Here is a 57,671-nt window from a genome sequence, read left to right on the forward strand (position 1 = left end):
GGATACGCGGCGAACACCGCGTCGGTGGCCGCCTGTTCCCGGGCGAGGTCGGCGAACGCGCCGTCCACCAGCGCCTGTTCCGCGACGGCCCCCTCGAAGTCGGCGTCCCGCTTGCCGTACAGCTTCGGTTCCGGCTCGCCCGGCACGATCCAGTTGCGCCAGTCCCGCTCCACCTCGGCGAGATGGCGGAGCAGACCGAGCAGGGACATGGTGGACGGCGGCACCGAGCGGCGCGCCAGCTGCTCCGGGTCCAGGCCCTGGCACTTCATCTCCAGCGTCAGCCGGAAGTCGCGCAGCACGCTCCGGTACGTCGCGAGCTCTCCTTCCGGGCCGGGTCCGTCGTTGTCGCGGGGATCCTCGCCGGGGTCCGCCCACATGTCCGGGTAGACGCTTGCCTGAGTCCAGCGCTCGGGTACGTCGCTCATTGCGCTCACGATGCTGTCGAGGGGGGCGGGCGCGCAAGCGATTTACGCGCCCTCCAGGGCCCAGCGGTTGAGCGTCCGGGTGCCGTCGTCGTACGTGAGCCAGGTCCCGTCGCCGAGGGGACACACGTAGCTGTCCACCGGCCCGGCGGGATAGGTGATCGTCCCGCGTGTCTCCAGGGTCCCGGCGTCCAGGAGCCAGTGCCGGGCTCGCTCCGGGTCCTCGTCGTACTCGAGCGTCGACGCGATGACGGTGCCGCCGTCGAGGAAGCCGCAGCCGTAGTCCCAGCCGTCTGCGTCCTCGGGCTCCGCCTCCGCGAGCACGGTGCCGTCCAGGGCGTGCAGCCGCAGGTCCGCTCCGTAGTGCTCGACGGTCAGGAAGCCGGGACGGTCCGCGTGCACGTCCGTCAGGATGCGGTCCGTGCTCCCGTCGTTGTCCCAGCTGGTCAGCCGTTCGCCGTCCCAGCGCGCCCAGTGGACCAGGACGCCGTCCTGCCCCATGCCGATGCACAGGCCCATGTGGGCACCGTCGGGGTGGGAGACCTGGTGCGAACCGGCCGCCGCGCTGTCCAGGGGCAACCGGGCCAACTCCCGTCCGTCCGCGGCGTCGAGGACGACCCAGCACTCCTCCCAGGAGCCTTCCTCCGGTTCGAGCACGACATGGGCCCAGACCAGCCGGCCGTCGTCGGACACCCGGCACGACCCGTGCTCCGGGCCGCGGCAGACCTCCTGCTCGTCGCCCGAGTGCGGGTGCCCGATCTCGGGGCCCCAGCAGCCGTGCCGGTACTCCCACAGCGTGCGGCCCCCCGCCCCCACGGCCCGGACCGCCCGCTGCCCCGAGAACACCGCGAACTCCCCGTCGGGGCTGACCGAATGGACCCCCCGGTCCCACCCCGGCCAGGGCAGCTGGAACACGGCGGTGGGCGCCGACTCCCCCTCGAAGACCTCGTACAGGTCGTACACCTCTAGCTCATGGCCCTGCCGCAACAGCGCACGCCGCGAACCGTCCCCACGGCTCTCCAGGGCGAACCCGTTGACCAGGGCCCGCCCACCCGGCAGCTTCACCGAGTCGCGCAGTTGTGCGGTGATCGACATGCCTCAGAAGGTAGCGGAGGCCACTGACAACACCCTCCGGCCGGGCATGTAGGACAGAAAGCGGCCTAGTGCGTCGATAGCGTCATCGATGACCGTCGTCCTCAGCGAAGGAGCCATCATGTCCGAGCGGAGCCGTACCGCGCCCGAGGGTTACACCACCGTCGCGCCCTGGGTCGTCACCGATGACACGGGGGCCTTCCTCGACTTCGTCGCCGAGGCGTTCGAGGGCGAGGAGCTGGCTCGGGTGGTGACCGAGGACGGGCTCGTCGGGCACGGGGAGATCCGGGTCGGGGACACCGTCGTCCTGGCCTTCGACCGCCGGCCCGAGTGGCCCGTCATGCCGAGCCTGCTGCAGGTGTTCGTCGCCGACGCGGACGCCGCGTTCGCGCGGGCCGTCGCGGCCGGCGCGCAAGTCGTCACCGAACTGTCGGACAGCGCCTTCGGACAGCGCGGAGGGCGGGTCAAGGACCCCTTCGGGAACATCTGGTGGGTGATCAGCCACGTCGAGGACGTGCCCGAGGAAGAGATGTGGAAGCGGCTTCAGGAGCCCGTCTACGCCGAGGGCATGCGCGTCGCCCAGGAGACCCTCGACGCCGAGCTCAGCGGCCGGAGCCAGGGGCGCAGCAGCGCGCCGGTCCGGAACACCTGACCGCTGAGCCTCATCGGCTGGGTCAGTTCAGCGGGGCCGGCTTGGGGGTGCCGTAGAACGTGATCGGCGGCCAGCCCTTGGCCGCGGCCAGTTCGTTGAGGGCCTCGGCGATCTCGGTGGGGCTGACGGCGGAGGCCGCCGGGGTCTCGTGGTTCTGCACCCGGAACTCGATCTCGACCTCCATGTTCGTCTCGTACTCGCCGGCCTTCCAGGTACGGCCCTTGAAGAACGTGTGCGGGTCGAACTCGGTCGCCACCGCCTCGGCCTGTGCCTCCGCGTCCGCCTCCGCCGCGGAAGCGGGCTGTGCCGACGCAGCGCTGCCGAGCACCGCGCCCGCCGCCGTGGTACCGGAATAGCCGAGCAGGGCGCGCCTGGACATGCTGGACATGGGTCCCCTCCCTCTGCGGCCGTACGGGTGTCTCCCGTGGCCGCGGGAGTGATCGTAAGCATGATCCACAGCGGTTCGGGGCTGAACGAGATCGTCCGGAAAAGGCCGGAGGGCCGGCCCCTGACGGGGCCGGCCCTCCGGATGAGCTCAACGGGTCAGCTCAGGGACGCGAGCGCCTCGTTCCAGGTCGCCGACGGGCGCATGACCTTGGCGGCCTTCGCCGGGTCGGGCTGGTAGTAGCCGCCGATCTCGGCCGCGGAGCCCTGCACCGCGTTCAGCTCCTCGACGATTCGCTGCTCGTTCGCCGTGAGCGTCTCCGCGATCGCGGCGAAGGCCTTGGCCAGCTCCGCGTCGTCGGTCTGCTTGGCCAGCTCCTGCGCCCAGTACAGGGACAGGTAGAAGTGGCTGCCGCGGTTGTCGATGCCGCCGACGCGACGGGTCGGGGACTTGTCCTCGTTGAGGAAGGTCGCCGTGGCGCGGTCGAGTGCGTCGGCGAGGACCTGGGCGCGCGCGTTGCCCGTGGTCTTCGCGTACTGCTCCAGGGACGGCACCAGCGCGAAGAACTCACCGAGCGAGTCCCAGCGCAGGTAGTTCTCCTTGACCAGCTGCTGGACGTGCTTCGGCGCGCTGCCGCCGGCGCCGGTCTCGAACAGGCCGCCGCCCGCCATCAGCGGGACGACCGACAGCATCTTGGCGCTGGTGCCCAGCTCCAGGATGGGGAAGAGGTCGGTCAGGTAGTCACGCAGCACGTTGCCGGTGACGGAGATGGTGTTCTCGCCGCGGCGGATGCGCTCCACCGACAGCTTGGTGGCCTCGACCGGGGCCAGGATGCGGATGTCCAGGCCGTCGGTGTCGTGCTCGGGCAGATACGCGTTGACCTTGGCGATCAGGTTGGCGTCGTGCGCGCGGGTCTCGTCCAGCCAGAACACGGCCGGGTCGCCGGTGGCGCGGGCGCGGGTGACGGCCAGCTTCACCCAGTCCTTGATCGGCGCGTCCTTGGTCTGGCAGGCGCGGAAGATGTCACCGGCGGACACGGCCTGCTCGATGACGGCGTCGCCGTTCTGGTCGACCAGGCGGACGGTGCCGGTGACCGGGATCTCGAAGGTCTTGTCGTGGGAGCCGTACTCCTCGGCCTTCTGCGCCATCAGACCGACGTTCGGGACGGAGCCCATGGTCGACGGGTCGTAGGCGCCGTTGGCGCGGCAGTCGTCGAGGACGACCTGGTAGACACCGGCGTACGACGAGTCCGGCAGCACCGCGATGGTGTCGGCCTCCTGGCCGTCCGGGCCCCACATGTGGCCGGAGGTGCGGATCATGGCCGGCATCGAGGCGTCGACGATCACGTCGGACGGCACGTGCAGGTTGGTGATGCCCTTGTCGGAGTCGACCATCGCCAGGGCCGGGCCCTCGGCGAGCTCGGCGTCGAAGGAGGCCTTGATCTCGGCGCCCTCGGGCAGGGCCTCCAGGCCCTTGTAGATACCGCCCAGACCGTCGTTCGGGGTCAGACCGGCGCCGGCGAGGACCTCGCCGTACTTCGCGAAGGTCTTCGGGAAGAAGGCGCGGACGACGTGGCCGAAGATGATCGGGTCGGAGACCTTCATCATCGTGGCCTTCAGGTGCACGGAGAACAGCACGCCCTCGGCCTTGGCCCGGGCGACCTGCGCGGTCAGGAACTCGCGCAGCGCGGCGACGCGCATCACGGAGGCGTCGACGACCTCGCCCGCGAGGACCGGTACGGACTCGCGCAGCACGGTGGTGGAACCGTCGTCGCCCTTGAGCTCGATGCGCAGCGAACCGGCCTCGGAGATCACGACGGACTTCTCGGTGGAGCGGAAGTCGTCGACGCCCATCGTGGCCACGTTCGTCTTGGAGTCGGAGCTCCAGGCGCCCATGCGGTGCGGGTGGGTCTTGGCGTAGTTCTTGACCGAGGCGGGGGCGCGGCGGTCGGAGTTGCCCTCACGCAGGACCGGGTTCACGGCGGAGCCCTTGACCTTGTCGTAGCGGGCCTGGATGTCCCGCTCCTCGTCGGTCTTCGGGTCGTCCGGGTAGTTCGGCAGCGCGTAGCCCTGGCTCTGCAGCTCGGCGACGGCGGCCTTGAGCTGCGGGATCGACGCCGAGATGTTCGGCAGCTTGATGATGTTGGCCGCGGGCGTCTTGGCGAGCTCACCGAGCTCGGCCAGGGCGTCCGGGATGCGCTGGTCCTCGGTGAGGTACTCCGGGAACACCGCGATGATGCGGCCGGCCAGCGAGATGTCCCGCGTCTCCACGGCGACACCCGCGCGCGAGGCGTACGCCTGGACCACCGGCAGGAAGGAATACGTCGCCAGGGCCGGGGCCTCGTCAGTGTGCGTATAGATGATGGTCGAGTCAGTCACCGGGTGCTCCGCTCCACGTCTGCAACATTGCTCGACATCAAGATATCTCGTGATCGCCCCCGACTCGACAGGGGTCCGCACCCGACTTCGGCAAGGTCCGCCCCGACTCGACCGGCCTCCGTACCTCCCGCGACCGGAGCGCGGTACGGCTCGATGCGGCGCCGAGCTTGGCTGGACCGGGGTGCGCCGCGACTCGACGGGGTGCAGCGCCCGGCTGCACCGGTGTCCGCCCTGACCCCTGCCCGCCGACGGCCGAAGCTCCCACTCAGCACGCGTGCGGTGCGAGGTTTGGACAACGGCCGCCCCTGGAGCGCCGTGAGTCCCGTTCCCCCTCCGAACACCTGAGGCGCGAGTTTTGGGCGGAAGGGCAACCTCCGGGCCGGATCCGGCAGTCCTGTAGGTGGATCACTCGATCCGAGGTGATGGCCGGACCTGACCACCCGGCCGCCCGAGCGAAAGCAGACCATGAGATATCGCACCCGAGTGACGGCCCCGGCCGCCCTGATCGGTACGGCGGCGGCCCTGACCGTGGCCCCCTCCGCGCACGCCGCCTCCGCGAAGACCGGGACCCCGGGCCCCGAGACCATCGGCGACCCCGTCTTCCCCGCGCTCGGCAACGACGGCTACCGCGTCTCGTCGTACCACCTCGATTTCGCCTACGACGCCACGACCCGGCTCGTCGACGCCACCGCCACCCTGCGCCTCCGCACCACCCAGGCCCTGACCCGGTTCTCCCTGGACGCCCTCGGCCTGGACGTGCGCGCCGTCCGCGTCGGCGGTCGCGCCGCGGCCTTCGAGCAGGCGGGGGAGAAGCTGCGGATCACCCCGGCCGTGACGCTGCCGAGGAAGGCCGGGGTCACGGTCTGCGTGGAGTACTCCGCCGACCCGCGCCGCACCCTGTCGCACACCGGCTGGGTGGCCACCCCGGACGGCTTCGCGGTGGCCTGCCAGCCCGACTCCGCGCACACGGTCTTCCCCTGCAACGACCACCCCGTCGACAAGGCCGACTTCACCTTCCGGCTCACCGTCCCCGCCGGACTGCGCGGCGTCGCCTCCGGTCAGCTCGTCCGCACCGAGTCCCTGGCCGACGGCCGGACCGCGTACACCTACCGCTCCCGCTCGCCCATCGCCACGGAGATGGTGCAGATCACCGTCGGCGACTATGTGATCAAGGACCGGCAGGGCCCGCACGGGCTGCCGCTGCGGGACGTCGTGCCGGTCGCGCGGGCCGCCGCGCTGGAGCCCGCGCTGGCGCTCACCCCGGCCCTCGTCGAGTGGATCGAGCAGCGGCTCGGGGCGTACCCCTTCGAGACGTACGGCCTGCTGCCCTGCAACTCCGACGTCCCGGAGCCCTTCGGCTTCACCGGCCTGGAGACCCAGACGCTCACCATCTACCGGCCGAACTACCTCCTCCAGGAGGAGAAGAAGATCGGCTCGCACATGATGCACGAGCTGGTCCACTCCTACTTCGGCAACAGCGTCTCCCCCGCCACCTGGGCCGACCTCTGGCTGAACGAGGGCCACGCCGACTTCTACGGGCTGCTGTACCGCTACGAGCGCGGCTGGCCCGACTCGCTCGGCATGACCAGCCTGGAAGCCCGGATGAAGCACACCTACGCGCTCGGCGACCAGTGGCGCGCCACCTCCGGCCCGGTCGCCGCGCCGAACGCCGCGAACCTCTTCGACGGCCAGCGCTACCTGGGCGGCGTCCTCGTCCTGTACGCCCTGCGGCAGGCTGTCGGCGAGGACGCCTTCAACGCGCTCGAGCGCGCCTTCCTGGAGCGGTACCGCGACTCGTCGGCGTCGACCGAGGACTACATAGCCGTCGCCTCCGAGGTGTCCGGGCAGGACCTGTCGGGCTTCCTGCGGGACTGGCTCTACGGCACGAAGACGCCGCGGATGCCGGGCCACCCGGACTGGACGGTGACCCCGGTGGCCTCGTCGCCGTCACCGGCCGCCCCGCGCAGGCGGCGCGGCGGCTACCACGACAACTCGGCCACCCTCTGAGCCGGTTCAGTCGAGCCGGGCGGAGGGGACTTCGCCCGGCTCGTTCTCCGGGCCGCGCTGCTGCGGTATGACCAAGGGATCCGGCTGTACGGCCGTCCCGGCCTGGTGGATGGCCACCGTCCGCGTCGGGGCGGGGATCCGGATGCCCTCCTGGCGGTAGCGCTTGTGCAGGCGCTTGATGAACTCGTGCTTGATGCGGTACTGGTCGCTGAACTCGCCGACGCCCAGGATGACGGTGAAGCCGATACGGGAGTCGCCGAAGGTGTGGAAGCGGATGATGGGCTCGTGGTCCGGAAGGGCGCCCTCGACCTCGGCCATCACCTCGCCGATGACCTCGTTGGTCACCCGCTCGACCTGCTCCAGATCGCTGTCGTAGGCGACGCCGACCTGGAGCAGGATCGTCAGCTCCTGCTCGGGACGCATGAAGTTGGTCATGTTCGTCTTGGCGAGCTCGCCGTTGGGGATGACGACCAGGTTGTTGGAGAGATTACGGACGGTCGTCTGACGCCAGTTGATGTCCTCGACGTAGCCCTCCTCACCACTGCTCAGCCGGATGTAGTCACCGGGCTGGACGGTCTTGGAGGCGAGGATGTGGATGCCCGCGAAGAGGTTGGCCAGCGTGTCCTGCAGCGCGAGCGCGACCGCGAGACCACCGACGCCGAGGGCGGTGAGCAGGGGCGCTATGGAGATGCCCAGGGTCTGCAGCACCACGAGGAAGCCGATGGCCAGGACCAGGATCCGGGTGATGTTGACGAAGATCGTGGCGGACCCGGCGACACCGGGCCGGGACTGGGTGACCGTCCGCATCACCCCGGCGATGCCCCGGGCCACCGCCAGCGTGACGACGAAGATGAGCAGCACGGTCAGGGTCTGATTGACGTTGTGCTGGACCGTCTTGGTCAGCGGCAGCGCGGCGCCGGCGGTGGCCGCGCCACCGAGGAACGCGGCCCACGGCACGCTGGTCCGCAGCACGTCGACGATGAGGTCGTCGCCGCTCCAGCGGGTGCGGTCGGCGTGCTTGCCCAGCCAGCGCAGCAGCGTCCGCAGCAGGAACGCCGCCAACAGGCCCGCGGCCAGCGCGATCCCGGCGATGACCAGGTCGTCCATGGTGAGATCCCGCTTCACCGGTCACCTCCGAGGAGAGAAGCGGCGGCGAAATACCCCGCCGTCGGCCGGATGTGAAGTTTCGTCACGTCTGTCACCTGCTTGATTCCCGGACCCTACCAACGCCCGCCGACCGGGCACGACGGCTCATCCTGCCGTATCCCGCACAGGGGTTCGTACCAGGTCCTTCGTCGCCGGGGGAGCGCCCGGGGGCGCGGACTGGGGGCGTCCGTGCTCCCGTATGCGCCCGCGCTCATCGTGACTCTCCTGCCGTTACCGGTCGTTCGCCGCTACCGTCGGGAGGACATCCGTGGTGCGGGGGAGGACGGGATGCTCAGCGAGGCGTTGTTGGCGTTGGCGTCGGCCGGTGGCGGTGCGGTGGTCGCGGCGGCCGGGACGGACGCGTGGCAGGGGTTCCGGCACGCCATGGCGCGTTGGCTCGGCCGAGGTGACACGCCGACCGAGGAACGCGAGTTGCGGCGGCTGGACGAGACCGCCGCCGCCCTCGAGGCCGCCGGTCCCGAGGAGACCGAACGCCTCCGTGTCCGGCAGGAGGCCGCCTGGCAGACCCGGATCGAGCTGGTGCTGGAGAACCTGGCGGAGGTCGAACGCGAACGCGCCGCCCAGGAGTTGCGCGCGCTGCTGCCCACGCCCGCGCCGCCCCCGGGCGGCATGACCGTCGGCCGCGACGCACACTTCCACGCGGAGGGCGGATCGGTGGCCGCTGGATTCGTCAACGGCGGGGTGAACATGAACCCCCCGTCCCAACCGGATCCGGAACAGGGCTGACCGGACCGGCTGAACCGAGCCCACCTCCGATCACTGTCGGCCCGGAGCACGTCACCTCGTACGCGGGGCCGGGAAGCTTCTCCGCCGGTGTCGTGGGCGGCGACGTCCGGGTGACGTACGTGGGCGCGCAGCTCGGATACGCCCCCGTGGGGTCGTCGGCAGCCCCGCCCGCCGAGTCCTTGGCCGTGCCCCAGCGCAGGGTTCCGAGGGAACGGCTGCGGGGCCGTGACGGCCTGGTGGACGCGGTGACCGACGCGGTCACGCGCCGGGCCCAGGGCGACGCCGCCGTACCGGGGGTGTGGCTCTTGTCGGGGATGGGCGGAAGCGGCAAGACATCCGTCGCCATCGAAGTCGCCCATCGGCTCGGCGGCACCCTGCGCCACGTGTGGTGGGTGTCGGGAGCCGACAGGGAAGACAAGCCCTTGGACCTGCGGTCGGTGGCGTTCGCCGCGGGCGCGACACCCGGTGAGTTCGTCGAGGGCGTCGATCCGGCGTACGTCCTGTGGCAGCGGCTCAACGCCCTGACCACACCATGGCTGCTGGTTCTGGACAACATCGACGACCCAGCCCTGCTGGCCGCCACGACCCATCCGGCCAGAGGGAGGGGCTGGCTGCAACCGCCCGGCCACCCGGTCGGCACGGTGCTGGTCACCAGCCGTGAGACGCGGGCGGGGCGCTGGGGCGATTGGGTGCACACGGTGGAGGTCTCCCCGCTGTCCAGTGCGGACGGTGCCCAAGTACTCCGCGATCTGGCGCAGGGAGCCGGGACGGAGGAGGAGGCACGCGAACTCGCCGAGCACCTCGGCGGGCTGCCCCTCGCACTCGACCTGGCGGGCTCCTATCTGGCCAGGGTGCGCAGCGACCACTGGCCCGAGGCGTCGCTGCCCCTGACCTTCCCCGTGTATCGCCGCAGCCTTGACAGGCAGTTGGCCGACCTGGCCTTCGACCCCGACGCCGACCTGGGCGAGGATGAGCGAACCCGCCGGGCGCTCCTGACCACCTGGGAACTCTCCCTTGACCTGCTGCACCGTCAGGGCGTTGTCCTGGCCCGTCCGCTTCTGCGCCTGCTGTCCGCCTTCGGTCCGGCCGCCATTCCGTACCGCGACCTCCTCGATGTGCAACTGCTCGCCCGGGATCCGATGTTCGAGGGCCTCACCACGCAGCGGCTCAGGGAAGTCCTGGACGGTCTGGACGGTCTGAAACTGATCACGATCGAGATCGCCGAGGAGCCGGAGACCGCGGTCGGGCAGGGCCCGACGAGATGGCTGTCCATTCATGCGATGGTGCGTGCCGCCAGCCGTGCGCACGACGACTTCCGTGCGCGGGCCCGGCCCCTGCTCGGTCTCGTTACCAAGCTCCTCGAACGAGCCATGAGCCCGCTGTGGGACAACCGGCCGGCGCACTGGCCGCATTGGCGGACCCTCGCACCGCACGGCCCGGCCCCGCGACTGCTGCTGGCCGAGTTCGAGGACAGTGTCGGCCCGGCCGGGGACCTGGTGACAGCGGTGACCGAGCCTGCCGTCCGCACGGCCCGTTACCACCGCAACGCGGGGCTGCACCGGGAGTCCATCGCCGAACTGAAAGAGGTCGCGCTGATCCGGGCCCGTCTCCTCGGAGAGGAGGACCGCGCCACGATCGCCGTCCGGATGGACCTCGCCTGGGCACTGCGGGACAACGGCGACCTCGCGGAGGCTGACGAGCTGTACCAGCGCATGGTGGAGCGGAGCGAGCGCGCGCTGCCCGCCGACGATCCGCTGCTCTCGTCGATCCACGCGGGCCGGGCGCGCGGCCTGCTGGCGTCGGGGCGATACGCCGCCGCGGAGGAGGAACTGCATCTGGCGCTCGCCCTGCGCCTGCGCACCCAGGCGGGGGGACCGCGGGGCATCCTCCGCATCCGGTCCGACCTCGCGCGGCTCGCCCACCGCCAGGGGCGCTTCGAGGAGGCGATCACGGAATTGCGCGACGTGCGCCGGCTGACCCGGGCGCTGGGTCAGGAGGCGGCCGTCGACACCCTGGCTGCCGGGGTCAGCCTTGCGCGGGTCCTGCGCGACGCGGGGAAGGCGAGGGAGGCCGAGACGGTGGCCGAAGAGGTGGTTCAGGAGCACCGCGAGGCGATGGGGGCGGACCACCCCGATGTGCTCATCGCCCGCCATGAACGGGCCCGGATCATGCGCGACCACGAGGGGGACCGGGGACAGTTGGAGCGGGTGCGGGAGGAGTTCACGGAGATCTGGCGCAGCGGCGAGCGGCAACTGGGCGAAGACCATCCGGACACCATCGCCGCCCGGCACGAACTCGCCACGGTCTGGCATCTCCTCGGCCGCCGCGACCGGGCCGTCGAGCATTTCCGGGCCGCCTACGAGATGGGGCGGCGCAGGCTCGGCGAGCACCACCCCAACGTCGTCGTGTGCGCGGCCAACCTGGCGCTCGTGCTCGCGGAGGTCCGGAACAGCTCTCCCAGCACGCCACTCCCGGCCGCCGCGTCCAGCGGAAACCGTGACCCCCTGGCCTCGGCCGACCTCGGTCTGGGAGGACTCACCCTGGAGGAGGCACTATCCCTGCGCTTCCACCCCGCCCAACGGTCCCCCGAGGTCGTGCGCGCACTGGACCGGTTTGTCCGGGCGGACCGAACTGTCTCCGACTTCGGCGGCGGGGGCGGAGGCGCGGGTGTCTCGTCCGGCGGCTCGTCCTGGGCCGACCCTGCCGGGGCACGGCCGGCCTCCGCGAGAACGTACCGGCCCCCCGCGGAGCCGATGACCCCGCCCGGGAACGCCGGCCGTGCGGTCGCGGTGGACGGCGCCGCCATCCGTGCCCTGGCAAGAGGCGAGGAGGACCGTGGGCTGATCGAAGGACTACGAACCCAGGAGCGCGGCATACGTCTCCTCGCGCTGCGTGACCTGCTGGAGCGCGCGGAGTCCGTCATGGGCGGCCGGATGGACCGGCTGCCCTCCGTTCCGCAGGTTCGCGACCTCCTCGTCCGGGCCGACCGGGCCGGTGCCGAGGGCGTGACCACGGTGCTGCTGCACCCCGCTGTGGGCCGCTGGATGAGCAGAACGCTGCGCGCCGCGGCCCACGAGCCGTGCGAGGAGCTCCTCGACGACCTGGCCCACCTGCACGCTGTCGCGGCGGCCGTCGCCTTCCGGGCCGAGGTGCCGTTCGCCCTTTCGCTCCCGGTGCGCTACGGCTTCGCCCTGTTGCCCACGCTCGGTGCCTTCGACGTGCGGGAGGCGAAGCTGCGTACGGTCCGTGTCGAGGGCAAGGGCGGCGGACTGACGCTCCTCCGGCGAGGCGGCAAGAGCGTACGGGTCCTGCGTCCGGAGGATCCTACGCGCTCCGGGTGGCGGCCGGCGTACTGGGTTCGGACGCCCGTGGGCACCGGCAGCACCCAGTTCGTCCTGGACGACATCGATCCGCACCGGGAGTCCGACGGTCCCGTCGCGCCGGCCTCGCTGGCGGCGTCGGAGGCGATGGCGTGGGCCGTGGCGGCCCGTGCCGCGGGCGCCCTGCTCACCCAGGTCGACCGTCGGCGCGCTCAGGCACTCGCGGCGGCGCTCGCGGCCGTGACGCCCAGACCCGCGGCGCTGGGCGGGGTGGTGAACTCGTCCTCGTCCAGCGACGCGTTCGGGGGCATCGTCGCGAGCGCGCCCCCCGACGGAATGGAGCTGGCAGCCTCCCTGGTCCACGAGTTCCAGCACATGAAACTGCACGCCGTGCTCAACTCCGTGGCGCTGCACGAGGAGAGCGAGGAGCCCGAACACGAGGTGTTCTACGCGCCGTGGCGGGACGATCCACGCCCGCTGCCCGGCCTCTTCCAAGGGGTCTTCGCCTTCTTCGGTGTGGTCGACTTCTGGCGGCGCGTCACCCTGGTCGAGCGGGGCACGCGCCTGCGGCGAGCCCAGTTCCAACTGGTGTACTGGCGCACCCAGTCCCAGGACGTGTACCGAGAGTTGTGCCTGTCCCCGCGGCTGACCGAGGCCGGGCGGTACTTCGCCGCGCTGATGGGCGGCACCACTGTCACCTGGACCGATCATGGGCAGGTGCCCGAGGACATCGTCGCGGCGGCCCTGGACGCGGTCAGGGCCCATCGCGCCCGCTGGCGCCTGCGCCACCTGCGTCCCGGTCCCGCCGCCGTCGCCGAACTCGCCGAGGCTTTCTCGGCGGGCGCGCCTCGGGCGCCGCGGCAGCCCGTCACCGTCAAGCTGTGCCCCGATCCGGCCGTTGCACCGTCCAACGCCTACACCGCGTTGCTCTGCAAGGCCGCGACCGCCGCCTCCGAACTGCGACGGGTGCCCGTCGCCCGCGGATTCCTGGGCCTCAGCGGAGCCGAGATCGACTCCGCGGATCTGGCCCGGCTCTCCGGCGAGCCCGGTGAGGCGCAACGCCTGGCGCTGGGACAGGTCGAGCAGTGGCCGCGAGAGCCCGAGCCCTGGGTCCGGCTGGGGCTCGCATTCAACGGCAGCGGCACGGCGCTCGGCCACTGCCCGGAAGTGGTCCGGGCCGTGTACGCGCGGGTGGCCGAGGTGATGGACATACCGCCGGATCCCGTAGCGCTGGCCGCCTGGATCGGCGTACCGGATCTGGACGGGCACCCCGGACCGCCTCGGCCTGTCGGCTGAGGGCTATGAGAAGCTCCCGTGCCGCCCCTCCCCCTCCGCGAACCGTGCCGCGCCCTCCAGGCTCTCCGCCAACACGCCGGTCCCGTACAGGAGTTCCGACCGCATGGCCGCCGACTCGGTCAGGCCCTCCTGGGCCAGGACCGAGGCGCGGTCCGTGCGCAGGCACGCCTGGGGGAACGCGGCGATCGTGGCGGCCAGAATCTCCGCCTCGGTGCGGGCGGCGCCGGTGGGGACCAGGCGGTTGGCCAGGCCGATCTCGTACGCCTCCCGGGCGGGGACCGGGCGGCCGGTGAGGATCAGGTCCATCGCTCGGCTGGTGCCGATCAGGCGCGGCAGGCGGACCGTGCCGCCGTCGATCAGCGGCACGCCCCAGCGGCGGCAGAAGACGCCGAGGACGGCGTCCTCCTCGGCGACCCGCAGGTCGCACCAGAGGGCGAGTTCCAGGCCGCCGGCGACCGCGTGTCCGGCGATCGCCGCGATCACCGGTTTCGTCAGGCGCAGGCGGGTGGGGCCCATCGGGCCGTCGCCGTCCTCCTCGACCCGGTTGGAGCGGTCGGTGCCCATCGCCTTCAGGTCGGCGCCCGCGCAGAACGTGCCGCCCTCACCCCACAGCACCGCCACCCGCGCCTCCGCGTCCGCCTCGAAGGCCCGGAAGGCGGCGGCGAGTTCGGCCGCCGTAGGGCCGTCGACGGCGTTGCGGACCTCGGGGCGGGACAGGACGACCGTGGTGACGTGCTCCCGGCGTTCGACGCGGACCGGCATGGCAGGGGCCCCTTTCCGTGGGTCGGCCCCGCACGTTACCGACCGGTCAGATGACCTTCCAGCGGACCAGCGCGCCGAGCGTCAGCGCCCCGGGCAGGATCGGCACCCAGACCGTGATGATCCGGTACGCCAGCACCACCGCCGTCGCCACCGCCGCGGAGCCGCCCGCCGCCACCAGGGCCACGATCAGCGCCGCCTCGACCGAGCCGAGGCCGCCCGGGGTGGGGATCAGGGCGACCGCGACCGTCGCGGCCAGGTAGGCGACCGCCATGTGCAGGGGAGGCACGTCCAGGCCCAGCGCCTCGCCCACCGCCACGAGGCCCGCCGCCTGGAGCGCCGGGAAGGCGAACGCGCCGCCCCACAGGGCGAGGGCCCGGGAGGCGCGGGTGTGCACGGAGCGGGCCTCGCCGAGGGCGGTGCGCAGGAAGGAGAGCACGGTGGTGCGCACCCGGCGGATCAGCGCCAGGACGCCCGCCGTCAGCAGCACGGCCGCGGCGACCGTGACGAGCAGCGGGCCCGTCGCCCCTTCCGGCAGCAGGGTGCTCAGTCGCAGCGCGTCGGGGAAGGCCAGCAGCAGCGCGGCGAGCAGCGCGACCCGGCCGATGGACTCGGCGAGGAGATAGAGGGCGATCGCCGCCGAGGAACGGGCCAGCGGCAGCCCGCAGACCGTCATGAACCGCAGGTTGACCGCGCTGGCGCCGAGCCCCGTCGGCAGCAGGTGGTTGGCCGCGCCCGCCGCGAACTGGGTGACGAGCAGCCGCGCTGAGGGCAGCCGTTCGACGACGGCACCCTGACGGCAGCACGCGGCGGCCACCCACGTCCCGCAGGTGGCGCCGGCCGCCGCCAGCAGCCAGGGCCACTCGGCGGTGCCCAGGTGAGCGAAGCCCTCGGCGAGCACGTCACGGTGCCGCACCGCCACCACCGCGACCAGGACCAGCGGGAGCAGGCAGAGGATCTGGCGGACGGGGAGGCGCCGTCCGGCCTTGGGTGCGTCGGGAAGCTGAACCGCTGTCACAGTCGGAGAGGTTTTCCGCACCGCCCCAACTGCGGGTTGCGGAAACAGGGCTTCCGGCTTACGTCCGGTCATCGGGACCCTCGTACCGGAGAACGCGTTGACCTCAAGGAAGCTTGAGGTTCTACGTTCTCTCCCATGAGCATGGAGACCACAGCCTGGACACAGCTGCACACCGTCATGAACGCCGAACAGGAGCGCCGCCCGTTCGCGCGCGACACGCTCCGCCGCATCGGCGCCTTCGCCCGTCCGCACCGCAGGCGCATCGCCCAGTTCGTGGTGCTCGGGGTGGTCACAGCACTGCTCGCGGTGGCGACGCCCGTGCTGGCGGGACTGGTCGTCGACGCGATCGTCTCGGGCGGCGACGAGGGCGAGGTCGTCCGGCTCGCCCTGCTGATCGCCCTCATCGCGGTCGTGGAGGCCGGACTCGGCATCCTCGCCCGGCGCCTGTCCGCGACCCTGGGGGAGGGACTCATCCTCGATCTGCGGACCGCCGTGTTCGACCATGTACAGCGCATGCCGGTCGCGTTCTTCACCCGCACCCGTACCGGCGCGCTCGTCTCCCGGCTCAACAACGACGTCATCGGAGCCCAGCGCGCCTTCAGCAACACCCTGTCCGGAGTGGTGAGCAACCTGGTCACCCTGCTGCTCACCCTCGTCGTCATGCTCACCCTGTCCTGGCAGATCACCCTGCTCGCCCTGGTCCTGCTCCCGGTGTTCGTGATCCCGGCCCGCCGGATGGGCCGCCGGATGGCGCGGATGCAGCGGGAGGCGGCCACCCTCAACGCGGCGATGGGCACCCGGATGACCGAGCGCTTCTCGGCCCCCGGCGCTACCCTCGTCAAGCTCTTCGGCCGCCCCGAGCAGGAGTCCGAGGAGTTCGCGGCCCGCGCCCGCCGCGTCGCCGACATCGGGATCCGTACCGCCACCGCGCAGTCGGCGTTCATCACCGCCCTGACCCTGGTCTCCGCCCTCGCGCTCGCCCTGGTCTACGGCCTCGGCGGCTTCTTCGCCCTGCGCGGCAGCCTCGAACCCGGAGCCGTCGTCTCGCTGGCCCTGCTGCTGACCCGGCTGTACGCCCCGCTGACCTCGCTCGCCGGGGCGCGCGTGGAGGTGATGAGCGCCCTCGTCAGCTTCGAGCGCGTCTTCGAGGTGCTCGACCTGGAACCCCTCATCCAGGAGAAGCCGGACGCCCGGGAGATCCCCGACGGGCCGGTCCCGGTGGAGTTCACCGACGTCCGCTTCGGCTACCCGTCCGCCGACAAGGTCTCCCTCTCCTCCCTGGAGGAGGTCGCCTCGCTCGACACCCGCGGCGGCTCGGAGGTCCTGCGCGGGATCTCCTTCCGCGCCGAGCCCGGACAGACGGTCGCGCTCGTCGGCTCCTCCGGCGCCGGCAAGTCGACCATCGCGAGCCTGCTGCCCAGGCTGTACGACGTCGACGGCGGCGCCGTGCGCGTCGGCGGCCTGGACGTCCGCGAGGTGAGCGCCAGGTCCCTGCGCGCGACCCTCGGCATGGTCACCCAGGACGGGCACCTGTTCCACGACACGGTCCGCGCCAACCTGCTGCTGGCCCGGCCCGGCGCCACCGAGGACGAGGTGTGGGACGCCCTGCGCCGCTCCCGCCTCGACGATCTCGTACGGGCGCTGCCCGACGGTCTGGACACGGTGGTCGGCGAGCGCGGGTACCGGCTCTCCGGCGGTGAGCGCCAGCGGATGACCATCGCCCGCCTGCTGCTGGCCCGCCAGCGCGTGGTCATCCTCGACGAGGCCACCGCCCACCTCGACAACACCTCCGAGGCCGCCGTCCAGGAGGCCCTGACCGAGGCGCTGGAGGGCAGGACCGCGGTCGTCATCGCGCACCGGCTGTCGACGGTGCGCGCGGCCGACCTGATCCTGGTGGTCGAGGACGGCCGGATCGTGGAACGCGGCACCCATGACGCGCTGTTGGCGGCCGGAGGACGGTACGCCGAGCTGTACCGCACGCAGTTCGAGGAGCGGCCGTCCGCGGACCTGGCGGCCTGAGCCGGCACCCCTTTTCGGTCACGAGCGGTCGGCGTCTTCACGGCCGTACCGCTTGTTGGCCGGCCGCCGGACTGCGCCTGCTGCCGGTCGCCAACCGTGACCCGAAGGTCTTCCCGGACCCCGACGTCCTCGATGTGCGCGCCGAGTCCCGCCATCACCTGGCCTCCGGCTTCGGCGCCCATCTGTGCCTCGGCGCCACGCTCGCCCGGCTGGAGCTGGAGATCATGCTCTCCATGCTGCTGATCCGGCTGCCGGGGCTGTGGCCGGCCGTGCCGTTCGAGGAGCTCCGCTTCCGTGACCGCGCGGTCGTCCACGGCCTGGAGAGCCTGCCGATCGCGTGGTGAGCCGGGGAGGGCGGCCTGCGCCAAGGCCCGAACAGATCAGGACCGCACAGATACGGACGGGATGATTGCTTCGATTCTGTTGGAGTTCTAGGGTGTGGCTGGCTCACCAGCATCTGACGTGTCCTCAGTACGTGCAGTCCCTGTCGTTTCGAGGAAGGCGCCACGGTCATGCCGCACCCACCCGTGTCCCCCACCGGCCGCCCCGAGCGAGTGGCCGTCAGCCGCCGCCGTCTGCTGGAGGGCGGGGCCGCCGTGCTCGGCGCCCTCGCCCTCTCCTCCGGCCCCGCCGCGGTCCGGCGTGCCCACGCGGCGGACGGCACCCCGGAATGGAACGGCAACATCGCCGTCTTCCGGCTCGGCACCGAGCCACCGCACACCACGCTCATGCCGTACGACGGTGTCGCCCAGGCCCTGGCCGCCGACCGCACCCGCTCGCCGTACCGGCTGAGCCTGGACGGCACCTGGAAGTTCGCGTACGCCGACCGTCCCGACGACCGCGACCCCGACTTCCACCGCACCGACGTCGACGACAGCGACTGGGACACCCTCCCGGTGCCCTCGGTGTGGCAACTGCACGGCTACGACCGCCCGATCTACCTCAACATCACCTACCCGTACTGGGGACCCAACGGCCTGGGCGAGGAGCCGCAGCCCCCTGCCGCGCCGACCCGCTACAACCCGGTCGGCCAGTACCGCCGTACCTTCACCGTCCCCGCGAGCTGGTCGGGACGCCGTACCTTCCTGCACTTCGAGGGCGTGAAGTCGGCGCACTACGTGTGGATCAACGGCCGACTCGTCGGCTACCACGAGGACTCGTACACCCCGGCCGAGTACGACATCACCGACCACCTCGAGCCGGGCACCAACCAGATCGCCGTGGAGGTCTACCGCTACTCCGACGGCGACTGGCTGGAGGACCAGGACATGATCCGGCTGAGCGGCATCTTCCGCTCGGTCCACCTCTACTCCACCCCGGCCGTCCACCTGCGCGACTTCAAACTGGACACCCCGCTCAGCGCCGACTACAAGGCCGCCGAGCTGTCGGTGACCGCGAGTGTGCGCGCCTACGCGGACGGCACGCGGGGGACGTACACCGTGGAGACCCAGCTCTACGACGCCGGCGGCCACGCCGTCTGGTCCCGGCCGCTGATCCAGGTCGCGAAGGTGGGCGAGCCCGGCGCGGACACCACCGTGAGCGCAGCCAAGGCCGTGCCGTCACCGAAGCTCTGGTCGGCCGAGCATCCGAACCTGTACACCGCGGTGCTCCGTCTGCGCGACCCGTCCGGCAAGGTGATCGAGACCCTGTCCCACCGGGTCGGCCTGCGTGAATTCGCCCTGCGCGACGGCCTGATGCGCATCAACGGCCAACCGGTGTCCTTCCGCGGCACCAACCGCCACGAGATGCACCCCGAGCGCGGAACCGCCCTCACCCGCGCCGACATGGTCCGGGACATCGAGGTCATCAAGCGGATGAACATCAACACGGTCCGCACCTCGCACTACCCGAACAACACCGTCTGGTACGAACTCGCCGACGAGTACGGCCTGTACCTCGTCGACGAGACCAACCTGGAGACCCACGGCATCAGAACCCGCTTCCCCGGCGACGACCCCGACTGGACCAAGGCCTGTGTGGCCCGCGCGCAGAACATGGTCCACCGCGACAAGAACCACGCCTCGGTCGTCATCTGGTCCCTCGGCAACGAGGCCGGCACCGGCAGCGCCTTCGTCGACATGCACAACTGGATCAAGTCCTACGACACCACCCGCGTCGTCCAGTACGAAGGCGACGACCGGCCCGGGATCAGCGACATCCGCTCCGAGATGTACGACACCCCCGCCCGCGTCGAGTCCCGCGCCAAGGACACCGCGGACACCCGGCCGTACGTCATGATCGAGTACTCCCACGCGATGGGGAACTCCAACGGCAACTTCAAGAAGTACTGGGACCTGGTCCGCCGCTACGACGTGCTCCAGGGCGGCTGGATCTGGGACTTCGTCGACCAGTCGCTGAGCTGGCCCACGCCCACCCGCAAGCTGCTCACCGAGACCGGCCCCGGCGCCCTGCGCGGCGAGATCATGGCCCCCTCGGGCACCTTCGACCGCGCCAAGGGCCTTTACGGCGGCACCGTCTTCGCCCGGGACCCGCGGCTCGACCTCACCGGTTCGCTCACCCTGGAGGCATGGGTCACCCCGCACGTGACGGGTTATCACCAGCCCATCATCGCCAAGGGCGACACCCAGTACGCGCTCAAACAGAGCGGCAGGAACCTGGAGTTCTTCATCCATGGCGACGGGCAGTGGACCAGCGTCAACTGGGCGCTGCCCACGGAGGGTTGGACCGGCACCGAGCACCACGTCGCCGGTGTCCTCGACGCCGACGCAGGCACGCTGACCCTGTACGTCGACGGCGAGGCCAAGGCCACCCGGTCCACCACGCGCCGCCCCGGCAGCAACACCGCGCCGCTCGCCCTGGCCACCGATGTCGACAACTCGACCCGGGAGTTCAGCGGCCTCATCCGGCGCGCCCGCGTCTACGCCCGCGCCCTGAGCGCCGCCGAACTCGCCTCCGAGCAGCGCGGCCCCGGCGACGAGGGCGTGCGCTTCTGGTTCGACGCGGCCACCGTCCAGCTGACCGAGAAGCGGCCGGCGGAGAAGACCTTCTACGCCTACGGCGGCGACTGGGGCGACAACCCCAACGACGGCAACTTCGTCGCCGACGGCATCGTCACCGCCGACCGCGGGCACACCGGCAAGGCAGCCGAGGTCAAACGCGTCTACCAGGCGATCAACGTCTCGCCCGCCTCTGACGGCCGGGTGGGGGCCGTCACCCTCACCAACGAGAACCTGTTCACCAACCTCCGCGATTTCGAAGCCAGTTGGTTTCTGGTCGCCGACGGCAAGGTGGTGCAGCGCGGCAAGCTGAGCCGAGGCCAGCTCGATGTGCCGCCGCTGGCGAGCAAGAACGTCACCGTGCCGGTGAAGCCGCCCGCCGACCCCGCCCCGGGCACCGAGTACTTCCTCGAACTCTCCTTCACCACCAAGGAGTCCACGAAGTGGGCGAAGGCGGGCTTCGAGGTGGCCCGGCAGCAGCTTCCCCTCGACCTGGGCAGCCCCGAGGTCACCCCGGTGCCGCTGGCCGAGGTCCGCGCGCTCGCCCATGCCGACGGCGAGAACGACGTCACCGTCACCGGAGAGGGCTTCTCCGTCACCGTCGACAAGAAGAGCGGCGTCATCACCTCCTACGAGGCGGCGGGCGTACCGCTGATCGCCTCCGGGCCCGCGCCCAACTTCTGGCGGGCGCCCACCGACAACGACAAGGGCAACGGCCAGCACACCCGCAACGAGACCTGGCGCGACGCCGGCGCGCGCCGCAAGGTGACCGAGGTGACCGTGCGCCCGGTTCGGGACCGGGCCGTCGAGATCAAGGTCAGCGGCACCCTGCCGACGACCGTGGAGTCGACGTACACCACGACCTACACCGTCTTCGGCAACGGCGAGATCAAGGTCGACAACACCCTTCACCCGGGGGCGAGTTCACTGCCCTACATCCCGGAGGTCGGCACGCTGCTCCTGCTGCCCGGCCGCCTGGACCGACTGCACTACTACGGCCGCGGCCCCGAGGAGAACCACTGGGACCGCAACAACGGCACCGACGTGGGGCTGTACTCCGGCACCGTCTCGGGACAGTGGACGCCTTACATCCGCCCGCAGGAGAACGGCAACAAGACCGACGTCCGCTGGGCCGCGCTCATCGACCGCGACGGCGTCGGGCTGCTCGTCAGCGGTGAACCGCTGCTGGAGATCAACGCCTCGCACGTCACCCCGGAGGACCTGTCGTCCGGAGTCCGCCACGACTACCAGATCACCCCGCGCGAGGAGGTCGTCCTGCGGGTCGCCCACCGGCAGATGGGCGTGGGCGGCGACAACAGCTGGGGCGCGCACACGCACGACGAGTACAAGCTGTTCGCCAACCGGGACTACGCCTACACCTACCGGCTGCGCCCCCTGACCGACGTGGCCGACGCGACCCGGGCCGCACGGCGGCCGACGGCGACGGAGTGAGCCGACGGCGACGGAGTGATCAGAGACGGGCGCTGGTCACCACCGGCGCCCGGGGGCTGCCGTACGGCCGACGGCAGCGGCGAGTTTGCGCAGCCGGCGCCAGTCGAGGTGGAGCTCGCGCCGGCGGCGGCGCGGAACCCGCACTCTGAGGGCGCCGGGTGCGATACGGCAGTGGACCGGGCCGGTCAGGACGAGAGCCTCGCCGTCGAGGCCGACCTCGACCTCCGGCCGGTCCGACTCCACGACCACCTCGCGGGCGGTCAGCACGGCGAGCCCGGTCGGCTCCGGGTCCAGCAGCAGCGCGGTGGCGTCGGCCGCGCCCGCCACCCGTACTCCGAGAACGCCCAGCACCCCCGTGTCGAGCCGTTCGCGCCGCCCGAAACCGAAGGGATCGCCGGTCCGGTAGGGGTTGTTGCTCACCAGCACGGCCTGCGGCGCCTTGAGTATCTCCTCTCCCGCGAGCACGATGAGCCGCGGCCCCTGCCGCCCGGTGAGCAGGTCGGGCAGCAGCTCCAGGCTGGTGCCGAGCTTGTCGTCGCGGTACGAGGGGCTCTGCACGATCGCCGCGTACGCGCCGAACGAGGCGTTGTTCACGAACGGCCGGTCACCGGCGAAACCGAGGTCGACCCGGATCTCGACGCCGTCGGTCAGCGCGGCGAGGCCGGAGGCGGGGTCGTCGCGGTCCAGACCGAGGTCCAGCGCGAAGTGGTTGCGGGTACCGGCGCTGATGACCAGGAACGGGAGGTCGTGCTCGGCGGCGACGGCCGCGACCAGCGCCTGGGTGCCGTCGCCGCCCGCGGCACCGAGCAGATCGGCGCCGTTCGCGACGGCCCGCCGGGCCAGCTCCGTGACGTCCTGCGGCCGGTCTGGGTCCAGGACGTGCACCTCGGCGCCGAGCCGTTCGGCATGCTCCCGCAGTCCGAACCGGTCGACCTTCCCGCCACCGGAGCGCGGGTTCATGATCAGGTACGGTCGCCGGGGCGGCGGGCACCGGCGCTCCCGCACCCGGTGCACGCCGGTGCCGCGCAGGGCGTACCGGCCGCACCAGACGGCCACGCCCCACAGGGCGAGCGACACCGGCAGCGCCCAGAACAGGGTGACGGCGAACAGGGCGACGACGACCGCCGGGACGACCAGGACCACCAGTGCCGCCACCCACCGCAGCGGCCCCCGCAGCGACACCGTCCACCACGCCGCGGCGGCGGTGACCACCAGCCCGAACGCGCCGGACACCAGCAGCAGTACCCCGCTCAGCCCGCCGAGGGCGACGGGGACGACGACCGTGAGCCCGGCGGCCGCCAATGCCGCCCGCGCCGCCCATCTCTGCCGGCGATAGGCCGGCCCGTCCACGTCCTCGATCATGTTTCCTCCGCTCCCCGGCGGTCATCGTAGGGGCAGGGCCCCGGCTCACGGGGAGCGCGTCCGGCACCCCCTGGTCGCCGGCATCGTCACGGGCTGACGCCTGAAGACCGGCGGATGAGCGGTTTGTGCTGTTTTCGCCGAAGATGGTGGATGTTGTCGATCTCGCGGGACAGGAGCCCCCATGTCGATGTCGTCCTTCGGATTCGGTTCCGCCGATCCCTTCGGTGAGATGCTCAACCGCTTCTTCGGGATGTCGCCCGCCTCCTCGCCCCCGGCCGTACAGCGGGTGCCGATCGGACGGCTGCTGACCGAGTCCTCGCAGGAGCTGCTGAACCTCGCCGCGCGCAAGGCGGTCGAGGACGGCACGGCGGACCTGGACACCGAGCATCTGCTGTGGGCGGCGACGAAGGTCGACCCGGCCCGCGGCATCCTCGACCAGGCCGGGGTGGACCCGGACGCCCTCGCGACCCAGATCGCCAAGGTGCTGCCCCGCGAGGCCGGTGAGCCCTCCGCCGAGCCCGGTCTCACCCCCGCCGCCAAGCGCACCCTCGGCGCCGCCTACGCCCGCTCCCAGGCGACCGGGGCCTCGTACATCGGTCCCGAGCACATCCTCGCCGCGCTGCTGGACGGCGGCGACTCCGGCGCGGCCAGGCTGCTGCGCGCCGACGGCCAGGACATGAGCAAACTGGAACAGGCGGCCCGCGGCGACCAGACGCCTCCCGTCCGCAAGGAACCGGCCACGACCCTGGAGGAGTACGGCCGCGACCTGACGGAGGAGGCCAGGTCCGCGAAGCTCGACCCGGTCGTGGGACGGGCGGAGGAGATCGAGCAGACGGTCGAGATCCTCTCCCGGCGCTCCAAGAACAACCCGGTGCTCATCGGGGAGCCCGGCGTCGGCAAGACCGCCATCGTGGAGGGGCTGGCCCAGCGCATCGTCGCGGGCGAGGTGCCCGCCACGCTGAAGGACAAGCGGGTGATCTCGCTCGACCTGTCCGCCATGGTCGCGGGCGCGCAGTACCGCGGTCAGTTCGAGGAGCGGCTGAAGAAGGTCATCGAGGACGTCCAGCGGGCCGAGGGCGAGATCGTCCTGTTCATCGACGAGCTGCACACCGTCGTCGGCGCGGGTGCTACCGGCGAGGGCTCGATGGACGCGGGCAACATGCTCAAACCGGCGCTGGCGCGGGGCGAGTTGCACGTCGTGGGCGCGACGACCATCGACGAGTACCGCAAGCACGTGGAGAAGGACGCCGCCCTGGAGCGCCGCTTCCAGCCCGTCCTGGTGCCGGAGCCGACGGTCGAGGAGACCGTGCTGATCCTGGAGGGACTGCGCGACTCCTACGAGGCGCACCACCAGGTGCGGTTCACGGACGAGGCGTTGGCGGCATCGGCGGAACTCTCCGACCGTTACATCAGCGACCGTTTCCTGCCGGACAAGGCGATCGACGTCATGGACCAGGCGGGCGCGCGGGTACGGCTGCGCAGCGCCGGACGCTCCACCGAGGTGGCCGGCCGCGAGGACCGTATCGCCAAGCTGCGGCGCGAACAGGAACAGGCCGTCACCGCCGAGGACTTCGAGAAGGCCGCGCGGCTCAAGCAGGAGATCGCCGAGGTGGAGGGCGAACTGGCCGCGATCGAGGAGCGGCGCGGGGGTGTGGTGACGGTGACCGCCGACGACATCGCCGACGTGGTCTCCCGCCGAACCGGCATCCCCGTCGCGCAGTTGACGGCGAGCGAGAAGGACCGGCTGCTGAGGCTGGAGGAGGAGATGCACGCGCGGATCGTCGGCCAGGACGAGGCCGTCGTCGCGGTCTCCCAGGCCGTCCGCCGCAACCGGGCCGGGATGGGCGACCCGAACCGTCCCGTCGGCTCCTTCCTCTTCCTCGGCCCGACCGGGGTAGGCAAGACCGAACTCGCCAAGACACTCGCGGAGTTGCTGTTCGGCGACGAGGACCGCATGATCCGGTTCGACATGAGCGAGTTCCAGGAGAAGCACACCGTCGCCCGTCTGGTCGGCGCCCCTCCCGGGTACGTCGGCTACGAGGAGGCCGGCCAGCTCACCGAGAAGGTCCGCCGCCAGCCGTACAGCGTGGTGCTGTTCGACGAGGTGGAGAAGGCCCACCCGGACGTCTTCAACACCCTGCTCCAGATCCTGGACGACGGGCGGCTCACCGACGCGCAGGGCCGCACGGTCGACTTCCGGCACTGCGTGATCATCATGACGTCGAACATCGGCGCGCACCGGATCCTCGACCACAAGGGCGACACGTCCGAGATCAAGGACGAGTTGATGGAGGACCTGCGGGGACGGTTCCTGCCCGAGTTCCTCAACCGCATCGACGAGATCATCGTCTTCCACGCGCTCGACCAGGAGCACCTGGCGCGGATCGTGGAGCAACTGCTGGCCCGCAGCGAGCACCGGGTGCGCGCCCAGGGCATGCACCTGGAGGTCACCGACGCCGCGAAGAAGCTCCTCGTCGCCCACGGCCACCGGCCGGAGTTCGGCGCCCGTCCGCTGCGCCGCACGATCCAGGCCGAACTGGACAACCGCATCGCCGACCTCCTCCTCGGCGGCGTGGCCGACCCCGGCGACACGATCGTCGCCGACGTCGTCAAGGACACCCTCCACTGCACCGTCCGTAAACCGTCCTGACCCCCGCACCAGGTGCCTCACCCGCCCCTTCTGGGTAGGGAAGCCTCGCCCGGCACCACCGCCGGAGCGCCACGGACGAAGGGGCGGACCGGCGATGACACCGGAGGTACAGGCGGTTGTGGTGTACGACGGACAGGTGCTGATGGTGGACGGGCGAGGCGGATGGGGCCTGCCGACGGGCGCACCGGAGCCGGCGGAGTCCCCCGAGGCGACGGCGGCACGGGTGGTCTACGAACTCACCGGCTACCTGGTGGACGGCACCCAGAGCCTGGGCTCGGCGCAGGACATCCCCGCCGTGGTGTGCCAGCTCCTGACCCAGGACCCGTCGGACGGCGCCACGCTCACTCCGGAGCGGATGCGCTGGACCCCGGTCGCGACGGCCGCCGAAGCGGGGCTGCCGGCGGCGATACGGACGTACCTGCTGGGGCACCGGAGGGTGTGACCGCGGGGCGAATTCGGTGAAGTGTCAACTACACGTACACTCTCTCCATGGAGGAGACGGTGCGCTGGCTGACGGCGGAGGAGCAGCAGGCCTGGCGGAGCTTCGTGCGGCTGCAGGAGAGACTCGGCGGGCGGCTCGCGCGGCAGCTGCAGTCCGAGTCGAACATCTCGGCCGCCGACTTCGCGGTCCTGGTCCACCTGACGGACGTGCCGGAGGGCCGGCAGCGCTATCAGGATCTCTCCCGCGCCCTCGAGTGGGAGAAGAGCCGGATGTCCCACCACATCGCGCGGATGGCGGGACGGGGCCTCGTCGTACGACAGGAATGCCCCGAGGACGGCCGCGGCGCCTTCGTCGCGATCACGGACGAGGGCCGTACGGCCATCGAGGCGGCCGCCCCGCTCCACGTGGAGGCCGTACGCCGGCTGTTCCTCGACCATGTCACCCCGGCCGAGCTGCGGACGCTGGGCGAGATCTCCGCCCGCGTGGTCGAGAAGCTGGACGAGGACGCCTCCTGACGGCACCGACTGCGGCGACGCCGACTGTGGCGACCGTCACGGCCCTTCCCGCACCGCTGGCTGTAGAGTGTCGAGATAGCCCTTGACCTGCAAAAACGCAGGCAGGGAGCCTATCTTCCCAGGAGTGCATCGATGCTGCGCACCATGTTCAAGTCCAAGATCCACCGCGCCACCGTCACCCAGGCCGACCTGCACTACGTGGGATCGGTGACCATCGACGCGGACCTGCTCGACGCCGCCGATCTGCTGCCCGGCGAGTTGGTGCACATCGTCGACATCACCAACGGCGCCCGGCTGGAGACGTACGTCATCGAGGGCGAGCGCGGCTCCGGTGTGATCGGGATCAACGGCGCCGCCGCCCATCTCGTCCACCCCGGAGACCTGGTGATCATCATCAGTTACGCTCAGGTCACCGACGCCGAGGCCCGGGCGCTGAAGCCGCGGGTCGTGCATGTGGACCGCGACAACCGGATCGTGGCCCTCGGTGCCGACCCCTCCGAGCCGGTGCCGGGCTCGGACCAGGAGCGCAGCCCGCAGGCCGTACCGGCCTGACGGAAGCACAGGGACCAGAGGGACCAGGAGCGTGCCCATGAGCGAGACCGAGATCCGCGACGACCGGGCGGCGGGCCGCCTGGAGGCGTTCGCCGGCGACGAAGTGGTCGGTCACATCGAGTACTTCGTCCTCGACAGCCCCCGGCGCGCCCTGGTCCCCGTCCACACCATCGTCGAGCCCGCCCACGAGGGAAAGGGCATCGCGGGCTCCCTCGCCCGCGAGCTCTACGCCATCGCCGAGCGCGAGGCCACGGTCGTCGCCCCCTTGTGCCCGTACGTCACCAAGTGGGCCGAACGCCACCCCGAAGAGGCTCCGCCCGCCGACCCCGAACTCCTGCGCGCGGCCAAGGAGTGGCTGGTCGCCCACCCCGGCCGTTTCTGACCACCAGCGGGGCCCAGGCGGGTGACTGTCCGGGCGAGGCGGGGTACGCGGGGCAGTAGTCCAGAGAGCCGACGCTCGCCCCAGGCTGGAGGACACGATGACCAACCCGTACCCGGACCCGGTCCACCCGGACCCGACCCCGGGCCCCGCACCCACGCCCGACCCCGTACCGACTCCGGAGCCCCCGCCGGCCCCGGGCCCGCCGCCCCCCGCGCCCACACCTCCGGGCCCTCAGCCGGTCCCGGACCCGACCCCGTCCCCGATCCCACCGGGCCCGGAACCGGTCCCGAACCCGGAACCAGGCCCACCCCTCTCCTGAGGGCGAGGGCAAGGGCAACGGCTGAACGAGGACACGGACGACGCAGGCGAGGGGCGCGGGGAACCGCGCGACCAGCTCCCCGCGCCCCTCACCCGCGAGATCGGGCAACCCCCGAACCGCTAGCCGGCGACCTCGGACCGGTCCCCGCCCCACAGCGTGTGGAACGAGCCCTCCTGGTCCACCCTCCGGTACGTGTGGGCGCCGAAGAAGTCCCGCTGGCCCTGGGTCAGGGCCGCGGGCAGCCGCTCGGCGCGCAGGGCGTCGTAGTACGCCAGGGCCGCCGAGAAGCCGGGGGTGGGGACGCCCTGCCGGGTCGCCGCCACGATCACCTCGCGCCAGTCGTCCTGCGCCTCGGCGATCTCGCGCGCGAACGTCTCGTCGGACAGCAGGCTCGGCAGGTCCGCCTTGGCGTCGTACGCGGCGCGGATGCGGTCCAGGAACGCCGCCCGGATGATGCAGCCGCCCCGCCAGATCGCGGAGACGGCGCCGAGGTCGATGTCCCAGTCGTACTCGGCGCGCGCCGCGTCGATCTCGTGGAAGCCCTGGGTGTAGGACACGATCTTCGACGCGTACAGCGCCTGCTCCACCCGGTCGGCGAAGGCCGCCGCCTCGTCCGGGCCGAGCGCGGTCGCCTTCGGACCCGCCAGGTGCCGCGAGGCGTCCCGCAGCGCCGCGTGCCCGGACAGGGACCGCGCGAAGACGGCCTCGGCGATACCGGACACCGGCACCCCGAGGTCCAGCGCGATCTGCACGGTCCACCGCCCCGTGCCCTTCTGCTCCGCCTGGTCCACGACCACGTCGACGAACGGCTTCCCGGTCGCCGCGTCCACGTGCGCCAGCACCTCGGCCGTGATCTCGATCAGGTAGGAGTCGAGGCGCCCGGTGTTCCAGGTGCGGAAGATCTCCGCGATCTGGGCGGGGGAGTAGCCGGCCACCTCGCGCAGCAGCTGGTACGCCTCGCCGATCAGCTGCATGTCGGCGTACTCGATGCCGTTGTGCACCATCTTCACGAAGTGCCCGGCGCCGTCCGGACCGACGTGGGTCACACAGGGCGCCCCGTCCGCCGCCTTCGCGGAGATCTTCTCCAGCATCGGTCCGAGCGAGTCGTACGACTCCTTCGGCCCGCCCGGCATGATGCTCGGTCCGTGCAGCGCGCCCTCCTCGCCGCCGGAGACGCCCATGCCGACGAAGTGGATGCCCTGCTCGCGCAGTTCGCGCTCACGGCGCCGGGTGTCGGCGAAGTGCGCGTTGCCACCGTCGATGATCATGTCGCCGGGCTCCAGGAGCGGGGCGAACTCCTGGATCACCGCGTCGGTCGGCTCGCCCGCCTTCACCATGACGACCAGGCGGCGGGGCCGCTCCAGCGCCGCCACGAAGTCCTTGGCGGTCTCGGCCGCGATGAACTCGCCCTCGTCCCCGAACTCGGCCACGAGCGCGTGCGTCCGCGCCGACGTCCGGTTGTGCACCGCGACCGTGTAGCCGTTGCGGGCGAAGTTGCGGGCGAGATTGCGTCCCATGACCGCGAGACCCGTGACGCCGATCTGGGCTGTACTGCTCATACGGTTGACTCCTAAGGAATCCGGTATCGGTGGTGCCGTTCCTGCCCGCCAGTATTGCCGCTGACCATCTTGACGTGCCGGTACGTCCACCGCACGTCCGGGCTGCTCGATGTTCCGCAGCCAGATACGTACGCGATACCGGCGCCGCCTCAGTCGATTTCAACTGGAGTCTGCGTCGGGCCTCTTGAGCCACAGCACGACCGATTGCCGTCTTGTCATGGCCTGTTACGGGCGCTTACTTTTGGCCCTCCTGACGCATGTCGAGGGGGCACAGATATGGCCGTACGCGGCCGGCACCGCCGGTATCAGCCGAACAGGATCAACCGCGCCTCGCTCACCGTCACGGCGGGCAGCGCCGGGATGGCGATCCCGCTCATCGGTACCGGAACCGCGCAGGCGGCCGACGTGGAGACCTGGGACAAGGTCGCCGCGTGCGAGTCGACCAACGACTGGAACATCAACACCGGCAACGGCTACTACGGCGGCCTCCAGTTCGCCCAGTCCACCTGGGAGCAGTACGGCGGCACCCGGTACGCGCCCCGGGCCGACCTGGCGACCAAGGACCAGCAGATAGCCATAGCGGAGAAGGTCCTCGACGGACAGGGCCCCGGCGCCTGGCCGGTCTGCTCGGTCCAGGCCGGGCTGACCCGGGGCGGGGACGCCCCGCGGCTCAAGACCTCGGCGCCGGACGTCAAGCCGCAGACCACACCGCAGTCCCGGGCCGGCAAGGCCCAGATGTACACCGTCGTACGCGGCGACACCCTCTCCACGATCGCCGACGACCAGGACGTCCGGGGCGGCTGGCAGCGGCTGTACGACGCCAACCGGTCGACCGTGGGCGCCGATCCCGACCTGATCCTGCCGGGCCAGCGGCTGGCGCTGGACGGCAGGCCGGCCACGAAGAGCGCGCCGGAGAAGTCCGGGCCCGGGAAGTCCCAGCCGAAGCAGTCCCAGCCCAAGAAGCGCGACTCCGGGCAGACCGCGGAGAAGACAGCGGCCAAGTCCTCGAAGAAGACCATGGTCTCGCCGGTGAGCGCGCCCACCGGCACGCCGTACCACAAGGCGGGCACCTCCTGGTCGAAGGGCTACCACACCGGCGTCGACTTCCCCGTGGCCACCGGCACGTCCGTGCAGTCCGTGGCGGACGGCACGGTGGTGAGCGCGGGCTGGGAGGGCTCCTTCGGCTACCAGGTGGTGATCCGGCACGGGGACGGCCGCCACACCCAGTACGCCCATCTCTCGGCGATCTCCGTGAAGGACGGTCAGCGGGTCGGTACGGGTCAGCGCATCGGCCGTTCCGGCTCCACGGGCAACAGCACGGGCCCGCATCTGCACTTCGAGGTGCGGACCGGGCCCGGATTCGGGTCGGACATCGACCCGGTGGCCTACCTGAGGGCAGGCGGAGTCAGGATTTGATGCGGGTCCGGTGCCGGTCGAGGACCGGCATCGGGACGTACGGCCCGCCGTAGAACGGGCCGTACAGCTGCGGCGGGGAGCTGCTGGGCGTCGTCAGCGTGTCGTTCTGCTGCGCCGGGAGCACGATCACCAGCTCTTTGGCGGACGACGGCTCCTTGGCCGCCGCGGGCTTCACGGCGGGCGCCGACTTCTCGGCGGGCGCCGGCTCGTTCGGGAGCGCCGGTGCCGCCTTCGGCTCGGTGCGTGCGATGCGCTCCGTGGTCAGCAGGATCAGACCGCCCGCCGCGACCACGCCACAGCTCAGCGCGAGCGCGGTGCCGGTGGTGCCGTAGCGGAAGGTTTCACCGAACATCGTGATGCCGACCGCGGCCGCCACCACCGGGTTGACCACCGTCAGCACGGCCAGCGGGGCGGCGAGTCCGGCGCCGCGGTAGGCGGCCTGCGAGAGCAGCAGTCCGGCCGTGGCGAAGACGCCGATGGTGGCCAGGGACGGCAGGTCGCCCGCCGAGACCCCGCCGTTCCAGTCGACGGCGACGATCTTCGTGAACACCGAGGACATACCGAAGGCGATACCGGACCCGGTCGCCAGCAGCACGCTGCGCACCACCGGGTGCCGGTGGGCCGCCCGGCCCGCGATCATCAGCGCCACCACGGCACCCGCGGTGACCAGCGCGACCCCGGTGCGCTCGGCGGTGCCCAGCGACTGCGACTCGGACGCGCCGACCAGGGAGAGCAGACCGGCCAGACCGACGGTCGCCATGATGGCGCCCCGCCAGGCGGTCGACCCGGCCTTGCGGCCGACGAACAGGGCCGCCATCGGCAGCGCGAAGACGATGGTGAGCGCGCCCAGCGGCTGGACCAGGCTCAGGGGTCCGAGGGCGAGGGCCGCCACGTGCAGCAGTCCGCCGAGGCCGTTCAGCGCCACCGCGGCCCACCAGGTCGGCCGGCGCAGCGGCGCGTAGCTCTGCCCGGGCGTGGACACCGCGACATGCTCCTGCACGATCGCTCCGCCCGCGTAGGCGACAGCGGAGACGAGCGACAGCAGCACGGACAACGCGAGGGCGCTCATGAGCTGCTCCTCTGCGTGAGGCGGGGGCGCTTCGTCCCGCGCGGCGAACGGTCGGCTTCCATAGCCAACACGATGCCCTCAAAACTTCTTCCCGTCGTCGTACCTGAGCACGCAATGCCTCCTACTGCCGATGGAGTACAAAACGCCCGCCGTCCTCCCCAGGGTGGGTGGTACCCCCCGAGGCCGCTACGGCCGGCCTTGGTACTACTGCTCCTCGTGGACCTCGACCCCGGACTCATCGCCCTCCGACCCCTCGGCGGCTTCTTCGTCCTACGCGCCTCCGGAGCGCCCGCGCGATCCCTGCCCACCCTGGCCGAGATCTATGACGGAACATCATCGGATGTTTACGAGAATTCTATGACTTTTCGCGTGCGGAAGGTGGCCGAATCCCTGCGCGCTCCCGAGTTGCGGATCGCGGCCTCGGTGGCCCAGCAGGGCCTCGCGGCACGGCTGTGGTCGGTGGCCCTCGGCTGCGCGGTCGTCTACGGCCGGCTCCCGGACCTCGACCCGCGGCTGCTGCGCTGGGACCCCGACGGCAGCGCGCCCGACGATCTGTGGCTCCCCGAGGTGCGGCCCTCGTCCCAGGACCTGGCGGACGCCGTCCTGCACGCCCACCTCGAACCGCTGACCGCGCTGGTGCACGACCGCTACAAGGTCGCGGAGGGCCTGCTGTGGGGCAACGCCGGATCCGCGCTGGCCGGCGCCGCCCGGCAGCTGGAGCGGTGGGCGCGGGCCCAGGGCCGTACCGAGGCCGCCGTACGCACCCGTGCCCTGACCGCCGGGCTCCTCGCGCACCCCCGCCTCGCGGGCACCCTCGACGCGACCCTGCGGCGGCGCAGTTGCTGTCTCTACTACCGGGTGCCGGGCGGGGGCGTGTGCGGCGACTGCTGCTTCACACGGCCCCCGCGCTCTTCCCCACGCGCCGCATCTGGGTGACCATGAGGGAACCGGCTGAGACAGGGGGTTGCGGGTGCGAGTGGGACTGCTGACCCGGGAGTACCCGCCGGACGTCTACGGCGGTGCCGGCGTTCATGTGGAGTTCCTCGCCCGGGAGTTGAGGCCCCTGGTCGACCTCGAGGTGCACTGCTGGGGCGAGGGCCGCGCGGAGGGCGTGCTGCGGCACCGGCCCTGGTCCGCGCTCGACACCGCCAACGACGCGCTGCGCACCTTCTCCGTCGACCTCGCGATGGCCGCCGCCCTGGAGGGCGGTGAACTCGTCCACTCCCACACCTGGTACGCCAATCTCGGCGGCCACCTGGGCAAGCTGCTGTACGGCATCCCGCATGTGATGACCGCGCACTCCCTTGAGCCGCTGCGCCCCTGGAAGGCCGAGCAACTCGGCGGCGGATACGCCCTGTCGAGCTGGGCCGAGCGCACCGCGATCGAGGCCGCGGACGCGGTCGTCGCGGTGTCGGGCGCCATGCGCGAGGACATCCTCGCCTGCTACCCGGCGCTGGACCCGGCCCGGGTGCGCGTGATCCACAACGGCATCGACACCGGTCTGTACCGCCCGGATCCGGACACCGACGTCCTGGACCGGATCGGCCTGGACCGCTCCCGCCCGTACATCCTGTTCGTCGGCCGGATCACGCGCCAGAAGGGCGTGCCCCATCTGCTGCGCGCGGTACGGGACATCGACCCGGCCGCCCAGGTGGTGCTGTGCGCGGGCGCCCCCGACACCCCGGAGATCGACCAGGAGTTCCGTGAGCTCTACGAGGAGCTGAGCCGGGCCCGGGCGGGCGTGCACTGGATCCCGCAGATGCTCCCGCGCCCCGAGGTGATCCAACTCCTCACGCACGCGGCCGTGTTCGTCTGCCCATCGGTGTACGAACCGCTCGGCATCGTCAACCTGGAGGCGATGGCCTGCGGAACTCCCGTGGTGGCCTCGCGGACCGGCGGGATCCCCGAGGTCGTCGAGGACGGAAAGACGGGGCTTCTGGTGCCGGTGGACGACGACTTCGAGACGTCTCTCGCCCGAGCCCTGGACTCCGTCATCGGGGATCCGGAGGGTGCCCGGGCGATGGGTGAGGCCGGACGGGAGCGCGCGGTGGGCGAGTTCGGCTGGGACGCGGTGGCGCGGCGCACGGTCCGCCTCTACGAGGAGGTCCTCGAACAGGCGTAGGGGGCCGTGTGCGGGGGCAGGCATGGATCAACCACGGTGAGGGGAGTGGCCATGCGTCGTGGCGGACCTTCGGTGCTCGGAATCGTGCTGGCGGGCGGAGAAGGCAAACGCCTGATGCCTCTGACCGCTGACCGCGCGAAACCCGCGGTCACCTTCGGCGGCACCTACCGGCTCGTCGACTTCGTCCTGTCCAACCTCGTCAACGGCGACATCCTGCGCATCTGCGTGCTCACGCAGTACAAGTCGCACTCGCTGGACCGGCACATCACCACGACCTGGCGGATGTCCAGCCTGCTCGGCAACTACGTCACGCCGGTCCCGGCCCAGCAGCGCCTCGGCCCGCGCTGGTACCTGGGCAGCGCGGACGCGATCCTGCAGTCCCTGAACCTGATCCACGACGAACGCCCCGAGTACGTCGCCGTGTTCGGCGCCGATCACGTGTACCGCATGGACCCGCGGCAGATGCTCGCCCAGCACATCGAGTCCGGCGCGGGCGTGACGGTGGCCGGCATACGGGTCCCCCGCAGCGAGTCGTCGTCCTTCGGCGTGATCAGTCCGGGCTCCGACGGCCTGACGGTGGAGCGCTTCCTGGAGAAGCCGGCCGACCCGCCCGGACTCCCGGACGACCCGGGGTGCGTGTTCGCCTCCATGGGCAACTACATCTTCACCACCAAGGCCCTCGTGGAGGCGCTCCAGCGCGACGCCGAGGACGAGCGGTCCGTGCACGACATGGGCGGCTCGATCCTGCCCCAGCTCACCGACCGGGGCGAGGCCCAGCTGTACGACTTCAGCGCCAACCACGTGCCCGGCGAGACGACCCGGGACCAGGGGTACTGGCGGGACGTCGGCACGCTGGACGCGTACTACGACGCCCACCTGGACCTGATCGCCGAGCGCCCCGCCTTCAACCTCTACAACCGGCAGTGGCCCATCTACACCCACTCCAACCAGCTCTCCCCGGCCCGCTTCAGCGCGGGCGGCATCGCGGGGGAGTCGATCATCAGCGCCGGCTGCCTCATCCGCGGCCAGGTCACCGGCTCCGTGCTCTCACCGGGCGTCCGGGTCGACCCCGGAGCGGTGGTCCAGGGCTCGGTGCTCCACGACAACGTCCGCATAGGCCGGGGCGCGGTGGTGCGCGGGGCGGTCCTGGACAAGAACGTGGAGGTCCCCCCGGGCGCGACGATCGGCGTCAACCCGGAACGCGACGCGGAGCTGTACACGGTGTCCAAGAACGGGGTGATCGCGCTGGGGAAGGGGCAGGTGGTTTCGTAGCGCCCCCGCCGACGATTGTCATGTACCTGGATCGGCGGCGATCTGCCGTGGTGGGCGACGGCCGAAAGCCGCGCCCAAGGCACTCATTCGTGACGCCTCCCGGGTGACTTCCTCGGGATGCCCGGCGCTGTAACCCGTGCTGAAGTGGCCTCATATGCACCATGAGTCCCGCCCCTTTCGCGTGGGGCGGGACTTAATCTGCTGTTAACTGTGTGTAGCTTGATCGTACTTGACCGTAATCGGCCAAGGGCGATTGACTGCTTGTCCACCCGTCGTCGACGCGAGGCAAGCCCTTGACTTCTGACCTGCTGGCCCCCCTCGACCTGGCGTTCTGGAACATCGAGTCCGAGCGGCACCCGATGCACCTCGGCGCTCTCGGTGTGTTCTCCGCGCACTCGCCCACGGCCGGGGCGCACGCCGCCGACCTGCTCGCCGCCCGCGCCGCGGCGGTCCCCGGGCTGCGGATGCGGATCCGGGACGTGTGGCAGCCGTTCGGCGTACGACCGCTCGCCTTCGGCGGCGCCGCCCGGGAGCCCGCTCCCGACTTCGACCCGCTCGACCACGTACGGCTGCACGCCCCGACCGACGACTTCCAGGCGGTCGCCGGACGCCTCATGGAACGCCCCCTGGAGCGCGGCCGGCCGCCCTGGGAGGCCCATGTGCTGCCCGGCGAGGACGGCGTGTCCTTCGCGGTGCTGTTCAAGTTCCACCACGCCCTGGCCGACGGGCTGCGCGCGCTGACCCTCGCCGCGGCCGTCCTCGACCCGATGGACCTGCCGGAGCCCCGGCCCCGCCCGGCTGAACCCCCGCGCGGGCTGCTGCCGGACGTGCGCAAGCTGCCGGGGCTGGTCCGCGGCGCCCTCTCCGACGTGGGCCGGGCGCTGGACATCGGCGCCTCGGTGGCCGTGTCCACCCTGGGCGCGCGGACGACCGCCGCGCTCACCTCCGAGGCCAGCGGAACCCGCCGTACCGCCGGAGTCGTCGTCGACATCGACGACGTGCACATCATCCGCAAGGCCGTCGGCGGCACCGTCAACGACGTCCTCATCGCGGTCGTCGCCGGCGCGCTGCGGCGCTGGCTCGACGAGCGCGGCGACGGCAGCGAGGGCGTCGCGCCGCGCGCCCTGATCCCGGTCTCCAGGCGCCGCCCGCGCACCGCGCACCCCCAGGGCAACCGGCTCTCCGGCTACCTGATGCGGCTGCCGGTGGACGACCCCGACCCGCTGCGCCGGCTCGGCACGGTCCGCGCCGCCATGGACCGCAACAAGGACGCGGGCCCCAACCGCGGCGCGGGCGCCGTGGCCCTGCTCGCCGACCACGTGCCGGCGCTCGGCCACCGGCTCGGCGGCCCCCTCGTCAGCCAGGCCGCCCGGCTCTGGTTCGACATCCTGGTCACCAGCGTCCCGCTGCCCGGCCTCGGCCTGAAGCTCGGCGGCAACCCGGTCACCGCCGTCTTCCCCTACGCCCCGCTGGCCCACGGCCAGTCCCTGGCGGTGGCGGTCTCCACCTACCGGGGCCAGGTGCACTACGGCCTGGTGGCCGACGGAGCGGCGGTACCGGACCTGGACCGGCTGGCCGCGGCGCTGACGGCGGAGGTGGAGACGCTGATCACGGCCTGCGACCCTTGACCGCGGGCTGCTGAGCGCCCCCTCCGTCCCACGAACGCAGGTTCGTGCAGGCCGAGGGCCGTGAGGGCTCCCGTCAGGACACCGTCCGCGGCGCCCGGCCCCGGCCCCGGGCGCCTGCCGGTTTTTGGCGGCGCGGCCCTCCGCTCCGTAGAATTCCCCGTTCGACAGCGGACGCGGCCCTCGGGGCCGCACGGGTGAGCAGGGAACGGCAGCGGCATGACGGTGACAGAGGAAGGCCCGGCGACCACGGAAGAGGTCGTGCGCGAGCCCGGTGACGAGGTCGTGTACGGCCCCGGCATCGACCCCGAGCGGCTCGCCGTCTGCCTCAGCGTGCTCGAGGAGCTCGACAAGCTCGAGGTCGACCACCCCGACGCCATCACCGTGCGCCGGGCCACGGCGGGCCTCTACCGCACGGTCAAGCAGCGCCGCCGACAGGAGCGCCGGGCCGCCAAGACCGCCCACGACAAGGCGGTCACGGAGGCCACGGCCACCGGCTCCGCGCAGCGCATCGACGACGAGACGGAGGGCATCCTGCCGTCGTCGATCACCGAGGCGGGGAAGATCGCGGGGATACTCCAGCGCCCCCGCTCCTGCTACACCTGCAAGGCCCGGTACGTGGAAGTCGACTACTTCTACCACCAGCTCTGTCAGGACTGCGCCGCCGTGAACCGCGCCAAGCGCGACGCGAGCGCCGATCTGGCCGGCAAGCGCGCGCTGCTCACCGGCGGCCGCGCCAAGATCGGCATGTACATCGCGCTGCGGCTGCTGCGGGACGGCGCGCACACCACGATCACCACGCGCTTTCCCAAGGACGCCATCCGCCGCTTCAAGGCCATGGACGACTCCGCGGACTGGATGCACCGCCTGGAGGTCGTCGGGATCGACCTGCGTGACCCGGCCCAGGCCGTCGAGCTCGCCGACCGGATGACCGCGGCGGGCCCGCTCGACATCCTGATCAACAACGCGACCCAGACCGTACGGCGCCTGCCGTCGGCCTACGCCGCCCTGGTGGAGGGCGAGTCCGCCCCGCTGCCCGCCGGTGAACTCCCCGCCCACCAGGTCATCGGCGCCTTCAACTCCGGCGCGGTGGACGGCCTGGCCGCGCTGCCGCTCGGGGTCTCCGGGCTGGACGCCCAGAAGGTCGCCGACCTCGCTCTGGTCGCCGGCAACGCCAGCGTGGAGCGGCACCGCGACGGCACCGCCATCGACGCGGGCGGACTCGTCCCCGACGTCGTCGACACCAACACCTGGGTGCAGACCATCGAGCAGATCTCCCCGGTCGAGCTCCTGGAAACCCAGCTGTGCAACTACACGGCGCCGTTCATCCTGATCAGCAAGCTCCGCCCGGTGATGGCGGAAGCGGCGCGCAAGGCCTCCTCCGGCCGCGCCTACGTCGTCAACGTCTCGGCGATGGAGGGCGTGTTCGGTCGCGGCTACAAGGGCGCGGGGCACCCGAACACCAACGCGGCCAAGGCCGCGATGAACATGGTCACCCGGACCAGCGCCCAGGAGATGTTCCAGACCGACGGCATCCTCATGACCTCGGTCGACACCGGCTGGATCACCGACGAACGCCCCCACTACGACAAGCTCCGCCTCGCCGACGAGGGCTTCCACGCCCCCCTCGACCTGGTCGACGGCGCGGCCCGCGTCTACGACCCGATCGTCCGCGGCGAGACGGGCGAGGACCTGTACGGCGTCTTCATGAAGGACTACGCGCCGGGCAAGTGGTGAGCCGCTGAGGCACGGAGCACTTCGTGTACGGCATTCCCCTGGCCGCCTGGGGTTGCCTGAGCCGCCCGTACACGAGTGCCGCCGTCCACCACCAGGTCCGCCCCGGTCATCCAGTCCGCCGCGTCCGACACCAGCCAGGTCACGGCCCGGGCCACGTCCTCGGGTTCGCCGATCCGGCCCAGCGGCAGGGTCGGGGCGATGCGCTGTTCCGCCGCTTCCCACACGAAGCGGGCCATCTCCGTGCGGATGAGGCCGGGGGAGACCGAGTTGACGCGGACCTTCGGGGCCAGTTCGCCGGCGAGCTGGCGGGTGAGGTGGAGGAGGGCGGACTTGCTGGTGCCGTAGGCGCCGATGTTCGGGCCGACGTGTTCGGCGCCCTCCGTGCAGATGTTGACCACCGAGCCGCCGTGGTCGCGCATCCCCGCCCGCCACGCGTGCTGGACGAGGCGCAGGGGTGCCTCCACGTTCACCGTGAACGCCGTGCGCCAGGACCGCGGGTCCACGTCCATCAGGGGGCCGTACGGCTGGTTCGTCGCCGCGTTGTTGACCACGATGTCGAGGCGGCCGAACTCCCGCAGGCACAGGTCCACCAGGGCGGAGAGGTGGCCGGGGTCCGACACGTCTCCGGGCAGCCCCGCGCCGCCCAGTTCCGCCGCCGTCCGCCCCACCTCCGCCGCGTTCCGTGCCGTCACGCACACCCGTGCCCCCGCCTCGGTGAGCGCACGGGCGACGGCGAGCCCGATGCCGCGGGTGGCGCCGGTGACGAGGGCGGTCCTGCCGTGCAGTCCGTACGGCGACGTCATCGCCGTACGGTCTCATGACGGACCGTCAGTCGACAGCCCCCAGGCGGGAGTTCCGTGCCGCCAGCAGTTCCAGTACGGTCCGCCAGTCCTCCAGGACGCCGGCGTCGAAGCCGGGGTTGTGGCCCTCCTCGGTCGCCTGGCGCAGCCGTAGCAGGTCCTCGTCCTGGCCCCGCGCGCGGACGAGACGCGCCACCCGCTCGCCGAGCAGGGGGCGTACGGCGTCGGCGGCGCGGTCGCGCTGGGCGGCCCGGTCGCCGGGCCCGAGCAGCGGTCCGATGGCCTGGACCAGGCCGGCCACCTGGAGCTCCCTGTCGGCGGGGCGGCCCCGGCGCAGCAGCGCGGCGGTGCGCAGCGCGTGTTGCTGCAGATCGGTTCCGGCGGTGCCGCCGCGGCCGGGGGAGCCCCATGGGCCCCGGCAGGCGTACAGCAGATCCATCAGCTCTTCGACACTGCGCAGCTCCATGCGTCAGTCCTCCCGCCGGACAAGCCGTTGCCGCCGTCAGCAGATCATGGGCGCCTTGCGATTCGGCCAACGGGACCTGAACTGCGCGACAGGGACGGGGGAGTACGGGCGAAAACAGGACGTCTTCAGACAGTAACCCCGAGTTTTCAGCGCCATCGAGCGGGTACCCGCTCATTTGGTTACTCTGTACCGGACGGACAGCACTAATGGGTCCCACCCACACCCACGGTCCGTCCCGGGACATGCCGGTCCACAACGGCCTGCTCCGTACGAGAAACCGGCGCCACCGCGTCCGAACTGCCTTTCGACTCACACCTGAGCGGGGCTTCAGACGCCGGGCGCAGAGGCCTGGCGCAGCTGGTCCCGAGGGTGACCCGACACATAAGGAGTGCGCGGTGACACCGGAGAAGACGAAGCGTGAACCACGTCCCAAGGAGCGCCCGGAACGCGCGGGCCGCCGTCCCGGAGAACTCGGCAGCCTCGACGTGTGGGCCCGGTCCGCCCCGATCCGCCTCGCGGGTTACGAGGACGACCTCGCCGAGCCCCACATCCTGCCCAGCGTCGACTGACGACGCCGACAGGTTCTGGTCGATCGACGATCGCATGGGCGTGCGAGACTGGCGCCCATGCTGATCAGAGAAGCCGCGGCCGACGACTGGCCGCGGATCTGGCCTTTCTGGCACCGCGTCGTCTCGGCCGGCGAGACCTACGCCTGGGACCCGGACTCCTCCGAGGCGGCGGCCCGAGCTCTGTGGACCGCCCCTCCGAAACGCGTCTACGTCGTCGAGGACGAGACCGGCGCCATCGTCGCCTCCGCCTACGTCACCCCCAACTACGGCGGTCCCGCCGCCGGGATCGCCAACGCCGGCTTCATGGTCGACCCGGACCACGCCGGCCGCGGCATCGGCCGCCTCCTGGCCGAGCACGTGCTCACGGCCGCGAAGGCGGCCGGCTACCGCGGCATGGTGTTCAACGCCGTCGTCGAGACCAACCCCGCCGTGCGGCTGTGGACGTCCCTCGGCTTCACGGTCCTTGGCACGGTGCCGGAGGCCTTCGACCACCCGCGGCACGGCCCGGTGGGACTGCACATCATGTACAAGGCCCTCTGAGCAACCTCCGCAAGCCCCTGCGCGGTGTGCTCACTTGCGCCAGAACAGGTGGTGCGTCACCCCGCTCGCACTGGGGACGATCTCGAGGTGGAAGCGGTCGCGCAGTTCGTCGGGCGACTCCCACAGCCGCAGCCCGGAGCCGTACTTCACCGGTGAGACCACCACGTGCAGGGTGTCGACGAGGCCGGCGTCGAGGAATTCCCGGATGGTGGTGACCCCGCCGCCGAGCCGCACGTCCTTGCCCCGCGCCGCCTCCCGCGCCTGCTCCAGGACCGAGGCGGGGTCGCCGTCGACGAAGTGGAACGTGGTGTCGGAGAGGGTGAACGAGGGGCGCGGATGGTGGGTCATCACGAACACCGGCGTGTGGAACGGGGGTTCGTCGCCCCACCAGCCCTGCCACTCGTGGTCCTGCCAGGGCCCGCGCTGGGGCCCGAACTTGTTGCGGCCCATGATCTCGGCGCCGATGTCGCGGGCGTAGTCCCGCGTGAAGTAGTCGTCGAGCCCCCGGCTGCCCCCGGGGCCGGACCGCATGTGCCAGCTCGCCGTGGCCCCCGCCCAGGCGAACAGCTTCTCGGGCTGGACGTGCCCGAACGGCTTCTCGAGGGTCTGGTCCTCCCCGGCGGCGATGCCGTCCTGCGAGACGCCGAAGTTCATGACCTTCAGTAGCTGATCCATGAGGATGCCTCGTCTGTCGTGTCGTGTTCGTGTGCGGCGGTCGAGCCTCACATCAACACGACGAACGGGGCGGGGCCCGATCGACAGGGGCCCGAACCTCTTTTTCACCTATTCCGGCGTCACGATGCGTTCGACCGCCGCCGCGACCAGCCGGTCGCGCTCCGCCTCCGTGAAGACGTCCGGCAGGGTGAGCTGCTCCACGATCAGCCAGTTCAGGGTCAGCATGAGGAGCTTGACGGCCATGGCGTCGCCGGGGAGACCGGAGGCCTCGTGGTAGGCGATGTTGGCGTCGACGTCGGCCCGGACCCGCTCGGTGAGGACCTTGCGCAGTTCGGGGCGGCGGGTGGCCTCCAGGCGCAGTTCGAGCAGGGCGAGGTAGCCGGTGCGGAAGGAGGACACGCGGCCCACGAGCTCCCGCATCAGCTCCACGTACGTCTCCCGGTCCCGGTCGGCCTCCCGGTGACGCGCGAGCGTGGCCTCGTCGGGCTGCAGCCGCTCGTAGACCCGGGCACCCGCCTGGGTGAGCAGTTCGTCGCGGTTGGCGAAGTAGTTGGAGGCCGTCCCGGCCGGTACGGCGGCCTCCGCGTCCACCGCCCGGAAGGTCAGCCCGCGCGCGCCTTCCCTGGCCAGCACCTCGATCGCCGCGTCGACGAGGGCGGCCCGTCGCTGGTCGTTCCTTCTCACCATGCCACCACTCCGTCCGCAGCACCGCTCAAACCACTGCATGGAGAGTACTACGCACGGAGTTATCCCTGGGGCGGAGAGTGCTGAGTCATCCCTGGTCGTCCACCGGTGCCGTCCGCCGCCACGGCCGCGACCGCTCCAGCTGCGCCGCCAGGTCCAGCAGATCGGCCTCGGTGCCGGGCCGCCCCACCAGCTGTACGGCACAGGGGGCGCCGGAGGGCAGGGTGCCGACCGGGATCGCCATCGCCGGCCAGCCGGTGAGGTTCCAGGGCGGGGTGAAGGGGGAGTAGTTGGTGTTCACCATGATGTTGCGGAGCCAGCCGCGCTCGTGCCAGGGAGCCGCCTCGGGGGAGCGGCGGGCCAGCGCGGGGGTGAGCAGGACGTCGTACTCCTCGAAGAAGGGGGCGAGACGGCGGCGCAGCTGTTCGCGGCTCTCACTCTTCCGGGCGTAGCCCGTGAAGCGCCTTCCGATCGTCGCGTGGACTCTCGTACGGCGGGTCAGCGCGCGCCGGTCCAGGCCCCGGGCGTCGATCGCCGTGCCCGCCGTCCAGTGGGCGAGGGACGTGAGGCTCAGGGACAGCGGGTACGGGGGGTCCGCGCGGCGGACCTGGTGGCCCGCCTTCATCAAAAGCTCGGCCGTCTCCCGGGCGGCAGCGCGGTAGGGGGCGCTCACCGCGACTCCGGCGATCGGGCTGCGCAGGGACATGGCGACGCGGCGCGGGCCCGGTCCGGCCGAGGTCGTCGGTTCCGCGTCCGCGAGGACCGCGAGCATCAGGCGGACGTCCTCGACCGTCGTGGCCAGCGGGCCGTTCTCCGACATGCCGAACCAGTCGCCCTCGCCGATGCCCGCCGGTACCACGCCGTGACCGGGCTTGAGGGTGACCAGGCCGCAGTTGGCCGCCGGGATGCGCAGGGAGCCCATGCCGTCGTTGCCCAGCGCGATCGGGACCAGGCCCGCGGCGACCGCGGCGGCGCTGCCGCCAGAGGAGCCGCCCGCCGAGCGCGTGAGGTCCCACGGGTTGCGGGCGATGCCGTGCACGCCGTCCGAGGTGCCGAAGACGCACAGTTCCGGGACGTTCGTCAGGCCCACGACCACCGCGCCCGCCGCCCGCAGCCGGGCCACCGTGGCATGGTCGCCGGGGGAGGGCGCCTCCGAGGTCGCCGCGGAGCCGACGCGCAGGGACTCACCGGTCACGGCCAGGTTGTCCTTGACCGCCACCGGCACCCCGGCCAGCGGCAGTTCGGCCAGGTCGCCACGGGCCTCCAAGGCCTCGGCCTCGGCGAGCGCCGCCTTCCCGCGGACCGTGCGGAAGGCGCCGATCCGGTCGTCCAGGCGGGCGATCCGTTCCAGGTGCTCGGCCACCACCTCCCGGGGAGTGGCCCGCTTCTCCCGTACGGCGGCGGCGATCTCGGCGGCGGTCCGGCCGACCCAGCTGGTCACGGTGGGCTCCTTGCGCAGGGATTACTCGCGAGTACGTGTGCGTCGGGGAGAACTCTGCCCTCCCGCGGGCCCCGCGTCGAGAGCGCGGATCAACGCAGGTGCCGTTCGAAGAAGGCCGTGGTCGCGTCCATGGAATCCGGCCACTGAGGCCCGAAGGTGTGCCCCTCGCCCTCATACCAGCGCAGCTCCACGTCCTTCCCGGCCGCCTCGAACGCCGCGACCGTCCGGTTCGTCCAGGCCGGCGGGCAGGTGTCGTCGGCCGTGCCGTGATGGATCAGCAGGGGCTCGGTCACCCGGTCCACGAAGGTCAGCGGCGAGACGTTCCGCCAGAACTCCGGGTTCTCCTCGGGCGTGCCGTGCGCGGCGTCGATCTCTGCCGCGATGGGGTCGCCCTCGCCGCGCTGGAACCGGTCCAGGTTGTCCTGGGGTCTGCCGCTCACCGGTGCGAAGACGACGGCCGCGTCGACCAGCCCCGGCGCCACGACCAGCGTGTTGTACACGACCCCGCCGCCCATCGAGCGCCCGAGCAGCCCGATCCGGTCACCGTCGATCTCCGGGCGGCCGGAGTCGCGCAGCGCCATCACCGCGCCGATGACGTCGGAGGTGTAGCCGAGGCGCAGGTTCACGTCGTTGTCGGAGTCGTCGTCGGAGCGGGCGTGGTTGCGGTAGTCGGTGTGCAGGACGACGTAGCCCTCGCGGGCGAGCAGGTCCTGTTCGCGGGCGAGGCCCCGGCCGGTGGTGTAGACGGCGGGGTCGATGTAGCCGTGCGCGAGCACGAGTGCCGGGAACGGGCCCTTTCCGCGCGGGATGTTCATCAGGCCGGAGATCGTCAGACCGTCGCTCTCGTAGGTCACCGCGTAGGAGGTGTAGGCGCCGGTGCGGGCGAGGACGGTACCGAGACGGAGGCCGGAGCCGTCGGGCTCGCGCTGGATCAGGGCCTGGATCGACACCGGGTCGACGGGCTTCGAAGGTGTGGGCGTGGGAGGGCTGGAACTCGCGGTGGTCGTACGGGGGCCGGGGCTCACGGACGCCGTCTCGCGCGCACCCTCGCCCCCGCCACCGGTACAGCCGGCCCCGACCAGCAACGCCAGCCCGGCGGCAACACAGGCCAGTCCCCGCAGCCGCATGCCGCCATTGTCCCTCGGAGCGGGTGTTGCCGGGGGCGGTTCGGGGATGCCGTGGACAGGAGCCTGTTGGTGCGGGGTGCGGGGTGCGGGGTGCGGGGTGCGGGGTGCGGGGTGCGGGGTGCGGGGTGCGGGTGCGCGGATGCGGGTGCCGGTGCCGGTGCCGGTGCCTGTGCCTGTCCTTGTGCCTCTGCCTGTTCCTGCGCAGGCATCGCGGAGGAGGGGTTCAGGCGCGCCGCGCCACCCCCGTACTGTCCCGCTCGATCAGTCGCGGTACGGGTACCCGGACCGTCCGGGCCGGTCCGCCGTCCAGCAGTGCCGTCAGCTCGCGGGCCGCCGTGCGGCCGAACTCCACGCTGTCCCGGGACAGGGCCGACAGCCACGGCTTGACCATGCGGCACAGGGCCGAGTCCTCCCAGGCCACGACCGAGACGTCGGCGGGGACCGAGTGGCCCAGCTCGGTCGCGGCGGCGACCCCGGCGACGGCCATCACGTCGTTGTCGTAGATCAGCGCGGTCGGGGGAGCGGAGGACCGCAGCACCCGCCGGGTCACCGCCGCGCCCGCCGCGTCGGAGTAGTCCGTGGTCACCGACTGCACCTGGGTCAGCCCGCGCCGCCCCGCCTCGGCGGCCAGCGTGCGGATCCGGCGCTCGGTGTGGGCGAGCCCGGCCAGCCCCGCGATGTGCGTGATCCGGCGATGGCCTAGGGCGTGCAGTCCGTCCACGACCGACGCCATCGCGCCCGCGTCGTCCGCCCACACCGTGGACAGGCCCGGATGCCGGTCCTCCGGCGCCCCGCCGATCACCACGGCGGGCAGCCCCAGTTCGTCGAGGAGGCCGGGACGCGGATCGTCGATGCGCGGGTCCACCACCAGCACTCCGTCCACCCGGTGCTCGGCCCACCAGCGCCGGTACACCGCGCACTCGTCGGCGACGTCCTCCACCACCTGGAACAGCAGCCCCAGATGACGCTCCGCCAGCACCTCCTGGATGCCGGAGACGAGCTGGAGGAAGAACGAGTCCACGCCCAGGGTGTCGGCGGGCCGCGCCAGCACGAAGCCGACCGTCGCCGCGCCCTCCCCGGACAGCGCGCGTGCCGCCGTGCTCGGCCGCCAGCCCAGTTCCTCGGCCACCGTGCGCACCCGCTCGCGGGTCTCGTCGGAGACCCCGGCCCGGCCGTTGAGCGCGAAGGACACGGCGCTCTGGGAGACCCCGGCATGCCGCGCGATGTCCTTCATCGTGGGCCGACGGGCCGGCGACCGCTTGCCTGCCACGGTGTTTCCCCATTCCTCGGAAGGATTCCGGCCACCAGTGTGCACTAATGCGGTTCAGCAGTGTCAATACAGTGAGCATCTAATGCGTATTAGTCACTAATCAAATTAGCGGCGCGAGATGCATTGACGGGCCCGCTGAACGGCGTGCAGGGTCTGCGTCGTCGACCAACTCCAGCCCTGAGGAGGCCGGTTCCCGGTGCCCGTTTCCCGAAGAAACCTCGCTGCCGCTCTCGCCGTCTGTCTCGTCCTGCCGCTCAGCGCCTGCGGCTCCGGGGGCGACGGAGGTGGCCCGTCCGACGCCTCCGGGAAGATCGAGGGCGACATCACCTTCCAGACCTGGAACCTGCGGGCCAACTTCAAGGACTACTTCGAGGGGCTGATCGCCGACTTCGAGAAGGAGTACCCGGGCACGAAGGTCAAATGGATCGACCAGCCCGCCGAGGGCTACGCCGACAAGATCAGCGCGGACGCGGCCGGCGGCACCCTCCCCGACGTCGTCAACGTCTCGCCCGACCTCGTCGCCCCGCTCGCCAAGGCGGGCCTCGCGCTCGACCTGGACAAGGCGGCCGGGCAGTACGAGAAGGAGTACCTGGAGGGCGCCTGGGCCGGACACCGGATACCTGGCATGACCGGCACGTACGCCTTCCCCTGGTACCTGAACACCGGGCCGCTGTTCTACAACAAGTCCCTGTTCGAGGAGGCCGGACTGGACGCCGACCAGCCGCCGACGACGTACGACGAACTCTTCGACGACGCCCTGACGATCGCGGAGAAGACCGACGGCAAGGTCGCCACCCTCGCCAATGTGCCGACCGTCGAGGACTTCGGGCGCTACGGCGTCCCGCTCATGAACGAGGACGGCACCGCCTTCACCTTCAACGACGCCAAGGGTGTCGAACTCCTCACCAAGTACAAGGAGTTGTACGACGCGAAGGCGCTCGACCCGCAGGCGCTGACCGCCACCCCGGAGTCCTCCGGCAAGAAGTTCCTCACCGAGGCCGTTGCCATGAACCCCGGCAGCGCCCTGGACCTCGGCAACTTCAAGAAGCAGGCGCCGAACCTGTACAAGAACATCGGCATCACCGACCAGATCACCAGCACCGGACACGTGAACATGTACGTGATGGGCGTGATGGTGAACTCCCAGAGCAAGCGCACCCCCGCCGCCGTGGCCTTCGCGCACTACGTCACCGACGCCGAGCACCAGATGTCATTCGCCAAGAAGGTCGCGATCTTCCCGAGCACCGCCGGTTCCCTCGACGACCCGTATTTCACCGAGGAGGACGGGACCGACGAGACGCGGGTGCGGGTGGCCGCCGCCAAGTCGCTGAAGAACGCGGTCAATTACACACCCGTGCTGTTCAGCGAGCAGATGAAGACCGAGCTGCGCAACGAGGTCGCCAAGGCGCTCCAGGGCAAGGAGAGCCCGAAGGAAGCGCTTGACAACGCTGTCGAGGCTTGCGACCGGCTCCTCCAGCAGCAGGGGTAGCGATGACCACCGTGTCCCGGGTGCGGCGCCAACTGCCGGTGAGCCCCTGGCTGTTCGCCGCTCCCGGCCTGCTCGTCATCGGCGCCTTCATCCTCTACCCGTTCGTCTCCACGCTGGTCAACGCCTTCACCGACCGCCGCACCCTGATCGAGGGCGAGTTCGTCGGCCTCGCGAACTTCCGTGAGCTGCTGCACGACGACATGTTCTGGATCGGGCTGCGCAACAGCACGCTCTACGTCCTCGGCGTCGTCCCGGCGCTGGTGGTCCTGCCGTTGCTGCTCGCCCTGCTGGTGCAGAAGAACATCCCCGGCATCGCCTTCTTCCGCTCCGCCTTCTACACCCCGGTCGTCGCCTCGATCGTCGTCGTGGGCCTGATCTGGGTGTGGCTGCTCGATGAACGCGGCCTGGTGAACTCGCTGCTGGAGGCCGTAGGCGTGGGCCGGGTCGGGTTCCTCAGCGACCAGTGGCTGCTGCTGCTCAGCGCCATGGCCGTCACGGTCTGGAAGGGCCTCGGCTACTACATGATCATTTACCTGGCCGCGCTGGCGAACGTGCCGCGTGAACTGCACGAGGCGGCGGCCGTGGACGGGGCGGGGGCCGTACGGCGGTTCCTGACGGTGACGGTGCCGGCCGTGCGTTCCACGATGGTGCTCGTCGGCGCGCTGTCGTCCGTGGCCGCGTTCAAGGTGTTCTCCGAGGTGTACCTGATGGCGGGCCCGAGCGGAGGCCCGGCGGGCGAGGACACCACCCTGGTGATGCTCGTCCAGCGCACGGGCACCGGGCTCACCGGCCGGGTCGGCTACGCCTCCGCGATCTCCGTCGTCGTCTTCGTCGTCACCGTCGCGCTGATGCTGCTCGTGCTGCGCGCGGACCGGAGGGAGGACCGGTGAGCGTCATCGAGAAGGTACGACCGGTCCAGCGGCCGGTGGCGGTACGGCAACCCCGCGTCACCGACGAGCACGGCCGCCGCGTGCGCGTCTGGGAACTCGCCCTGCGCTACGCCCTGTTGCTCGCGGTACTCGCCCTCACCGTAGGCCCGTTCCTCTGGCAGCTGTCCACCTCGCTGAAGGGCCCGACCGAGGACATCTACACCTCCCCGCCCCGGTTCCTGCCGAGCGACCCGACCGTCCACAACTACGAGCGCGTCGCCGAGACCATCCCGGTCTGGGACTACGCCCTCAACTCGCTCAAGGTCGCCACCGCCAACGTCGTCACCAACTGCGTCGGTGCGGCCCTCGCCGGCTACGCGCTCGCCCGGCTGCGCTACCGGGGCCGCCGGGCCGCCACACTCGCCTTCATCCTCGCGATGCTGGTACCGGTGGAGGGCATCATCATCGCCCAGTTCACCACCATGCGGGAGCTCGGCCTCAACAACACCCTCGTCGGGGTGGTGCTGCCCGGCTGCATCGGCGCCATGAACGTGCTGCTGATGCGCAATGCCTTCCTCAACCTGCCGTACGAGATCGAGGAGGCGGCCTTCGTCGACGGCGCCAACGTGTGGCAGCGGTTCACGCGGATCGCGCTGCCGGCCGTGAAGGGCACCCTCGCCGTCGTCGCGATCTTCGCCTTCATGGGCGCCTGGGACGACTTCCTGTGGCCGCTCATCGTGCTGAGCGACCCGTCGAAGTTCACGCTGACCATCGGCCTCAACTATCTGCACGGCACCTTCGCCAACGACGAACGCCTGGTCGCCGCGGGCACGGTCATCGCCGTCGCCCCGCTGATCGCCCTCTTCGCCTGTCTCCAGCGGTACTTCTTCCGCGGAGTGGGCGAGGGCGCCGTCAAAGGCTGAACTCCCCGCCTCCGTCACGTCGAAGGCCGATCCCCCTACCTCCGTCACAAGGACACGTATGCCTCCTGCCGTGCGCTTCGGCGTCAACTACACGCCCAGCGAGGGCTGGTTCCACCACTGGCTCGACTTCGACCTGGACTCCGTGCGCGCCGACCTCGACTCCATCGCCGCGCTCGGCCTGGACCACGTGCGGGTGTTCCCGCTGTGGCCGTACTTCCAGCCCAACCGCACGCTGATCCGTGAGCGGGCGGTCGAGGACCTCGTGCGGCTCGTCGACGCCGCCGCCGAACGCGGCCTCGACGTCAACGTCGACGGTCTGCAAGGACACTTGAGCAGCTTCGACTTCCTCCCGGCCTGGACTCGCACCTGGCACCGGCGCAACCTCTTCACCGACCCCGACGTCCTCGACGGCCAGGCCGCCTACCTGCGCACCCTGGCCGCGGCCCTCGCCGACCGGCCCAACTTCATCGGCATGACGCTCGGCAACGAGGTCAACCAGTTCGCCGCGGGCCCCCATCCGGACCCCGACCGGGCCACCGAGGCCGAGATCGACCGCTGGCTCACGCGCATGCTGGCCGCCTGCGAGGAGGGCGCCCCCGGACGACTGCACCTGCACGCCGAGTACGACGCCACCTGGTACCAGGACGACCAGCCCTTCACTCCTCTCCAGGCCGCCCGCCGGGGTTCCGTCACCGCCGTGCACTCCTGGGTGTTCAACGGCACCGCCCAGCGCCACGGCCGTACCTCCGTGCCCACCGAGCACCATGCCGGGTACCTCGTCGAGCTCAGCAAGGCCTGGGCGGACGACCCCGGCCGGCCGGTCTGGCTCCAGGAGGTCGGCGCGCCCGCGCCCCTGATCCCGGCCGAGCACGCGGCCGCCTTCACCGAGGCGACCGTGGCGAACGCCCTGGACTGCCCCGACCTGTGGGGAATCACCTGGTGGTGCTCCCACGACGTGTCCCGGCGGCTCGCGGACTTCCCGGAACTGGAGTACGGGCTGGGCCTGCTGACCAACGAGCGCCAGCCGAAGGACGCGGCGCGGGCGCTGGCCCGGGCGGCAGCCGCGAGCCCGCCCGCTCCTGACCCTCGCACGACCGCGCTCGTCGTCCCCGCCGACCCGCGGGCCCGTTCCCGGTGCGCGCCGGGCGGCACGGTCTTCGACGCGTACTTCCGGCTGGCCGCCGACGGCGTCCGGCCCACCACCGTCCTCGACACCCGCGCCGACGACCAGGACCATCTCGCCGCGCGCGGCATCACCGAAGTCGTCACTCCCGACCAGGTACTCCCCATCCCCCAAGGAGGCACCCGTTCGTGAAGCCCACCCGACGCACGGTCCTGATCGCAGGCGCGACGGCCGCCCTGACGCCCGCACTTCCCGCCCTCGCCGCGCCCAGGGCCGCCGCCCCGGCGCCGTACGCCTCCTACTGGTACCCGGACTCCCTGCCCTCCGGGTCCCCCGGCACCGGCATCACCTGGCGCAGTCTGAAGGCGTGGCGGGCGGCCGACGACGCCGACCTCGCCTTCAACGCGTCCTCCGTCCCGCTCGCGGCCCGGTTCACCCCGGTCCCGGTGAACGCGACCGCCCGCACCGGCCAGGCCCGGATCCAGTCCCTGGTCTCCTTCGGACCCACGTCGAGCAACCCCTCACAGGGCTCCGCCACCGCCGACTACTACGCCCTCACGCACTGGGCGTACATCGACGAGCTGGTGTTCTGGGGCGGCTCCTCGGGAGAGGGGCTGATCCTCGCGCCCAACGCGCCCATCGTGGACGCCGCGCACCGGCACGGTGTGCCCGTGCTGGGCAACGTCTTCCTGCCGCCGGTGGCGTACGGCGGGCAGCTGCGGTGGACCCGGGACCTTGTGCAGAAGGACGCCGCCGGGCGGTATCCGCTCGCGGCGCAGCTCGTCGCGGTGGCGCGGGCGTACGGCTTCGACGGCTGGTTCGTGAACGCCGAGACCGGCGGCGGCGACCCGGCCCTCGCCACCGACATGCTGGGCTTCCTGCGCGAGCTGAAGTCGCGGGCGGCGGCCGTCGGGCAGCGGGTGACCTGGTACGACTCGATGACCGTGAACGGCTCGGTGAGCTGGCAGGGTGCGCTGAACGCGCAGAACCAGCCCTTCTTCGAGGCCTCCGACTCCATGTTCGTCGACTTCCGCTGGACGGCGAGCGGCCTCACCTCGTCCGGGCAGCGGGCCGACCGGATCGGGCGCGGCCGGTACGAGCTGTGGGCGGGCGTCGATGTGGAGTCCAGCGGCTGGAACACGTCCGTGAACTGGGACGCGATCGTGCCGCGGGACCGACCGCATGTCGTGTCGGTCGGGTTCTACCGGCCGGAGTGGACGCGCAACCACCTGCCCGCGGGCCGGACTCCGGGGGAGTTCCACTCCGCCGACGACCGGTTCTGGAGCGGGCGTTCGCTGGATCCGTCGCGCCCTGACGGCACGGACGGCTGGCGGGCGCCGGCCGTGTCGGTGGCCGACCGGTCGACGGTGACGTCGGTGCCGTTCGCGAGCGTGTTCAACACCGGACACGGGCTGCGGTGGTTCGAGGGCGGGAAGGTGACGTCCCAGGCGCCGTGGAACCATCTGGGGGTGCAGGACCGGCTGCCGTCGCGGCGGTGGGTCGTGCACACCGGTGGCGCGCGGCCCGCTGTGAACTTCGATTTCGCGGACGCCTGGTGTGGCGGCAGCAGTGTGCTGGTCGACGGTGAACTGACCGCTCCGGCGGTGCTGGATGTGTACGCGACTCGGTTGCCGATCACTGTGAACTCGGTTGTCGAGCTGACACACCGGATCGACATGGGTGCGGTGAACGTCGAGCTGGCCGTCGCGACGGCCGACCCCGCCACGCCCGGCGCGACACCGCCGTACACCTACTTCCCTGTGAACTCGGTCAACACCTGGCAGACCGCGACCGTACGGCTCACAGGGCTGAGCGGCACCGTACGGGCGATCGGTGTCCGGCTCACTCCGCGCGCTGGGAGCAGCGGCCCGGTGCGCTGGCGGCTCGGTGGGCTCGCCGTCCGGTCCGCCGAGCCCGGCACCCCCACCGCGCCCACCGGCCTCCGGATCACCGGCGCGAGCGGCGGCGATCTGCGCCTCGCCTGGAACCCGGCCCCCGGCGACGTACGCCACTACACCCTGCACCGCCTCCTCCCCGACGGCACCCGGCGCTTCCTCGGCGCCACCTGCCAGCGCGCCTGGTTCGTCGCCGGGCTCGGGCCCGAGCAGGGCGAGACGGCCGCACGGTTCGAACTGCGCGCCGTAGGGGAGCTGTACACCACATCGGCCCCCGCGACCGTGACCCACTCCTGGTAACCCCCCGCGACCTTCACCACCCCTGGTGACGACCCCCACCCGGACGACCTACGGAGCACCCCGCATGCATGACGACCGCAGCCTGGTCGAAGGCCGCCTCAAGCGCGTCCTCGACGAGCGCATCCGCCCCGCCGTGTACCCCGAGTCCGTACCGCTCGACGTGGCGGTGTGGCACGCCCCCGGTGAACCCGTGCCGGTCGCCGAGGGGCTCGCGGCCGAGCCCGAGCCGATCGAGGTGGGCGCCCGCTGGGGTGCTCCGTGGGGCACCAGCTGGTTCCGGGTCACCGGGTCCGTGCCCGAGGCGTGGGCGGGGCGGACCGTCGAGGCGCTGCTCGACCTCGGCTTCGACGAGAACATGCCCGGCTTCCAGTGCGAGGGTCTGGTGTACCGGCCCGACGGCACCCCGGTGAAGGGCCTCAACCCGCGCAACCAGTGGGTGCGGATCGGGGCGCCCGTCGAGGGCGGCGAGGAGGTGCGGCTGCACATCGAGGCCGCGTCCAACCCGGTCATCCTCGACTACCACCCCTTCCTGCCCACCGCGTTGGGCGACAAGGAGACGGCCGGCAGCGCACCGCAGTACACGCTCGCCCGGATGGATCTCGCCGTCCTCGACGAGACGGTGTGGGAGCTGGTCATCGATCTGGAGGTGCTCGGCGAGCTGATGGCCGAGCTGCCCGTGGACTCCGCGCGCCGCTGGGAGATCCTGCGGGCGGTGGACAGGGCGCTGGACGCGATCGACCTCCAGGACGTGAACGGCACGGCGGCCCAGGCGCGGGCCCGCCTGGAGACGGTGCTGGCCGAGCCGGCCGTCCCGTCCGCCCACCGGATCAGCGCCGTAGGTCACGCGCACATCGACTCGGCGTGGCTGTGGCCGCTGCGTGAGACGGTCCGCAAGGTGGCCCGTACGACGGCCAACATGACCGCGCTGCTGGAGGACGAGCCGGAGTTCGTGTTCGCCATGTCCCAGGCCCAGCAGTGGGCGTGGGTGAAGGAGCACCGGCCCGAGGTGTGGGCGCGGGTGAAGAAGGCCGTGGCGGACGGGCGGTTCGTGCCGGCCGGCGGGATGTGGGTGGAGTCGGACACCAACATGCCGGGCTCGGAGGCGATGGCCCGGCAGTTCGTGCACGGCAAGCGGTTCTTCCTGGACGAGTTCGGCATCGAGAACGACGAGGCCTGGCTGCCCGACACCTTCGGGTTCGCCGCCGGACTTCCGCAGATCATCAAGGCGGCCGGGGCCAAGTGGCTGCTGACGCAGAAGATCTCCTGGTCGCAGACGAACAAGTTCCCTCACCACACCTTCGCCTGGGAGGGCATCGACGGCACCCGGATCTTCACGCACTTCCCGCCCGTCGACACCTACAACTGCTCCATGAAGGGCGGCGAGATCGCCCACGCCGCCCGCAACTTCAAGGACAAGGGCGTCGCCCGGCACTCCCTCGCGCCCACCGGCTGGGGCGACGGAGGCGGCGGCACCACCCGCGAGATGGTCGCCAAGGCGGCCCGGCTGCGCGACCTCGAAGGCTCGGCGACCGTGGTGTGGGAGACCCCGGCGGAGTTCTTCGAGAAGGCCGAGGCCGAGTACCCGAACCCGCCGGTCTGGGTCGGCGAGCTGTACCTCGAACTCCACCGCGCCACCCTCACCAGCCAGGCGCAGACCAAGCAGGGCAACCGGCGCAGCGAACACCTCCTGCGCGAGGCGGAGCTGTGGGCGGCCACGGCGGCTGTGCGCACCGGATTCCCCTACCCCTACGAGGAGTTGGACCGCGTCTGGAAGACGGTCCTGCTCCACCAGTTCCACGACATCCTGCCCGGGTCGTCCATCGCCTGGGTGCACCGGGAGGCCCGGGCGACCTATGAGCGGCTCGCCGGCGAGCTGAACGCCATCATCGACGGCGCCCAACGCGCCCTGGCCGGCGACGGCTCGACGCCGCTGGTGTTCAACTCCGCCCCGCACACCCGCCACGGCATCCCGGCCGGCGGCGCGCGGACGCCGGCCGCCGAGGGCCGGACCACGGTCACGGGGCGCCGTGACGGCGGGCACGTCCTCGACAACGGCCTGCTCCGGATCGAGATCGACGCCCGTGGCCTCGTCGTCTCCGCCTACGACCACGACGGCGACCGCGAGACCGTCCCGCCCGGCCTCGCCGGGAACCTCCTCCAACTCCACTCCGACTTCCCCAACATGTGGGACGCCTGGGACGTCGATGAGTTCTACCGCCACACGGTCACCGACCTCACCGACGTGGACGAACTCGTCCCCGAGGCGGACGGCGTGCGGATCGTACGGTCCTTCGGCGACTCCCGGGTCACCCAACTGCTGTCCCTGGCGCCGGGGGAGCGGCGGCTGCTCGTGGACACGGAGGTGGACTGGCACGAGACGGAGAAGTTCCTCAAGCTCGCCTTCCCACTCGACGTGCACGCCGAGCGGTACGCGTCCGAGACGCAGTTCGGGCACTTCCACCGGCCCACGCACACCAACACCTCCTGGGAAGCGGCCAAGTTCGAGGCCTGCAACCACCGGTTCGTGCACCTGGGCGAGCCGGGCTGGGGTGTCGCGATCGTCAACGACTCGACGTACGGCCATGACGTGACCCGCACGGTCCGTACCGACGGCGACCGCGGCACGACCACCACGGTCCGCGTCTCCCTCCTGCGCGCCCCGCGTTTCCCCGACCCCGAGACCGACCAGGGCGTCCACCGCTTCCGGCACGCCCTGGTGCCGGGCGCGGACATCGGCGACGCGGTCCGCGAGGGCTGGCGGATCAACCTGCCCGAGCGCCGGCTCAGCGGCGCCAAAGAGGTCGCCCCGCTGGTGGGCGTCGACCGGGACGCGGTCGTCGTCACCGCCGTCAAGCTCGCCGACGACGGCAGCGGTGACGTCGTCGTCCGTTTCCACGAGGCCCACGGCGGCCGATCCCGGGCCACCCTCACCACCGGTTTCGACTTCACGGAGGTCACCGCCACGGACCTGCTGGAGCGCCCGCTGCCCGGGGGCCCGACGGAGCGCGACGGCAACAGGGTCGCCGTACGGCTGCGGCCGTTCGAGCTGATGACCTTGCGGATGCGACGGTCCTGACGAGGGTGTGGGCGGCGCCGGTGGCAGGTGAACCTCGGGTCGGTCGACGGAAGGTGACAAGCAGGTCGCAGCACGAAGGCGTCACTGCCACACTGGACTGCCGGGCCCCGCCCACACCCGCCCGTCGAGGGGCCCGCATTGGGGGAGGATCCATGTCCGCAGAGTTGAGTGTCCTTGCCCTCGGACACGAGGAGGCGGCAGCCACGCAGCCTTGGCAACTGGATGCGCTGCGGGAGGACTTGCTGGCGCTCGACGTCGATCGGGTCGGTCCCATGGAGGCCGGCGCGGCTCCGCCGAACACTCGGTCCGGTGCGGTCGAGACCCTCGGGGCACTGCTGGTGGTCCTGCAACCGTCGCTGCCCTTGTTGGAAGGCACCCTGGCGGTCGTACGCGAATGGATGGCACGGACCGGATCCCGGACTGTGGTGCTGGAGATCGACGGCCAGCGGCTCGAAATCACCGGCGTCGACAGCGCGGATCAGCGGCGGCTGGCCGACGCGTGGCTCGACGTGGTGACGGCCGACAGACCATGACGGAGCGCAGACGGCACGCGCTGCTGGTGGCCACGAGCGCGTATCAGGATCCGAGCCTGCGCGCGCTGTCGGCACCGCTGCGTGACGCGACCGAGTTGGCCCGGGTGCTGGGAGACCCGGCGATCGGGGCCTTCGCGGTGGACGTCTTGAACGACGTGGGCGCGCATGAACTGCGGCGCGGCGTGGAGGACTTCTTCGCCGACTGCTCGGCCGCGGACACCCTGTTGCTGCACTTCGCCTGCCATGGCCTGAAGGACGAGGGCGGCAAGCTCTTCCTCGCCGCGGCCGACACCGTCCGTACCCGTCTGGAGTCGACGGCGGTCCCGGCCGAGTACGTCAGCCGGCTGATGATGCGCAGCCGGGCCGGACGGGCCGCGGTGATGCTGGACTGCTGCTACGCCGGGGCGTTCGAGCGGGGTCTGTTCAGCCGCGCCGACCCCGAGGTGCATGTGAAGGACAGCTTCAGCGAACTGGAGCGGGCCGGCGGCGAGCGGGGCCGGGCCGTGCTCACCGCGTCGAGTGCCGTGGAGTACGCCTTCGAGGGTAGCCAGGTGGTGCCCAGCGCGGCCGCCGGGTCGACCATGGGCGTCGACGCTCAAGGCCAGCCGGGCCCGTCCCTGTTCACCGGCGCGCTCGTCGAAGGGCTGCGCACCGGCGAGGCCGACCGGAACGGCGACGGAGCGGTAGGCCTCGCGGAGCTGTCGGAGTACATCCGCGATCGCATTCGTGCGGTTACCCCGCACCAGAATCCGCAGCTGTGGGTGTTCGGCGCGTATGGCGATCTCACCATCGCCCGCGCACCGCGGCGCCCGGAGCCGGTGCCCGCGCCCGTGGACGCCGCCGCCCAGGCGAAGGCGGCCGAACTGGACGTGCAGCTCCAGATGGTTGCCGACCTGCGCACCGCGCTCGAAGGACCGGACACGCGGCATGCGCTGGCCGCCCTCGCCGAGTTACAACGGCTCGAACGGCACGACAGCGCGGAGGTGCGCGAGACGGTGCGGCAGGCTCTCGCCGCCGCGGCTCCGCGGACCACCGACGCCCACCTGGATCTCGCGCTCCGGCACGGCGGTGAGCCGAGGCACGTGGACGTGCCCGTCTTCGGTCCGCCGGTGGCGCGCGCGAGCATAGAGGTTGTCTCGGACAGTGACTGGTTGCAAGTCCGGCCAAGCCTTCAGGGGATCTCCCTGTTGGTGCGCGGAGCGGCACCGGTCAGCGAGGG

Annotated in this window: 45 protein-coding genes (2 of these 45 running past the window's edge); 28 read left to right on the plus strand and 17 right to left on the minus strand. The window is 71.6% G+C overall.

From position 1 onward, the window contains the following. Positions 1 to 425 carry the 5' portion of a DinB family protein gene (locus AC068Z_RS17200; protein ID WP_478555961.1) on the minus strand. 136 nt of this gene lie to the left of the window's left edge, so the window shows 425 of its 561 coding nt (coding positions 1–425); its start codon is at positions 423 to 425; the stop codon falls past the left edge of the window. 42 nt (positions 426 to 467) lie between these two features. Beyond that, on the minus strand, positions 468 to 1,517 hold the full coding sequence (locus AC068Z_RS17205) for a hypothetical protein (RefSeq protein ID WP_478555963.1): 1,050 nt from the start codon (positions 1,515 to 1,517) through the stop codon (positions 468 to 470). A 118-nt stretch (positions 1,518 to 1,635) separates the two neighbouring features. Between AC068Z_RS17205 and AC068Z_RS17210 the strand changes: the two genes are divergently transcribed. Next, a complete protein-coding gene (locus tag AC068Z_RS17210) occupies positions 1,636 to 2,166 on the plus strand; it encodes a VOC family protein (RefSeq protein ID WP_478555965.1) in 531 nt (176 codons plus the stop codon). 22 nt (positions 2,167 to 2,188) lie between these two features. Here AC068Z_RS17210 and AC068Z_RS17215 read toward each other — a convergent pair whose 3' ends face one another. After that, on the minus strand, positions 2,189 to 2,554 hold the full coding sequence (locus AC068Z_RS17215; RefSeq protein WP_478555967.1) for a hypothetical protein: 366 nt from the start codon (positions 2,552 to 2,554) through the stop codon (positions 2,189 to 2,191). 155 nt (positions 2,555 to 2,709) lie between these two features. Continuing rightward, positions 2,710 to 4,929: an NADP-dependent isocitrate dehydrogenase gene (locus AC068Z_RS17220; protein ID WP_478555969.1), complete on the minus strand. Its 2,220-nt coding sequence runs from the start codon at positions 4,927 to 4,929 to the stop codon at positions 2,710 to 2,712. A 465-nt stretch (positions 4,930 to 5,394) separates the two neighbouring features. On the opposite strand from AC068Z_RS17220, the gene AC068Z_RS17225 reads away from it, so the two are divergent. Then, the gene (locus AC068Z_RS17225) at positions 5,395 to 6,936 is read left to right on the plus strand and encodes a M1 family metallopeptidase (protein ID WP_478555971.1); all 1,542 of its coding nucleotides are present in this window, start codon (positions 5,395 to 5,397) and stop codon (positions 6,934 to 6,936) included. A 6-nt stretch (positions 6,937 to 6,942) separates the two neighbouring features. Here the strand turns inward: AC068Z_RS17225 and AC068Z_RS17230 are convergent, their stop codons facing one another. Next, a complete protein-coding gene (locus AC068Z_RS17230; protein ID WP_478555973.1) occupies positions 6,943 to 8,061 on the minus strand; it encodes a mechanosensitive ion channel family protein in 1,119 nt (372 codons plus the stop codon). A gap of 309 nt (positions 8,062 to 8,370) precedes the next feature. Between AC068Z_RS17230 and AC068Z_RS17235 the strand changes: the two genes are divergently transcribed. Next, positions 8,371 to 8,829 carry a hypothetical protein gene (locus tag AC068Z_RS17235; RefSeq protein ID WP_478555975.1) on the plus strand — a complete coding sequence of 153 codons (459 nt, stop codon included), beginning with the start codon at positions 8,371 to 8,373 and terminating at the stop codon, positions 8,827 to 8,829. A gap of 92 nt (positions 8,830 to 8,921) precedes the next feature. Further along, on the plus strand, positions 8,922 to 13,445 hold the full coding sequence (locus tag AC068Z_RS17240) for an aKG-HExxH-type peptide beta-hydroxylase (protein ID WP_478555977.1): 4,524 nt from the start codon (positions 8,922 to 8,924) through the stop codon (positions 13,443 to 13,445). Between the two features lie 3 nt (positions 13,446 to 13,448). Here the strand turns inward: AC068Z_RS17240 and AC068Z_RS17245 are convergent, their stop codons facing one another. Both AC068Z_RS17245 and AC068Z_RS17250 read right to left on the minus strand, forming a co-directional pair. After that, positions 13,449 to 14,207 carry a crotonase/enoyl-CoA hydratase family protein gene (locus tag AC068Z_RS17245; RefSeq protein ID WP_478555979.1) on the minus strand — a complete coding sequence of 253 codons (759 nt, stop codon included), beginning with the start codon at positions 14,205 to 14,207 and terminating at the stop codon, positions 13,449 to 13,451. A gap of 46 nt (positions 14,208 to 14,253) precedes the next feature. Continuing rightward, positions 14,254 to 15,222, minus strand: a complete 969-nt coding sequence (locus AC068Z_RS17250; RefSeq protein WP_478555981.1) for a lysylphosphatidylglycerol synthase transmembrane domain-containing protein — start codon at positions 15,220 to 15,222, stop codon at positions 14,254 to 14,256. 135 nt (positions 15,223 to 15,357) lie between these two features. Here AC068Z_RS17250 and AC068Z_RS17255 point away from each other — a divergent pair, with 135 nt between their 5' ends. The 3 genes from AC068Z_RS17255 to AC068Z_RS17265 all read left to right on the plus strand — a co-directional run bounded on the left by AC068Z_RS17255 (position 15,358) and on the right by AC068Z_RS17265 (position 21,650). After that, on the plus strand, positions 15,358 to 17,241 hold the full coding sequence (locus AC068Z_RS17255) for an ABC transporter ATP-binding protein (RefSeq protein ID WP_478555983.1): 1,884 nt from the start codon (positions 15,358 to 15,360) through the stop codon (positions 17,239 to 17,241). Positions 17,242 to 17,321: 80 nt separating this feature from the next. Continuing rightward, the gene (locus AC068Z_RS17260; protein ID WP_478556354.1) at positions 17,322 to 17,585 is read left to right on the plus strand and encodes a cytochrome P450; all 264 of its coding nucleotides are present in this window, start codon (positions 17,322 to 17,324) and stop codon (positions 17,583 to 17,585) included. A 168-nt stretch (positions 17,586 to 17,753) separates the two neighbouring features. After that, positions 17,754 to 21,650 (plus strand): glycoside hydrolase family 2 TIM barrel-domain containing protein, encoded by a 3,897-nt coding sequence (locus AC068Z_RS17265; RefSeq protein ID WP_478555985.1) that lies wholly within the window; start codon positions 17,754 to 17,756, stop codon positions 21,648 to 21,650. A 36-nt stretch (positions 21,651 to 21,686) separates the two neighbouring features. On the opposite strand, the gene AC068Z_RS17270 is transcribed toward AC068Z_RS17265, so the two are convergent. Beyond that, positions 21,687 to 23,012, minus strand: coding sequence for a diacylglycerol/lipid kinase family protein (locus AC068Z_RS17270; protein WP_478555987.1), 1,326 nt, complete (start codon positions 23,010 to 23,012; stop codon positions 21,687 to 21,689). A gap of 181 nt (positions 23,013 to 23,193) precedes the next feature. Here AC068Z_RS17270 and AC068Z_RS17275 point away from each other — a divergent pair, with 181 nt between their 5' ends. The 5 genes from AC068Z_RS17275 to AC068Z_RS17295 all read left to right on the plus strand — a co-directional run bounded on the left by AC068Z_RS17275 (position 23,194) and on the right by AC068Z_RS17295 (position 27,553). Continuing rightward, positions 23,194 to 25,662 carry an ATP-dependent Clp protease ATP-binding subunit gene (locus tag AC068Z_RS17275; protein WP_478555989.1) on the plus strand — a complete coding sequence of 823 codons (2,469 nt, stop codon included), beginning with the start codon at positions 23,194 to 23,196 and terminating at the stop codon, positions 25,660 to 25,662. A 94-nt stretch (positions 25,663 to 25,756) separates the two neighbouring features. Beyond that, positions 25,757 to 26,104 carry an NUDIX domain-containing protein gene (locus tag AC068Z_RS17280; RefSeq protein ID WP_478555990.1) on the plus strand — a complete coding sequence of 116 codons (348 nt, stop codon included), beginning with the start codon at positions 25,757 to 25,759 and terminating at the stop codon, positions 26,102 to 26,104. 47 nt (positions 26,105 to 26,151) lie between these two features. Beyond that, a complete protein-coding gene (locus AC068Z_RS17285; protein ID WP_478555992.1) occupies positions 26,152 to 26,619 on the plus strand; it encodes a MarR family winged helix-turn-helix transcriptional regulator in 468 nt (155 codons plus the stop codon). 132 nt (positions 26,620 to 26,751) lie between these two features. Next, positions 26,752 to 27,171 carry an aspartate 1-decarboxylase gene (gene panD / locus AC068Z_RS17290; protein WP_269663018.1) on the plus strand — a complete coding sequence of 140 codons (420 nt, stop codon included), beginning with the start codon at positions 26,752 to 26,754 and terminating at the stop codon, positions 27,169 to 27,171. 37 nt (positions 27,172 to 27,208) lie between these two features. Further along, the gene (locus AC068Z_RS17295) at positions 27,209 to 27,553 is read left to right on the plus strand and encodes a GNAT family N-acetyltransferase (protein WP_478555996.1); all 345 of its coding nucleotides are present in this window, start codon (positions 27,209 to 27,211) and stop codon (positions 27,551 to 27,553) included. 438 nt (positions 27,554 to 27,991) lie between these two features. Here the strand turns inward: AC068Z_RS17295 and gndA are convergent, their stop codons facing one another. Continuing rightward, positions 27,992 to 29,431, minus strand: coding sequence for an NADP-dependent phosphogluconate dehydrogenase (gene gndA / locus AC068Z_RS17300; RefSeq protein WP_478555998.1), 1,440 nt, complete (start codon positions 29,429 to 29,431; stop codon positions 27,992 to 27,994). A 276-nt stretch (positions 29,432 to 29,707) separates the two neighbouring features. On the opposite strand from gndA, the gene AC068Z_RS17305 reads away from it, so the two are divergent. Then, complete coding sequence (locus AC068Z_RS17305; RefSeq protein ID WP_478556000.1) at positions 29,708 to 30,847, plus strand: transglycosylase family protein; 1,140 nt, start codon at positions 29,708 to 29,710, stop codon at positions 30,845 to 30,847. Here AC068Z_RS17305 and AC068Z_RS17310 read toward each other — a convergent pair. Then, positions 30,837 to 31,916 (minus strand): DMT family transporter, encoded by a 1,080-nt coding sequence (locus AC068Z_RS17310; protein ID WP_478556002.1) that lies wholly within the window; start codon positions 31,914 to 31,916, stop codon positions 30,837 to 30,839. The two genes, AC068Z_RS17305 and AC068Z_RS17310, sit on opposite strands and share 11 nt — an antisense overlap. A gap of 198 nt (positions 31,917 to 32,114) precedes the next feature. On the opposite strand from AC068Z_RS17310, the gene AC068Z_RS17315 reads away from it, so the two are divergent. From AC068Z_RS17315 to AC068Z_RS17335, 5 genes are all read left to right on the plus strand, one after another. Beyond that, the gene (locus AC068Z_RS17315) at positions 32,115 to 32,852 is read left to right on the plus strand and encodes a (2Fe-2S)-binding protein (protein ID WP_478556004.1); all 738 of its coding nucleotides are present in this window, start codon (positions 32,115 to 32,117) and stop codon (positions 32,850 to 32,852) included. Between the two features lie 34 nt (positions 32,853 to 32,886). Beyond that, positions 32,887 to 34,038, plus strand: a complete 1,152-nt coding sequence (glgA, locus tag AC068Z_RS17320; protein ID WP_478556006.1) for a glycogen synthase — start codon at positions 32,887 to 32,889, stop codon at positions 34,036 to 34,038. Between the two features lie 51 nt (positions 34,039 to 34,089). Then, positions 34,090 to 35,310, plus strand: coding sequence for a glucose-1-phosphate adenylyltransferase (glgC, locus tag AC068Z_RS17325; protein ID WP_478556356.1), 1,221 nt, complete (start codon positions 34,090 to 34,092; stop codon positions 35,308 to 35,310). Positions 35,311 to 35,603: 293 nt separating this feature from the next. Further along, complete coding sequence (locus AC068Z_RS17330; RefSeq protein WP_478556008.1) at positions 35,604 to 36,938, plus strand: wax ester/triacylglycerol synthase family O-acyltransferase; 1,335 nt, start codon at positions 35,604 to 35,606, stop codon at positions 36,936 to 36,938. 216 nt (positions 36,939 to 37,154) lie between these two features. Next, positions 37,155 to 38,672, plus strand: coding sequence for an SDR family NAD(P)-dependent oxidoreductase (locus AC068Z_RS17335; protein WP_478556010.1), 1,518 nt, complete (start codon positions 37,155 to 37,157; stop codon positions 38,670 to 38,672). Here AC068Z_RS17335 and AC068Z_RS17340 read toward each other — a convergent pair. Beyond that, positions 38,651 to 39,475 carry an SDR family oxidoreductase gene (locus AC068Z_RS17340; RefSeq protein ID WP_478556012.1) on the minus strand — a complete coding sequence of 275 codons (825 nt, stop codon included), beginning with the start codon at positions 39,473 to 39,475 and terminating at the stop codon, positions 38,651 to 38,653. The genes AC068Z_RS17335 and AC068Z_RS17340 overlap by 22 nt on opposite strands. A 25-nt stretch (positions 39,476 to 39,500) precedes the next feature. After that, positions 39,501 to 39,938: a hypothetical protein gene (locus AC068Z_RS17345; RefSeq protein WP_478556014.1), complete on the minus strand. Its 438-nt coding sequence runs from the start codon at positions 39,936 to 39,938 to the stop codon at positions 39,501 to 39,503. 395 nt (positions 39,939 to 40,333) lie between these two features. On the opposite strand from AC068Z_RS17345, the gene AC068Z_RS17350 reads away from it, so the two are divergent. Further along, entirely contained in the window at positions 40,334 to 40,507 is a 174-nt protein-coding gene (locus AC068Z_RS17350; protein WP_315883613.1) for a hypothetical protein, read from the plus strand. 57 nt (positions 40,508 to 40,564) lie between these two features. Next, entirely contained in the window at positions 40,565 to 41,047 is a 483-nt protein-coding gene (locus AC068Z_RS17355; protein ID WP_478556018.1) for an N-acetyltransferase family protein, read from the plus strand. A gap of 30 nt (positions 41,048 to 41,077) precedes the next feature. Here AC068Z_RS17355 and AC068Z_RS17360 read toward each other — a convergent pair whose 3' ends face one another. From AC068Z_RS17360 to AC068Z_RS17380, 5 genes are all read right to left on the minus strand, one after another. Then, positions 41,078 to 41,722, minus strand: coding sequence for a dihydrofolate reductase family protein (locus AC068Z_RS17360; protein ID WP_478556020.1), 645 nt, complete (start codon positions 41,720 to 41,722; stop codon positions 41,078 to 41,080). Positions 41,723 to 41,830: 108 nt separating this feature from the next. Continuing rightward, the gene (locus tag AC068Z_RS17365; protein WP_478556022.1) at positions 41,831 to 42,409 is read right to left on the minus strand and encodes a TetR/AcrR family transcriptional regulator; all 579 of its coding nucleotides are present in this window, start codon (positions 42,407 to 42,409) and stop codon (positions 41,831 to 41,833) included. 85 nt (positions 42,410 to 42,494) lie between these two features. Further along, positions 42,495 to 43,847 (minus strand): amidase, encoded by a 1,353-nt coding sequence (locus AC068Z_RS17370; RefSeq protein WP_478556024.1) that lies wholly within the window; start codon positions 43,845 to 43,847, stop codon positions 42,495 to 42,497. 89 nt (positions 43,848 to 43,936) lie between these two features. Next, positions 43,937 to 44,974 (minus strand): alpha/beta hydrolase family protein, encoded by a 1,038-nt coding sequence (locus AC068Z_RS17375; protein WP_478556026.1) that lies wholly within the window; start codon positions 44,972 to 44,974, stop codon positions 43,937 to 43,939. A 223-nt stretch (positions 44,975 to 45,197) separates the two neighbouring features. Beyond that, a complete protein-coding gene (locus AC068Z_RS17380) occupies positions 45,198 to 46,208 on the minus strand; it encodes a LacI family DNA-binding transcriptional regulator (RefSeq protein ID WP_478556358.1) in 1,011 nt (336 codons plus the stop codon). A gap of 232 nt (positions 46,209 to 46,440) precedes the next feature. Between AC068Z_RS17380 and AC068Z_RS17385 the strand changes: the two genes are divergently transcribed. From AC068Z_RS17385 to AC068Z_RS17420, 8 genes are all read left to right on the plus strand, one after another. Then, positions 46,441 to 47,733 carry an ABC transporter substrate-binding protein gene (locus tag AC068Z_RS17385; RefSeq protein ID WP_478556028.1) on the plus strand — a complete coding sequence of 431 codons (1,293 nt, stop codon included), beginning with the start codon at positions 46,441 to 46,443 and terminating at the stop codon, positions 47,731 to 47,733. A 2-nt stretch (positions 47,734 to 47,735) separates the two neighbouring features. Further along, the gene (locus AC068Z_RS17390) at positions 47,736 to 48,623 is read left to right on the plus strand and encodes a carbohydrate ABC transporter permease (RefSeq protein ID WP_478556030.1); all 888 of its coding nucleotides are present in this window, start codon (positions 47,736 to 47,738) and stop codon (positions 48,621 to 48,623) included. Beyond that, positions 48,620 to 49,525, plus strand: a complete 906-nt coding sequence (locus AC068Z_RS17395) for a carbohydrate ABC transporter permease (RefSeq protein WP_478556032.1) — start codon at positions 48,620 to 48,622, stop codon at positions 49,523 to 49,525. The genes AC068Z_RS17390 and AC068Z_RS17395 overlap by 4 nt, the downstream gene beginning before the upstream one ends. 58 nt (positions 49,526 to 49,583) lie before the next feature. Further along, a complete protein-coding gene (locus AC068Z_RS17400; RefSeq protein ID WP_478556034.1) occupies positions 49,584 to 50,840 on the plus strand; it encodes a glycoside hydrolase 5 family protein in 1,257 nt (418 codons plus the stop codon). Next, on the plus strand, positions 50,837 to 52,843 hold the full coding sequence (locus tag AC068Z_RS17405; RefSeq protein ID WP_478556036.1) for an endo-beta-N-acetylglucosaminidase: 2,007 nt from the start codon (positions 50,837 to 50,839) through the stop codon (positions 52,841 to 52,843). Before AC068Z_RS17400 ends, AC068Z_RS17405 begins: the two co-directional genes overlap by 4 nt. 64 nt (positions 52,844 to 52,907) lie before the next feature. After that, entirely contained in the window at positions 52,908 to 55,919 is a 3,012-nt protein-coding gene (locus AC068Z_RS17410; protein WP_478556037.1) for an alpha-mannosidase, read from the plus strand. A 152-nt stretch (positions 55,920 to 56,071) separates the two neighbouring features. Beyond that, positions 56,072 to 56,452, plus strand: a complete 381-nt coding sequence (locus tag AC068Z_RS17415; protein WP_478556039.1) for a hypothetical protein — start codon at positions 56,072 to 56,074, stop codon at positions 56,450 to 56,452. Further along, positions 56,449 to 57,671, plus strand: the 5' portion of a protein-coding gene (locus tag AC068Z_RS17420; RefSeq protein WP_478556041.1) for a caspase, EACC1-associated type. 1,672 nt of this gene lie beyond the right edge of the window; the window shows 1,223 of its 2,895 coding nt (coding positions 1–1,223); its start codon is at positions 56,449 to 56,451; the stop codon falls past the right edge of the window. The genes AC068Z_RS17415 and AC068Z_RS17420 overlap by 4 nt, the downstream gene beginning before the upstream one ends.

The sequence above is a fragment of the Streptomyces sp. NPDC043726 genome (assembly GCF_056436565.1).

Coding starts and splice junctions, on each gene's coding strand:
- AC068Z_RS17205 (WP_478555963.1), bottom strand. CDS start 1,517: ATGTCGATCACCGCACAACTGCGCGACTCGGTGAAGCTGCCGGGTGGG.
- AC068Z_RS17210 (WP_478555965.1), top strand. CDS start 1,636: ATGTCCGAGCGGAGCCGTACCGCGCCCGAGGGTTACACCACCGTCGCG.
- AC068Z_RS17215 (WP_478555967.1), bottom strand. CDS start 2,554: ATGTCCAGCATGTCCAGGCGCGCCCTGCTCGGCTATTCCGGTACCACG.
- AC068Z_RS17225 (WP_478555971.1), top strand. CDS start 5,395: ATGAGATATCGCACCCGAGTGACGGCCCCGGCCGCCCTGATCGGTACG.
- AC068Z_RS17235 (WP_478555975.1), top strand. CDS start 8,371: ATGCTCAGCGAGGCGTTGTTGGCGTTGGCGTCGGCCGGTGGCGGTGCG.
- AC068Z_RS17245 (WP_478555979.1), bottom strand. CDS start 14,207: ATGCCGGTCCGCGTCGAACGCCGGGAGCACGTCACCACGGTCGTCCTG.
- AC068Z_RS17255 (WP_478555983.1), top strand. CDS start 15,358: ATGAGCATGGAGACCACAGCCTGGACACAGCTGCACACCGTCATGAAC.
- AC068Z_RS17265 (WP_478555985.1), top strand. CDS start 17,754: ATGCCGCACCCACCCGTGTCCCCCACCGGCCGCCCCGAGCGAGTGGCC.
- AC068Z_RS17270 (WP_478555987.1), bottom strand. CDS start 23,012: ATGATCGAGGACGTGGACGGGCCGGCCTATCGCCGGCAGAGATGGGCG.
- AC068Z_RS17275 (WP_478555989.1), top strand. CDS start 23,194: ATGTCGATGTCGTCCTTCGGATTCGGTTCCGCCGATCCCTTCGGTGAG.
- AC068Z_RS17280 (WP_478555990.1), top strand. CDS start 25,757: ATGACACCGGAGGTACAGGCGGTTGTGGTGTACGACGGACAGGTGCTG.
- AC068Z_RS17285 (WP_478555992.1), top strand. CDS start 26,152: ATGGAGGAGACGGTGCGCTGGCTGACGGCGGAGGAGCAGCAGGCCTGG.
- panD (WP_269663018.1), top strand. CDS start 26,752: ATGCTGCGCACCATGTTCAAGTCCAAGATCCACCGCGCCACCGTCACC.
- AC068Z_RS17295 (WP_478555996.1), top strand. CDS start 27,209: ATGAGCGAGACCGAGATCCGCGACGACCGGGCGGCGGGCCGCCTGGAG.
- gndA (WP_478555998.1), bottom strand. CDS start 29,431: ATGAGCAGTACAGCCCAGATCGGCGTCACGGGTCTCGCGGTCATGGGA.
- AC068Z_RS17305 (WP_478556000.1), top strand. CDS start 29,708: ATGGCCGTACGCGGCCGGCACCGCCGGTATCAGCCGAACAGGATCAAC.
- AC068Z_RS17310 (WP_478556002.1), bottom strand. CDS start 31,916: ATGAGCGCCCTCGCGTTGTCCGTGCTGCTGTCGCTCGTCTCCGCTGTC.
- glgC (WP_478556356.1), top strand. CDS start 34,090: ATGCGTCGTGGCGGACCTTCGGTGCTCGGAATCGTGCTGGCGGGCGGA.
- AC068Z_RS17335 (WP_478556010.1), top strand. CDS start 37,155: ATGACGGTGACAGAGGAAGGCCCGGCGACCACGGAAGAGGTCGTGCGC.
- AC068Z_RS17340 (WP_478556012.1), bottom strand. CDS start 39,475: ATGACGTCGCCGTACGGACTGCACGGCAGGACCGCCCTCGTCACCGGC.
- AC068Z_RS17345 (WP_478556014.1), bottom strand. CDS start 39,938: ATGGAGCTGCGCAGTGTCGAAGAGCTGATGGATCTGCTGTACGCCTGC.
- AC068Z_RS17355 (WP_478556018.1), top strand. CDS start 40,565: ATGCTGATCAGAGAAGCCGCGGCCGACGACTGGCCGCGGATCTGGCCT.
- AC068Z_RS17360 (WP_478556020.1), bottom strand. CDS start 41,722: ATGGATCAGCTACTGAAGGTCATGAACTTCGGCGTCTCGCAGGACGGC.
- AC068Z_RS17365 (WP_478556022.1), bottom strand. CDS start 42,409: ATGGTGAGAAGGAACGACCAGCGACGGGCCGCCCTCGTCGACGCGGCG.
- AC068Z_RS17375 (WP_478556026.1), bottom strand. CDS start 44,974: ATGCGGCTGCGGGGACTGGCCTGTGTTGCCGCCGGGCTGGCGTTGCTG.
- AC068Z_RS17380 (WP_478556358.1), bottom strand. CDS start 46,208: ATGAAGGACATCGCGCGGCATGCCGGGGTCTCCCAGAGCGCCGTGTCC.
- AC068Z_RS17390 (WP_478556030.1), top strand. CDS start 47,736: ATGACCACCGTGTCCCGGGTGCGGCGCCAACTGCCGGTGAGCCCCTGG.
- AC068Z_RS17400 (WP_478556034.1), top strand. CDS start 49,584: ATGCCTCCTGCCGTGCGCTTCGGCGTCAACTACACGCCCAGCGAGGGC.
- AC068Z_RS17410 (WP_478556037.1), top strand. CDS start 52,908: ATGCATGACGACCGCAGCCTGGTCGAAGGCCGCCTCAAGCGCGTCCTC.
- AC068Z_RS17415 (WP_478556039.1), top strand. CDS start 56,072: ATGTCCGCAGAGTTGAGTGTCCTTGCCCTCGGACACGAGGAGGCGGCA.